Below are 57,671 nucleotides of genomic sequence, written 5' to 3' on the forward strand. Positions count from 1 at the left end.
TCCGCCCTTTCCCCAAAACCGGCCGCCTCAAAAAGGCGCGTTCCGGCCCTCACTGCTGCACCCAAACAAAAACCCCTCCGTTGCCGGAGGGGTTTTTCAGGCTTCAGTCGCCTTCGCCGTGTTTTCGGGCCGCTTCCCTCAGACGCGCGAAGATCGCCGCCGGATCTTCCGGCGCCGACACTTCATCAGGCTCGGGATAATCATCCTCATAGAACTCGCCGAGAACGGCATCGGCCTCATCCTCGGCCTCCTCGGCAGGCGCGCTTGTCCCGCCTGCCGCGGCCACTGCCGCCGCTGCGGCCACCACCGTCTCGCGCTGGGCCTGCGGCGCCGGCGTCGCAGCGCCGGAGAATGCCGCTTCGGCATCTTCATAATCTTCCGACACCGAAGAGCGGAAATGCGCAATCACGGTCTCCCCGCCCGTCAGCGTCTGCCCGGCCCAGACATGCGTGCGGATGTCGGCGGGCAGATACACATCACACCAACCGCCCAGCCGCCGCGTGCCGAAACTGCGGCCCAACCGCACCACATCCCCGTGGTCCACCGCCAGTTCGATCCGGGGGCCCAGCCCGCCGGTCGTCAGCACAATGCCGGCCTGCTCCCCCTGGCTTTCAAAGGTCACATAGGCCCGCGTCAGCCCTTCCTGGTCGGGCTTGGGCGAGATCGGCTGGCCCGGCTCGCCCTGCTGCAGGGACACAATCTCCACGCCCCCAGCCATCGGCGCGTAGAGCTTGTTGGTAGAGACCGGCGAAGACGCAATCCGCACCCGCACCAGGCTCTCGCCCTTCAGGCGCAGCGCGGCTGGCGCGTCGCCATATCCCACCGACACCACCACCCCGTCGCACGGCGCCACCACGCCATAGGCGAGGTCCGGCGGCGTGCGCTTGGCCCAGCGCCCGGCGGCCAGCGCTATCGCCATCGCGGCAAATCCCACCCAGAACAGCGGCGCCCAGATCCAGCCCAGCAACAGCGCCGCCAGGAACGCCCCGGCAGCGGCGGCCACGGCCTCCCAGTCAAACACGGTCTTCATCCAGGGCAGCGACTGGCGCTCGAAATCATCGCTCATCGGCTCGCCTCCTCTACAGGTCTGTTTTCGCTGAGAAGTTCAGCGGGCTCGGCGCGGTGCGCCTGACGATGCCACATATCAGCATATTTGCCGCCTTTTGCCAGCAGCCCCTCATGTGTCCCGCGCTCCACGATGCGGCCTGCCTCCAGCACGATAATCTCGTCGGCCGAGATAACCGTGGACAGCCGGTGGGCGACCACCAGCGTTGTCCGGCCAGTTGAAGCCTCTTCCAGCGCCTCCTGAACGGCGGCTTCCGTGGCGCTGTCGAGGGCGCTGGTCGCCTCGTCCAGCACCAGGATCGCCGGGTTCGCAAGGATCACGCGGGCAATGCCCACGCGCTGTTTTTCCCCGCCCGACAGCTTCAGCCCCCGCTCGCCCACGCGCGTGTTCCAGCCATCGGGCAGGCTTTCGATAAAGGTCAAAAGCTGCGCCCGGCGGGCCGCCTCGCGCAGCTCCGCTTCGGTCGCATCCGGGCGCGCATAGGCGATGTTGGCGCGCAGCGTGTCGTTGAACAGCACCACATCCTGCGGCACGAGGCCCAGCGCCGCCCGCAGCGATTCCTGCGTCAGCCCGCGCACATCCTGCCCGTCCACCTTCACCGCGCCCGCATCCACATCATAGAAACGGAACAGCAGTTTCAGCAGGGTGGACTTGCCTGCGCCGGAGGTGCCCACAAAGGCCACCTTTTTCCCCGGCGCCACATCAAAGCTCACCCCCGAAACGCCCACCGCCCGGCCCTCATGGCTGAAGGCCACATTCTCGAAGGTCACATGGCCCTTCGGCGCGGCCAGCGCCTTGGCATCAGGAGCATCCTGCACTTCCGGCACCATGCCCATCAGGCCGTGCAACTTCTCCAGGTCCACCGCCCCCTGCTTGATCTCCCGCCAGGCCCAGCCAAGAATGTTCAGTGGCGCATAGAGCGACAGCAGCATCAGCATCACCGCCGTCAGGTCGCCGATCTGCATCGTGCCCTGAATGACATTCCAGGCCGACAGCACCATCACCGCCAAGAGGCCCAGGTTCATCACCAGCGCCTGCACTGTGTTCAGCACATACATGCTGCGGTTGGTGTCCACATAATGCCTGTTGTAATTGGCCATCGCATCGTCAAACCGGCGGGTTTCGCGGGTTTCGGCGGCGAAGGATTTCACGGTCTCGAAATTGGTCAGAATATCCACCGCCGTAGCCCGGAAATGCGTATCCGCCTCATTCATCTTCCGGCGCTGGCGAACCCGCCATTCGGTGATGATCACCGTGCTGACCACATAAAGCGCAATCGTCGCCACCGCGATCAGCGACAGGCGGACGTCATAGGCAATACCAAGGGCCACCGAGGCCAGGACGAGCCGCACCAGCGTCGGCCCGATATTGAACGCCAGGAAGCGGATCAGATAGTCGATGGCGCTGGCGCCGCGCTCGATGATGCGGTTGAGCGCCCCGGTGCGCCGCGTCTGGTGAAAGCCCAGCGACAGGGCGAGGGAATGGCCGAAGGCGTCCACACTCGCCACCCTTTGGGCGTCCTGGCTGACCGGGGAGAACAGCCAGTCCCGCACCTGCGGCAGGGCGGCGGCGGCAAAGCGCAGGGCCAGGCCATAGGTCAGCCACAGCGCCGCCGTTGCGAAGTTGGCCGCAACGCCCCCCTCCGGCACGGCCTGGTTGATCGCATGGCCCATTACCAGCGGCGAAACCACCTCCAGCACCGAAGCGGCCAGCGTGATGACCACCGCCAGCGCCATCACAGGCCGCCATTTGGCGAGTTCCGGCCGGCCCAGCAGGGTCAGGATGCGTAAAATGGATTTCCACAACCCGCCATCGGCGCTGTCGATACGGTCATGGTTTTCGGGCGCCGGAACGGCAGCATTTGGCGGGCTCATGCCAGCCATATGGCGCTGTTTGCGCCGAAGTGAAACCCGGGCCGGACCGGCGGCCATAGGCCCCGGTGCGAATCGGTCTGGCGAAGTTGCCCCCGGCCACCTATCACTTAGGGGAAAGAATGAGCCGAGAGACTGATAAAATGACAAAAATTCGCTCGATCTGCGTCTATTGCGGCGCCTCCGACGCGGTGGACCCGCGCTATATCCGGCTGGCCGAAGAGCTTGGCCGGGAACTTGCCCGGCGGGGGATCCGCCTCGTCTATGGCGGCGGCGGCGTCGGCCTTATGGGCGCCTGTGCCCGCGCCGCGCATGAGGCTTCCGGCGATGTGCTGGGCATCATGCCCCGCTTCCTCCTGCAGAAAGAACGCATCTACAAGGATGTCGAACACCGCATCGTCGACGACATGCACACCCGCAAGCAGATGATGTTTGACGAGTCCGAGGCCTTCATCGTGCTGCCCGGCGGCATTGGCACGCTGGAAGAGGCCGTGGAAATTCTCTCCTGGGCGCGCCTTGGCCTGCACGCCAAGCCCATGGCCTTTCTGGATGAGGACGGCTTCTGGTCGCCCTTCTTTGAGCTCCTTGAACGGATCATCGAGGGCGGGTTCATCCCTGACGAGTTCCGCCAGATGATGGTTCACAGCAAAACGTCCACTGACGCAATCGAGGCCCTTCTGGACCGGGTTGTGGTGCTGGATATCTGACCGTCAGCCGTGATGGCGCGTGCCGGGATCGAGCCGTTCAAGCTCGGCATGCAGCCATTGGTGATGCTGTTCCAGCCGCGAGACCGCCTCAAGATCGGTCTCGTTGCGGCAGACAAGTTCCTCTCGCCAGGCTGAAAGCACTTTCAGCTGCGACCGCAACCAGCACAGCATCTGGATATCATCAATGGGCATGCAGATCATGGGTTTCTCCTTAGCCAAGGCTCGGCGCACCAGAACAAACATGAGAACGATTCTCAATTTAGTTCTCGCAAAGGTTCGCCACTTTTGCAAGTCATTCTCATTCTTTCTCCGGATGAAAAATTCGTCACCTGAACGCCCCTTCTCCCCAAAGGGAGGCCGCTCAGAGGAGTCCTCAAGGACGCTGCAGACAGCGGCAGCGCACATCCACCGCGGGTCACCGCACGGACAGGCCGGGACAGATCCCGGACAGTTTCGGACAGTTTCGGACAGTTTCGGACAATCATAGACATTTCTGGTCACGTCCGGCAGCGCAGAAACGGAGGGCGCGGTGCTGTTCGGCAGCGGTGACGTTTGCGGTTGGACCGCGCGCACTCAGACCCCTGGGCGGGTCTGCCGGGATCTCTGCCAGACGGCAAATTTGAGGAGGCCAGCCATCACCGTCAGCGCCGCGATGCACCCGAAGATCAGGACAGGCTGCTCGCCTTTAAGCGTGCGCCCCAGATAGCCGTTGAGGAAGATGAGCCAGATATACCAGCCCCCGGCTATGTGCAGCCGTTTCCAGTTCCGGCCGAGCCGCCTGACGGACCAGTCATTAGAGGTCATCGCCATAAGGCCGATGATGACATAGCCCAGACCGCCACCAATGATCCTGACCAAGCCGGGATCTTCGCCGCTGAGGATGAAATAGCTGGTCAGAACACCCAGGTGGATGAAATGGGCCAGCGCGAAGGCCAGCCCCATGTTGCGCCGGTTCCTCAAGAGGTAATGCGAAAAGGGAGTTGGCCAGGTCCGGAACAGAGCAGACGCCGCAAAGGCCGCGAGGAAGAAGAAGACGCTGGTACGCGCAGTCAGCCGCGTCAGCTCCAGCACCCCCTGCTCCGTCAGCCCAAGCGTCCAGATGCACAGCCCTGCCCAGAGGGCCGTCAAGGCCAGCACGAGCATGTACGGCAGGAGTGACAGGCGGGGGCGGGACGGCATATTTTGCTCCAATTCGTACAATCTGTATAATCTCTAAGTCACACCTCATAATTATACAATCTGTATAAAATGAACCCGCCAGACCGCCCCGCCTCACCCAAGGCTGCCCCACGCAGCCGCGCGCAGAAGCCCTCCCGCAACCGGGAGCGGCTTGTAGCGGCCGCGCGGCAACTGTTCGGTGCAAAGGGCTATGCCGCCACCGGCACGGAGGAAATTGTGGCGGCCGCCGGAATAACCCGCGGCGCGTTATATTATCAGTTTGCAGACAAAACAGACCTCTTTAGGGCGGTTCTGGAACAGGCCTTGCGCGAAATCGGCGAGGAAACGTTCCACACCACCATGACCAGCGTTGCCCATGACCGGGAAGACCTTGAAGTCGGTACGCAAGTGATGCTCGACATATTCTCACGCCCGGACATCGAGCGCATCGTTTTGCTGGATGGTCCGGCGGTCCTCGGCTGGTCAACCTGGCGGGAAATCCAGCGCCCCCTGCATCTGGCTCTGATCGGCCATGCGCTCCAGCACCTCGTGGATGAAGGGCTTATCCCGCTCCAACCGCTCGAACCCCTGGCCGATGTGATTTCCGGCGCCGCGATGCAGGCGGCCCTGGCGATTGCCACTGCGCAGAACCCGAAACAGGCCCGGAAGATATATGGGGCAAGCCTTTCCCAATTGCTGCAACGCCTTGTGAGCAAACCCTGAGCGCTTCCCCCACTGCACCTATGATCAGTAAGCGCACAAAAATAACCCCACCTGCCCGGAGGCAGATGGGGCCTGAGTTTTCCCTACGCAGCAGGAAAGGTGTCAGACGTTCTCGAACTGGTTCATGGTGTTGTGCTCGCCGCTGGCTTTCAGGGCGCGCTCACCGGCAACCATTTCCTTGAACGTATCGCCAAGGTCCGAGCCGACTTCGTGCTGGTGTTTCACAGCCGAGACGTTGTTGCGGATTTCCTGGCGCTGAATGGTTTTCACATAGGCGGCCATCTTGTCTTCGCCGAAATAACCGCGCGAGAGCTGGTCCGTGGCGAAGGCCGTCATGTGGAAGGTGGGCAGCGTGATCAGGTTGTGGAACACGCCGGCACGTTCGGAGATGTCATACTGGAAGCGCTTCAGGCGCTCATCGGCTTCCTTGCCCAGCGGGGTGTCGTCATACTTGGCCGACATAAGCTCCGCTTCCGGATATTCGCCCTCGGCAATCTTGCCTTCGGCCGCCCATGCCTTGCGGACCTGTTTGCGCAGGTTGAGCGTCCAGTTGAACGACGGCGAGTTGTTATAGGTGAGCTTCGCATCGGGAACAGCGGCTTTCACGCGGTTCACGAGGCCGGCAATCACGTCCACATCCGGCGTATCGGTCTCGATCCAGAGAAGGTCTGCGCCGCCAAGGGTGAGGTTGGCGATACAGTCTTCCACAACGCGGTCTGCGCCGGTGTTTTCACGGAACTTGAAGAGGCCGTTGGGCAGTCGGACGGGCTTCACGAGGCGGCCACCCTGCTGCAGGGCAAGGTCGCCCTCTTTCAGCGGGTTGGCAGGCGTGATCTCTTCAACTTCGAGCCATTTGGTGTATTCCGAAGCAAGGTCGCCGGCATGCTGGGAGACCGGCACCTTCTGCGTCAGGCCAGCACCGAGACTGTCCGTGCGGGCCACGATAACGCCATCATCCACGCCGAGTTCCTCGAAGGCGAGGCGGCAGGCACGCAGCTTCTCGATAAAGTCTTCACGCGGAACAGTGACTTTGCCATCCTGGTGGCCGCACTGTTTGGCGTCCGACACCTGGTTCTCGATCTGGATGCAGCAAGCGCCTGCCTTGATAAGCTCTTTCGCGAGCAGATAGGTGGCGTGCTCGTTGCCAAAGCCGGCGTCGATATCGGCGATGATCGGAACGACGTGAGATTCGAAATTGTCGATACGCTGGATGATCGTCTCGATCACGTCAGCCGGCGCGCCTTTCTCACGAGCCGCTTTCAGCTCACGGAAGAGATCGTTCAGAGCTACTTCATCGGCCTGGCGCAGGGAGACGTAGATTTCCTCGATCAGGTCTGCGACCGAGGTTTTCTCGTGCATCGACTGATCCGGCAGGTGGCCGAAGCGGTTGCGCAGGCCGGCAACCATCCAGCCGGAGAGATAGACATAAGTGCCCTTGGCGGTGCCCTTCATACGCTTGACGGCCTTGATCATCTGCTGGGCATGAAAGCCCGACCAGCAGCCGAGCGACTGGGTGAATTTGGAATGATCCTTGTCATAGGCGGCCATATCGGCGCGCATCACACCGGCCATCTCGCGGGCAATGTCGAGATGGGTGTTGTAGGTGTTCTGCATTTTCAGCTGGACGATATCGTCAACCGTGACGCCGCCGGGCGCCTGGCCGGTGGGGTAACGTTTCTGAACCTGGGCGCGCAGCTCAGCATAAGTGGGTCGTTTGGACATGAGAGGATCTCCCTGGAGAAAGTTCTGATTAGTGTGTTGACGGATCATGCAAGGGTGCGCAGCGCTTCATAGGCGGGCAGCGTCAGGAAATCGGCGAGGTCTTCGGAAGTTGCGGTGTTGGTGAAGATTTCGGCGGCGATGTCATAGCGGCCCGCCTTGAAGCCATTATCACCGAGGGCAGCGCGCACCTTGCCGAGTTCATCAGCGAGGATTTCCTGGAACCATTCCTTCGTGAAGGCGCGGGCGGCGCCATCAGCGCCGATCACCTGCGCGCCATGATAAATCCACTGCCAGATCTGGCTGCGGGAAATTTCGGCGGTGGCGGCATCTTCCATCAGGTTGTGGATCGGCACGGCGCCGCGGCCATTCAGCCAGGCAGCGGTGTATTCGATGCCGACGGACACATTTGTGCGCACGCCCGCTTCGGTGATCTCGCCTGTGTGGGGCTTCAGCAGCGCCGCCTGGCTGATCGGCGGGAAGCAGCGCTGACCGAGCACCTGGTTGCCGAGCGGCATATGCGCGTTGAACACTTCCATCGCGACCGGGACAAGCGCCGGGTGAGCCACCCATGTGCCATCATGGCCATTCTTCACTTCACGGAGCTTATCCGCTCGGACCTTGGCGAAGGCAGCATCATTGGCCGCTTCGTCATTCTTCACCGGGATTTGCGCCGCCATGCCGCCCATGGCATGGGCCCGGCGCCGGTGGCAGGTCTTGATGAGGAGCAGCGAATAGGCGTTGAGGAACGCCCGGTCCATGCCAACCTGAGCGCGGTCCGGCAGTACGAAATCCGGGTTCTTCCGCAGGGTCTTGATATAGGAGAAGATGTAATCCCAGCGGCCACAGTTCAGGCCGGCAATGTGACGGCGCAGCTCGTAAAGAATCTCGTCCATCTCGAAGGCGGCAGGCAATGTCTCGATAAGGACGGTTGCCTTGATCGACCCGGTGGGAATGCCGATTTCGCCTTGTGCGTACGCGAACACGTCGTCCCAGAGGCGGGCTTCCAGATGGCTCTCCATCTTGGGAAGATAGTAGAACGGGCCAATGCCGGCATCGAACAGCATCTTGCCATTGTGATAGAAATGCAGGCCGAAATCGAACAGGCTGGCCGAGACCGGGCAGCCATCGACGAGCACGTGCGCCTCTTCCATATGCCACCCGCGCGGACGGACGATCATGACGGCAACTTTTTCATTCAGCGTGTAGGATTTGCCCGACGCAGCGTCCGTATAAGCGAGCTTGCCGCGGGCGAAGTCCTGCATGTTGACCTGGCCGTCGATCATGTTGGCAAAGGTCGGCGAGGAAGCGTCCTCGAAATCGGCCATGAACATCTTGGCGCCGGAGTTCAGCGCATTGATCATCATCTTGCGGTCAACCGGGCCTGTGATCTCGACCGAACGATCGAGCAGAACGGACGGAACCGGATCGACTTCCCAATGGCCGTTGCGGATAACCTTTGTCTCAGGCAGGAAATCGGGCAGTTCGCCAGCATCAAACCGCGCCTGGCGTTCCTTCCGCAGGCTGAGCAGCTCGCGGCGGCGGGCGCCAAAGCGGCGCTCCAGGGCCTCGATGAAGGCGAGTGCCTGCGGGGTCAGCACGCGGTCTACACCGGCGGCCTTGCCCTTCACGTCGATCTTCGCGCGGGCCGCGGAAGGCTGTTCAAGTGTGGCAGCGATGGACATGGCCGGTTCTCCCTGGATGTCTTAATTCTTGACACAACCATATTTACAGATCGCCGAAGGATCGAGTACCTTTCTGTTTCCATTGGGTTTTTATGTTTACGTTGTAACAAGAACCCTGTGTCACTTGTAACTTTTGTAAACTTAGCCGGGGTGCCTGATGGCCGAGCGCAAGGAAAAAACCCTTATCGGCCCGCGTATTCGGCGGCTGCGGCGCACGCTGGGCATCACCCAGGCGCAGATGGCCGAAGACCTTGGCGTGTCGGCAAGTTACATCAACCTGATCGAGGGCAACCAGCGCCCGATCAGCGCCAATCTCTTGTTAACTCTGGCACGGGTTTACGACTTTGACATTTCCGATGTCGGCGGGATGGGCGATGCGCGGCTCGTATCGGAACTGATGGAGGTCATCCGCGATCCGGTGCTGGAGGCTGGCCAGGTCGGCAAGAATGATGTCGAGGATATCGTCAATGCGAGCCCGGACATCGCGCGCGCCTTTGTGCACCTCTATGACAAATACAGGGAACTGGCGCTGCGCACCTATTCGGACAATAATCCGCTGACAGACCGGGAGAAGGTGGAGCTTTTGGAAGAGTCTGCGCGCAGCGTGGAATCCGTGCGCCAGATGCTGCAGGACTACCGGAACTATTTCCCGGAGCTGGACGAGGCGGCGGAAACCTTTTCGGCGGAGCTATCGACCATACATGAAGATCCGTATGCGGCGATGATCCAGCGGCTGAAGGGTCAGCATGGGCTGCGCGTGCGGGTGGTGCCGTATGATATCATGCCCAACACGCTGCGCTATTATGACCGGCACAAGCGCGGGATTGATCTTTCCGAACTGCTGCCCCAGTCGGGCCGGCGGTTCCAGCTAGCCTTCCAGCTGGGGATGCTGGAGTTCGGGGAGCTGATCGATTCTTATGTGATGAAGGCCGGCTTTACAGACCGGGACGCCATCGGCCTGGCTCGCGTCAGCCTTGCCAACTATTTCGCCGCCGCCGTGCTGATGCCCTATCATTCCTTCCTGCGCGAAGCAGAGAAGACGAAATATGATGTGCAACTGCTCAGCCACCGCTTCAATACGAGCTTCGAACAGACGGCCCACCGGCTGACGACACTGCAGAAGCCGGATGCGCGCGGTATTCCCTTCTTCTTCGTGCGTATCGACACGGCGGGGAACGTTTCCAAACGCTTCAGCGCAGGGCGGTTTCACTTTTCGAAGTTTGGCGGCGCTTGCCCGCTCTGGAACATTCATGAATGCTTCGAATCGCCAGGCCGTATCCGTACACAGATCATCCAGATGCCGGATGATACGACTTATTTCTCCATCGCCCGCACGATCACCCGCACCGATGGCTTCTATGACAAGCCGGGCCCGAAGCTGGCCATCGGGCTTGGCTGTGACATCGCCTATGCAAAACGCCTCGTCTACGCGGCCGACCATAATCTGGAAAAGGCCGAGCCGACCCCCATCGGCGTCAACTGCTACCTTTGCGAGCGGCAGAACTGCGCCTCTCGCGCCCATGCCCCGCTGAGCCGCAAGCTGGTTTTCGACGAACGCGCCCGCGGCATCTCACTCTACCGCTTCCAGGATGATTAGGGCGTCACGCAAGCTTTGGCGCGTGCGACCCCCGGCAGGACAGCCGCCACTTCCCGGACACGGTCCGTTGCAACAAGTTGCACGCCTTGCGTGATGCGGCGATAAAGCGTGTCGTCGCCCAGCATCCGGATCCGGCTGTCCCAGGATCCCGTCCACCAGCCAAGCGGCGCAAAGGCGGACTCAACGCCTTCGGCCGCCAGCGCCGCATAGAAATCCGGGTTCGGAACTTCCGTACCGCCCCAGGAGAGGATGTGGGAGAGATCGACATCGGCTTCGCGCAGCGTGGTGAGGTCTTCAAGCTTCTCTATCGGCGTCACGATCATCGCTTCGGGCGCGAGCCGATAGACAAGGGCTGCGTCCTCCAGCGAGTAAGTGGCGAAGACGACGCGGGCAAACGCATTCTGCGTCCTCACCGCATCCACCAGATCCTCATAGGTTGTTTCCGCTTTGCGATCGAGCGCAAGCAGAGCGCGCCCTTCGCTCCAGCTTAGCGTGTCCGTCAGCGTCGGAATCCGGAACTGCGTGAGGGTTCCGTCATTGTCCACGAGGAAAAGTTCGCGCAGCCGCTCGAATATCATGCTGCGCACCTCGCCCTCTCCGTCAGTGGTCCGCGCGAGGGTGTCATCATGCATCAGGACGAGGACGCCATCGGCACTTTTCTGGACGTCCACCTCCAGCAGGGCGGGCACTTCCGAAACTGTGTGGGCAAAGGTTTCCAGCGCATTCTCGGGATAGCCGGGCACCGGACCGCCCCGATGGCCGCTGATAATCACGGCGTCGTTCTCGCGCAGGCAATCGAAGAAGCCGGGCATGTCGCCCGCCGCCGATACCAGGGGGAAGGACACCGGTCCGGCCAGCGCCTCAGGCGCATCCGGGGCGCTGGCGCAGGCTGCAAACAGGCTGGCGCCGGCCAGAAGAAGGTTGTTCCTGAACATGATCATTCCCTCAATAGCGGACCGACAGGCGAAGCTGAGCGGTGCGGCCATAGGTCGAGTCGCCCAGTTTTTCCTCATAGAACTTATCGGTAATGTTGTGGATCTTTGCAGCCAGGCTCACCCGGTCGGTCACATCCCACACGGCAGAAACGCTATAGAGCGAATAGCCGGGCATGACATAGCTGCTCGGATAATCGCTGAAAAATTCGTCGCGCCAATAGCCATCCACAGTAAGCGCCAGCTTGCTCATGGGACGGACAGTTACAGCAGCGCTGGCTTCATGTTTGGGGCGTCCAAAAAGCTGTGTACCCACGGAACGCTGAGAGACATCCAGATAGGTATAGGCGCCGCGCAGATCGATCCAGGATGCAGGTGACACACGCAGATCAAGCTCGACCCCGGACATATCGACAGGGCTCTGAATATTCTGCGGGGAAGACTTTCCCGTCAGCGGGTTGAAGATAGAGAAGATGCCGTCATCGGCAACGCCGTCGAAATAGGTAACGCTCCAGCCCGCCAGACCGCTCTCCAGGCGCTGATCAATGCCGATGTCCGCCATCCAGCTGGACTCCGGCTGGAGGTCCGGGTTGCCTTCATAGGTCGCTGACGAGCCGAGCAGCTGGCGCAGGCCGGGGGCTTCGGCCCCTTCACCATATGACGCGCGCAGTTTCGTATCGATGCCGGGAAGGTCAAACGCATCCGGCAGGTTGTAGGCGGCCGTCAGGCGGTGGGTGAATTCACCCCCGAATTTCTCATTGTCGTCATAGCGCGCCGCACCGGAAAGGAAGAGGCCTTTGAGGACTTCAAAATTCACCTCGGCAAAGGCCGCCGTGTTGGAAATGCCATCATCGATCAGCGCATAGCCCGCGCCGACGGGTTGTTCGAACACGGCCTGTTCATCGCGGTACTCGGCCCCGCCTACGAAGGTCACGCGCTCGGCCGGCCGCCAGGTGGCGTAGTAGATGCCCTCAACGGTGCGGCCTTCGCTTTCCTGCTCCGTACCCGGCGCGGTGTAGACATCCTGCAGATCGACAATGGATACCTGCGCCGTGTGATCCAGCTTACCGTCAAAGGTCTTCCAGACGCCCTTGACCGCGCCGAAGAGTTGTTGGCTTTCATTCTGCCCTTCGCTGTCCTGGAAAAGATATGCCGGCAGCCCCAACGGATTGTTCGCCGGCAGATAATTGGCGTCGATCTCGTTCATCGCATCGGTATAGCGCACCCATGCACTCAGCTCGGTATTCGTGGTTGGCCGCACTTCTCCGCGCAGTTGGGCTGTGAAGTTCTCATAGCCATCACGCTCGACATTGCCCGGCGGGCGGCTGGAGAGCGAGATACCTGCCGTGTCATAATAGGAAAGGCTGCCGGACACGCCATATGTGTCGTTGCCCTGCTGGGCGCCAGCGGTCAGCTCATAGGTGCTGTTATCGCCAACCATCGCAGAGCCACGCACTTCCAGAGGCCCATTCGGGCGCTTGGTGATCACATTGATGACACCGGCCACAGCATCGGCTCCGTAGACGCCCGATTGCGGCCCGCGCAGAACTTCCACACGCTCGACATTGTCCAGGAAAAGGTGGTCGATACCGAACTGGTTGTCCGCTTCGGAGGGATTGTTGACCTTCACGCCATCAATCAGCACAAGGACATGCTTGGTGGTGAAACCCCGCATCCGGACCTGCGTGTTTTGCCCCACCCCACCCGAGCGGGTGATCGCAACGCCGGGAATACGCTCCAGCGCCTCATCAAGCGTTGCCAGCTGCTGCAACTCGATCTCGGCGGCATCGAGAATGCTGATCGCGTCGCCCATCTGGCTGACGGGAACTGCAGACCGTGAAGATGAAACGATAACCTGCTCCATTTTCAGCGCCTCCTCCTCCTGGGCCAGGGCGAGGCCGTGAGACAGGGTTGAAACAGACAAGGCGCACAGAAGCGATGTTCGGAAGGAAAAGGCAGACATGGTTGACACCCCAGAAGCTGAATTTCTGAGGTGCCGATTACAGGGGCGGCGCGACGGTGATTTTGCATTTGCGTGAACAATCCATAATCGCGGCGCCTCAAATCACCTGACCGTCACAAAAATGATTACGGGAGCGGATAATGTCGTCTGACTGGAACCGCGTGAATATATCTGGCCGGGGTGACCGATGGAGAGGCTTCAGCAGACCGGTTGGGCCGGAATGATCATCAATCTGCGCCGCAGTCAGGGATTATCCCAGCGGGCGCTGGCAAATCTTCTAGAAGTTGACCAAACCAGCGTGTCACGCTGGGAGCGCGGCGCCGGGCTTCCCAGCGCAAAGCTGCGCCGCCGGATGCGTGACATGATGCGTCAAAATCCTGCCAATAAACTTGATACTCTGGCAAAACTCCGGGTGCAGATGTCGGACTGGCCATCCACCTTGTTGCGGCAGGGCGCCATTCTTCTCGAGATGAGCCGCAGGGTCCCTGCCGAAGTTTCGGTGGAAAAGCTGCTGAAAGGCAAAAGCCTCTACGGCCAGTTCGGCGAGGAGGCTGACGAGCAGGTATTCGCCTGGGAACGTTCAGGAATTTTCTCGGGCGAACTCGCCATGACGGTGTCCCTGAACCGGATCGTCACCCCCTCCGGCCCGGTTTACTTCCGCGGCATGGATACACCGCACATCTGCTCTGGCGGGGAGATATGGTGCCTGTGCGAAATCCGCCGGCTGAGCGAGGATGAATACGAGACCTCGCTGCGCCAGATGGGCGGCGCGTTGATGTCAATCCCATTTGACGAGCTTGGCTGAACCGCGCCTCACTCCGGAAGGATGTCGCGCAGCACGCGGACGAGGGACGTGTCCATCATCGGTTTACGGACGAGCGCAATAAAGCCGGCCCGGTGGGCGGCGGCTTCCAGCGTGGGAAGCTCCCAGCCGGAAATCATGATGGCGGGCGTATCGATCCCCTTCTCCCGCAGGGCGGAGAGCAAGGCAAACCCATCCATGCCATCCAGCTTCAGATCGATCACGAAGCAGTCAAAATCGCCTGGCTGTACGTCCACCAGCAACTCGTCCGCCCCGGTGAAAGTATCCACGGAGAAGCCCCGCGCACCCAGAAGCAGGCGCAGAGACTGACGCACAGCAGGGCTGTCATCGACAACTGCGATGCGGCGGGGGGGATGAACTGGCAAAGGCTTTGCGGTGGCGCTCACATCACTCTCCGGCACTCCGGGAGCTCGGAACCTGCACGGGATTCCCTCAGCAGTCTGTAGGTAGAAGCCCCTAAAAGCTGCTGTTTATTCAATGCCAAAGCCTGCGGCGAAGGCGATTCTCAGAACGGTTGAAAGATTGGATGCGCCCATCTTTTCCATCACATTCGCCCGGTGAATCTCAACCGTACGCGGTGAAATATCCAGCGAGATGGCAATCTCCTTATTGGTCTGGCCATCGACCAGGCCCAGCAGGACTTCCTTCTCGCGCGCCGTGAGGTGTTCGATCAGACCCCGGGCCTCATCGGCCAGCACCTCTTCCTTGCGGCGCGCCTCCAGACGCTCGAAAGCGCGGGTCAGCGCTTCTACCAGCGTCTGCTTGGCATAAGGCTTTTCAACGAAGTCGACAGCGCCGGCCTTCATGGCGCGAACGGCCACGGCGACATCGCCATGCCCGGTCAGGACAATCACCGGCATCGCCACACCGCGCTCATTGAGAACTTCCTGCACCTGCAGCCCGTCCATTTTAGGCATCTGCACGTCGAGCAGGATGCAGCCTTTCTCGGCCTCCTCAACCTGATCAAGGAAGGTCACGCCATCGACATAGGTTTTCACGCGGAATCCGGCATGACGCAGCATGAAGCTCGCCGAATGGCGGATGGCTTCATCATCATCGACCAGATGGATAAGGCGGGTATCAGTCATGATACTGATTTAGCAGCATCTTTTCTCAGTGTGAACCGAAAACAGGTGCCTCCTTCGGGCGGCGTAATGGCGCGGATGGTCCCGCCATGCGCCTCCACGATGGTCTGGCAGATCGACAGGCCAAGTCCCATGCCCTGGGATTTGGTCGTGGCGAAGGGCTTGAAGATGTTCTCACGCAGCTCCTGGGTAAGCCCCGGCCCATTGTCGCAGACCTCGACAGCCACAAAGCCCGGCTCGTCGGCAAGAAAGACGCGCACGGTAATGCGGGCGTTCTGGGTGTTGGAGAGGGCATCCATCGCATTGCGGATGAGATTGATGACCACCTGCTGGATCTGGATGGGATCGCCCATCACAAGGTCGGCATCCTCATCCTGTTCAAGCTTGATCGGTATATCCGCCAGATCGCGGGAGAGCTTGGAAAGCGCGATGGCGTCAGCCAGCAGAGGGCTGAGGCTGAGCGGGCGGGCATCGACCTCGCCGCGCGAGACATAGGACCGCAGCTTGCGAACGATTTCACCGGCCCGGACAGCCTGCCGGGCCGCTTCGGTGAGCGCCTCCCGCAGGATCTCCTGCGTCTCGGGGTCGGGCGACTCAATCAGGTCGCGGCTGGCTTCGAGATAGTTCGCCACAGCCGTTAGCGGCTGGTTGAGTTCATGCGCCAGCGCAGAGGCCATCGTGCCCACGGCGCTGAGGCGGGAGAAATGGACCAGTTCCGACTGCATTTCCTGCATCCGCAGCTCGGATCGCTGCTGCTCTGTCAGGTCACGGATGAACGCGGTGAAGAGAAAATGATCCCCGATTCGCGCCTCCCCGATTTTCAGGTCGATCGGGAACTGTGTGCCGTCAGCGCGCGATGCGATCACCACCCTGCCCTTGCCGATGATCTGGCGTTCGCCGGTGCGCAGGTAATTGCCGATATAATTGTCGTGGTTGGCCTTGTCGCGGCCAGCCATCAGCATGTTGACCGGCTGGCCGATGACCTCTTTGGCCTTGAAGCCGAAGAGCGCCTCTGCGGCCCGGCTGAAGGCCAGAATCTTCCCGGACTCGTCGGTCACCACCATACCATCCGGCACAGAAGCCAGGATCGAGGCGAGGTGCAGCTGGAGGGTCTCCCCATCCAGCAGGTTCACAGGCGCCTGCGTCGTTTTCGGCGTGTCGCTCATCCGTCAAGATCCATCCGGCAATGCCCCCTTCACTGCCCTCTGCCGCCGCGCGGCGCAAGGCGGCGTCTTTTTTATCCGCGGCGGCGCAGCGCCTTCAGCCGTGGCTGCGCGGCCTGCCAGAGCGCATAGGCCAGCATCGCAACGCCCGCCGCCATGGCATAGCACCCCCAGCAGTGCATGGCCGCCAAGGCCATGATTTCATTGGTTTCCGCGCCCGGCGCAGGCAGTGGCGCCCCGCCCCCGCAGCGCATGGCGAGATAATCCTGCAGCGTCGCCTGACGCCCCATCTCGCCGAGATGATTGGTGAATTTGACCGCGCCAGTCGCGGTCAGGGCGGTGCCCAGAGCTGCCGTCTTCCACATGAGCTCTCTCCTTTTCTGTCCTATCCGATTACCCCCGGTGCGACAGGCAGGCCCATCCGTACTTCCCCTTATACAGTTTGGCCCGGCCCTCCGGCAGTTACGCACCAGTATCGATCACTGCGATTCAGCACTGGAGGGGCTATCCCAATGAATACACGCGCTGACATATCCAGAGGCGCAGGGCCGGGGTTCAGCATAGGCACAGTCAGTACCCTGACCGGTCTTGTTGCGCTCGGCGTCCTGATCATCGCCGGCAATGCTGCCGATCCGATGATGGCCGCCCATGCCTGGACCTTCTTCTTCCTTACCGTCCTGGGCCTGCTGATAACCGGCCTCTGGGCGGGCAGCCTGAACGGGCGTAACCCGTTTGACCCGGCGATCTATGAAGACACGATCGTCAAGTTCGGTGTGGCCGCCTCCATGTTCTGGGGCATCGCCGGCTTCCTGGTCGGCGTCATCATCGCCCTGCAGCTGACCTTCCCGAACATCTTCTACTTCCCGGATCTGGGATGGACGAATTTCGGCCGCCTCCGCCCGCTGCATACATCTGCCGTGATCTTCGCCTTCGGCGGCAACGTGCTGATCGCGACGAGCTTCTATGTCGTCCAGCGCACCTGCCGCACGCGCCTTGCGGGCGGCATGTGGCCCTGGTTCGTCTTCTGGGGTTACAACCTCTTCATCGTGGTCGCCGGCACGGGCTACCTGCTCGGCGTTACTCAGTCGAAGGAATATGCCGAACCCGAATGGTATGCCGACCTCTGGCTCACCATCGTCTGGGTGGCCTATCTGCTCGTCTTCCTCGGCACGCTGTGGAAGCGGAAAGAGCCGCATATCTATGTGGCCAACTGGTTCTACCTCTCCTTCATCGTCACCATCGCGATGCTGCACATCGTCAACAATCTGGCGATCCCCGTCAGCCTCTCGGGTTCCAAGAGCTATCAGCTGTTCGCCGGCGTTCAGGACGCGCTGACACAGTGGTGGTATGGCCATAACGCCGTGGGTTTCTTCCTGACCACCGGCTTCCTCGCCATCATGTACTATTTCATCCCCAAGCAGGTGAACCGGCCGGTCTATTCCTACCGCCTGTCGATCGTTCACTTCTGGTCGCTGATCTTCATCTATATCTGGGCCGGCCCGCACCATCTGCACTACACCGCCCTGCCGCAATGGGCCCAAACCCTCGGCATGGTGTTCTCGGTGATGCTGTGGATGCCCAGCTGGGGCGGCATGATCAACGGCGTGATGACCCTCTCGGGCGCCTGGGACAAGCTACGCACAGATCCCATCGTCCGTATGATGATCGTGGCGCTCGCCTTCTACGGCATGTCGACCTTTGAGGGCCCGCTGATGAGCGTGCGCGCCGTCAACGCCCTTTCCCATTACACCGAATGGGGCATCGCCCATGTCCACTCCGGCTCGATGGGCTGGGTCGGCTTCATCAGCTTCGGCGCGCTCTACTGCGTCACGCCCTGGCTTTGGAAACGTAAGGCGCTCTACTCCAAAGCCCTCGTGGAATGGCACTTCTGGCTCGCGACGCTCGGCATCCTCTTCTACATCGTGGCGATGTATGTGGCCGGCATCACCGAGGGCCTCATGTGGCGCGCCTATAATGAGTTCGGCTTCCTTGAGTATGCCTTCATCGAAACGGTCAAAGCCAAGCATATCATGTACATGATCCGCGTGGCCGGCGGCCTGCTCTACCTGACCGGCGCCCTGCTGATGGCCTACAACCTGGTGCGCACTGCTCTGGGTCACGGCGCCGCTGGCGAGGCCGCCGCTCCCGATGCGCCCAAGACTGCAACCCCCGCGCTTCAGCCTGCCGAATAAGGAGCACTGAACATGGCTATCATGGACAAACACCAAAAGCTTGAGCGCCACTCGCTGCTTCTCACCGTCGGCATCCTTGTGGTTGTCGCCATCGGCGGCCTCGTGGAGATCGCGCCCCTGTTCTATCTCGAGAACACCATCGAGAAGGTGCAGGGCATGCGTCCCTACACGCCGCTGGAGCTGAAAGGCCGCAACATCTACATTCGCGAGGGGTGCTATACCTGCCACTCGCAGATGGTGCGTCCCCTGAGGGATGAGGTGGAGCGCTATGGCCACTACTCGCTGGCGGCCGAAAGCATGTACGACCACCCATTCCAATGGGGCTCCAAGCGGACCGGACCGGACCTCGCCCGCGTTGGCGGCAAGTATTCGGACGAATGGCATCTCGACCACCTGAAAGACCCCAAATCGGTCGTTCCGGACTCGATCATGCCGCCCTACGCCTTCCTTGCGAAGAAAAAGCTGAAGTATGACGACATCGAGGATCACCTCAAAACCCTGCGTCTGGCGGGCGTGCCCTATACGGACGACATGATCGCCAATGCCAAGGCCGATCTTGTCGCCCAGGCTTCGCCCAACGCAGACTTCGACGCCGAAGATGCTCTGGTGGCTCGCTATACCGAAGCATCGGGCCGCGAAGGAACGGTAAAGATCTCCGACTTCGATCATAATCCGAAGGCCGTCACCGAAATGGATGCCCTCATCGCCTATCTGCAGATGACGGGCACCCTGGTCGACTTCTCCACCTATGAGGCCAATGACCTCAGCAACCGGCGCTAGGAGCAGGCAAGATGTATGAAACACTTTCAAGCTTCGCGCAGACCTGGGGTCTCGGCTTCTTCGTGCTGATGTTCCTCGTGGCGGTCGCCTATGCCCTCTGGCCGAGCAATGACGAGAAGTTCCGCGCGGCCGCACACCAACCTCTGATCGACAAGGACCCGTCAGATGACTGACCATAAACGGGATATTGATGAAGTCTCCGGCGTTGAGACGACGGGGCATAGCTGGGACGGGATCAAGGAACTCAACAATCCTCTCCCCCGCTGGTGGCTGTATGTCTTCTATGGCACGATCGTGTGGGCCATCGGCTACATGATCTTCATGCCCGCCATTCCGGCGCTTCCGGGCATGGGCATGAACAACACGCTGGGCATCAGCGGCCATTCCGACCGTGCCGAAGTGGCCCGGAAAGTGGAAGAGCTGCATACGGAGCGTGCTGCCGCCGCCAGCCGTCTCGTCACCGCATCGCTGAGCGAGATCGAGAACGACATGTCGCTGCAACAGTTTGCCCTTGCCATGGGCGAGAGCGCCTTCGGGGACAATTGCGCCACCTGCCACGGCGCCGGCGGCCGCGGCGCCAAGGGCTATCCGATGCTCGCCGATGATATCTGGCTCTGGGACGGCACGCTGGAGGGGATCGAAACAACGCTCCGCCACGGCATCCGCCATACCGAAGATCCCGATACGCGCCGCAACACCATGCCGGCTTTCGGGCGGGACGGGATGCTGACGCCCAGAGAGATCGACGACCTGGTGCAGTATGTTCTGAACCTGTCGGGCCGCGAAGCCAACAGGGCCGCCGTTGACCGCGCTGCGCCCGTTTTCGCCACGCAATGCGTCACCTGCCACGGCGCCGATGGCAAGGGCAATCGCCAGCTGGGCGCGCCTGACCTGACCGATCATGAATGGCTGTTTGGCGGCGAGCCGCGCGACATTCAGCAGACGATCTACAGTGCCCGGAACGCGCACATGCCCGCCTGGCAGGGCCGCCTCGATGATCCGACCATCAAGGCGCTGGCAGTCTATGTTCACTCGCTCGGCGGGGGTGAGAAGTGACTAAAGTCACGCTCATCAAGGCGGGTGGAAGGGATGCTCCGGGGCAAAAGCCGGAGCATCCTCCCTCGCTTTATGAAAAGCGCAACCAGATCTATCCAAAGCTCGCGCACGGCAAGTTCCGGTCGTTCAAATGGCTTGTGATGGCGGTCACGCTGGGCATCTATTATCTGATCCCATGGATCCGCTGGCCGCGCGGCGAGGGCATCCCGGATCAGGCCGTTCTGGCTGATTTTGCAGGAGAGAAATTTTATTTCTTCTTCCTCGAAATCTGGCCACAGGAAATTTACTATCTCGGCGGCCTGCTGATCCTGGCCGCGCTGGCCCTGTTCCTGGTCACCTCCCTTTTCGGCCGCGTATGGTGTGGCTACACCTGCCCGCAAACGGTGTGGACTGACCTTTACATCTGGGTCGAGCGCGCCTTCGAAGGCGACCGGGCTGCCCGTATGCGGCTGGATCACCAGCCGATGAGTTTCAACAAGGCCTGGCGGAAAGTTGGAAAACATATCGTCTGGCTGCTGATTGCCTTTCTCACGGGCGGCGCGTTCATCCTCTACTGGCATGACGCGCCCACAATTGCCCGCACCTTCTTCACCGGCGAAGCGCCGCTTACGGCCTATTTCTTTGCCGGCATCCTCACCTTCACCACCTACGCCCTCGCCGGCACGATGCGCGAGCAGGTCTGCACCTATCTCTGCCCTTGGCCGCGCATTCAGGGCGCCCTGACCGACGAACACGCCCTCAACGTAACCTATCGCTATGATCGCGGCGAACCGCGCGGCCCCCACCGCAAGGATCAGAGCTGGGAAGGCCGGGGCGACTGTATCGATTGCAAGCAGTGCATCCAGGTCTGCCCGATGGGCATCGACATTCGCGACGGCGCGCAACTCGAATGCATCCATTGCGCCCTCTGCATTGATGCCTGCGACGACATGATGAAGAAGGTTGGCCGCCCGATGGGGCTGATCGCCTATGATACGGATGTCGCTGTGGCCGCGCGCGCCTGCGGGGAAAAACCGCGCTACAAGCTGCTGCGCACGCGCACGGTGCTCTATGCCATCCTGATCGCTGCCATCAGCCTGCTGATGGTATGGGGCTATACCTCCAAATCCACCTATGAATTCAACGTGTTGAAAGACCGCTCGCCGCCCTTCATCCGCCTGTCGGATGGCCGCATCCGCAACGGATACACGCTGAAGCTCGTCAACAAGTCCACCGATGTGCGCGCTGTTGATATTTCTGTGGAAGGCCTGCCCGAAGCAGATTTCGAGATCATCGGCCTCGGTTCGGCCCCCGATGGCGGCAGCCTGCAGGTAACCACGGACGCCCATGGTGTGGCCCGCTACCGCCTTCTGGTGACAGCCTCTCCGGAAAGCCTGCCCCGCCGCACAACCCTCACGGTACTGATCAAGGACGTGGCCACCGGCGAAATCGCCGAAGCCGACGCGCCCTTCACAACAGGAGACCAATAATGGCTGCTTCCCTGTCTCTCGAAAGCTCCGGCAAGGGCAAGATGAAGGGCTGGCATGCCCTGCTCTGGTTCCTCGGCTTTTTCGGCTTCATGTTTGTCGTGAACGGCATCTTCCTCTGGGCTGCGATCACAAGCTTTCCCGGCGAGGATGTTGAAAAGTCCTATCTCACCGGCCTGGACTACAATCAGGAACTGGCCCGGCGGGCACATCAAGAGGCGGCTGGCTGGAGCGCCGAAATCGGCATCAGCGGCACCAATTCGGGCTTCCTGCTCACCACCCGCCTGCTGACGCGCGATGGCAACGCCCTGCCCGTCTTCGGCACGCAGGCTCAGCTGCGCCATCCCAGCGACCGGGCATTCGACCGGATGATCACCCTGACCCCCGCCGGCGGCGGTGAATATGTGGCTGAACTCGGCGGCCTGCATGCCGGCGCCTGGAGCGTCAATATTGCCGCCGATGTCGATCCGGAAACGGATGGGTTCGAATTCCGCGCCAGCCGTGAAATCATCGTGCCATGACCGACTATCCCCTCGACGCCAATGGATGCCCCAGCGGACTGGCCCCGCCCAGCGGTGCGGACACGTCCGACCCTACCGCATTCGTCCGCAAGGTTGGCAGGCAGAGCCGCCTGTCGCTGACCGTGCGCGGGGCCAAATGCGGCGGCTGCCTCTCGCGCATCGAGGGGGCGGTGACGGCCTTGCCGGGCGTTGAGAGCGCAAGGCTGAACCTTTCCAATGGGAAGCTGGACATTGCCTGGTCCGGCAATCTTGAACCCCGGCGGATAAGCGAAGCGGTGAGCAACTTGGGCTATGGCGTAGCCCCGCTTGATAAAAGCACGGATGACGATGCCCACAAGAAGGAGGAGCAGTCGCTACTGCTCGCCATGGGCGTGGCCGGATTTGCCACGGCCAACATCATGCTGTTGTCGGTCTCGGTCTGGGGCGGGCATGGCGAGATGGGCGAGGCCACCCGGCAGGGCCTGCATGCGCTCTCCGGCGTAATTGCGCTGCCGACCCTGATCTATTCGGGCCGCCCTTTCTTCAAATCCGCCTGGAATGTGCTGAAAAAGAAGCGCACCAATATGGATGTGCCGATTTCTCTGGCGCTGATCCTGGCCTTCTCCGTCAGCGTGGCTGAGACGATCCGGGGCGGCGAACATGCGTATTTCGATGCCGCTTGCATGCTGCTGTTCTTCCTGCTGATCGGGCGGTTCCTGGACGCGCGCGTGCGCCGCCGGGCCTGGTCGGCCGCGCGGGATCTGGCCGCGCTGGCGAGCCGGACGGTGACGCGGATTTCCGCAGACGGAACGCCCCAATCGGTGCGCTCCGAAGAGGTGAAGCCGGGTGACCGCATCCTCCTGGCGCCAGGCGAGCGGGCCGTGGTGGATATGGTGATCGAGGGCGGCGAATCCGAGGTGGACGAAAGCCTCGTCACCGGCGAGAGCCTGCCGCGCTGGACCGGGGCGGGCATGAAGCTGATGGCCGGCTCGATCAACCTCTCTCAACCGCTGACCGGGCGGGCAACAGCGGCAGCAGCCGACTCGCTGCTCTCCGAGATCAGCCAGATGCTGACGGCGGGTGAGCAGAAACGCTCCACCTACCGGCAGATAGCGGACAAGGCCGTCTCCCTTTACGTGCCGGTGGTTCATTCCACCGCGCTCTTGACCTTCCTCGGCTGGTGGCTGATCGGGGGCATTGGCCTGCGCGAGGCGATCCTCATTGCCGTCTCTACGCTGATCATCACCTGCCCCTGCGCGCTGGCGCTGGCCGCGCCGGTGGTGCAGGTCGTTGCCGCAGGGCGCCTGTTCAAGGGCGGGGCATACCTTAAATCCGGCGACGCGCTGGAACGGATTGCCGCCTGCGATCACATCATCTTCGACAAAACCGGCACGCTGACCCTTGGCACGCCGCGGCTTGTTTCGACCGGCATTCCGGCAAGCCTTCTGGCGGAAGCTGCGCAGCTGGCGCGGGCGAGCCGGCATCCGCTGTCGCGGGCGCTCACCGCCGCTGCCGGGGCCGGACCGCTGGCGAAGAATGTGAAGGAATATCCCGGCCTTGGCCTTGAAGGCGAGGTGCACGGGGTGATCTGCCGGCTCGGCTCTGCCGAATGGACCGGCGCAAAGGCCACCGGCCATACCGGCGCCACGTTGTTCTTTGCGCGCGGGCAGGAAACGCCGGTGGAGCTGCGCTTTGAGGACGACATTCAGGCAAATGCCGCCGGCACGCTGGCAAAGCTGCGGGCGATGGGGATGACGATGGAAATCGTCTCCGGCGACCGGGCCGAAGCGGTGGCGGAAGTTTCCCGCTCTCTGGGCATTGATCAGTGGACGGCAAGTGCCAGTCCGCAGGACAAAGTGGCCCGGCTGGAAGCCCTGCAGGCGGAAGGCCGCAAGGTGCTGATGATCGGGGATGGCCTGAATGATGCTGGCGCGCTGGCGCTGGCCCATGCTTCGGCTGCGCCGGGCGGCGCGCTGGATGTGAGCCAGTCAGCCTCTGATACGGTCTATTCCGGCGGCCTTTCGCCCCTGCCCGGCCTGGTGAAAACCGCGCGGGCAGCCAAAGCGGTAATGCTGCAGAATTTCGGTTTTGCGGCCATTTACAATGTCGTGGCGGTGCCGATTGCCATCATGGGGCATGCGACCCCGCTGGTGGCGGCGATTGCCATGTCGGGCTCTTCCATTATCGTGTGCCTCAACGCATTGCGGCTTACTCTGAACACGGAGAAACAGGCATGAGCGGCCTAGTCTTCCTCATTCCGATTGCCCTGATGATGGGCGCGATGGGCCTTGTCGGCTTTCTCTGGGCGGTCCGCTCGGGCCAGTTTGATGATCCAGACGGCGCCGCCGCGCGCATCCTGATTTCTCCGGACGAACCGCTCCCCGATCGCAAGCACGCAGAATAGCGCGCAGCAGCAAGGGCCGGAACGCGCGGGGGGCGCGGCCGGTTTTTTGGGTGAAGCTGATCTCCCGGCCAGAGGGCGAGAGCCGATGGCGCGGGGATGTGCTGAGGGGTTTTGGGGAAAGGGCGGAGAGAAGGCCCCGGATAATCGCTTCGCGATTTCCGGGAGGAGACGGATTTTTAGCTAGGAGGTGTCGAGGGTGGCATTTGCCGCTCCCCCCTCCGCCCCTGCGGGGCACCTCCCCCGCGCGCGGGGGAGGAGATCCCCGCGCGGCGGGGAGGTTTGGGGTTCATCGAGGAAGACACCTGCGAGGTTCGGCGCGATGTGGCTTTCCCAGACGGGATCGTCCCAGCTCGGCTTTACAGCAGCAGGTTTCCTGTAGGCGCGCCAATGGTCGCCGACCTGGACGATGTGGACATGGCCCCATCGGGTGACCGAGATCAGCAGGGTACGGAGTTCAACGTCCTGACGTTTGAAGATCCAGCGCAGCTGCAGCCAGAGGTAGGGCCAGAAGACTGGCACCACATGGGCATAGAGGCGGGCGATCTGGGGCGACATGGGAGGGAGTATAGATCCGTTCCCGGAGGGGGTGGGGAAATAAAGTTCTTTCTGCGTGTTTGCTGCAGGTTTGAGCGGATTTTTGTTGGATAGGGCGGAAGGCCCTCACCTCCCACGCCCTGCGGGCGCGGGCCCCTCCTCTCCCTGAGGGAGAGGGGTAAGAGGCGTTGGAGTTTTTTCTGGAAAGCTCCAAAAAACTCCAACGGCGCTCCAAGGACAAATCCGGACACAAACGGACACGGCGCGGGACAGCTGGTGCCATCCCGCGCCGCGCTGGGCCACTGGTGGAGCCAGAGCTAGTCAGCCCAGCCGCCACCCATGGCCATGAAGAGGTTGATCTCCGCGCTGGCCTTTGCCGCTTCCGATTGGACCAGCGAGGTGCGGGTTTCGATGAAGGTGCGCTCTGCATCGAGGACGCTGAGGAAGTTGGCCGAGCCGGCCCGGTAACGGGTGCGGGCAAGCTGGGCGGCTTCTTCGGCGGCTGCAGCGGAAGCTTCCAGGGCGGCATAGCGCTCTTTCTCGGCGGCATAATTGGTGAGGGCGACTTCGGCCTCTTCCAGCGCCGTGAGGAAGGTTTCATCGAAATTGGCGAGGGCGATGTCCACGCCGGCCTCTGCCGATTTCAGGCGCGCGCGGGAAGCAGCCACGTTCGGGAAGTTCCAGCTGATCAGCGGGCCGATGCCGAAGCTGAGCCCGTCCTCCTTGAACAGATCACCCGTCCCGCCCAGCGAAGCAGTGCTGACCGAGCCGCCGATGCTGACCGACGGATAGAGATTTGCCGTGGCGATGCCCACACGGGCGGCCGCGCCGGCAAGCTGAAGTTCCGCCTGGCGCACATCCGGACGGCGCGCAAGGAGAGCTGCGCTTTCCCCGGTGGGGAGGAGTGAGACGAGCTGCGGCATGCTCTCGCACGGGGGGACCGCTTTACTCATCTCACGCGGGGTCTGGCCAGTTAGACGGGCCAGGCGGAACAAGGCGGCGTCACGTGCAGCGCGCACGGACGGAATGTCGGCTTCGGCGCGGCGCACCGCAGCCTCGGCCTGCACGACATCCAGGCGGATGCCGCGGCCGGCATCGAACAGCGTGCGCGTGAGACCCAGGGTCTCTTCCTGCAGGCTATAATTCGACTCGGCTGTTTCAAGCTGGATATTGCCCGAGCAATAATCGATCCATGCGCGGGCGGTTTCACCGGCCACCATCAGCGAGGCCGCCTGATAGGCCGCCTCCGCAGCGGCGGCATCCTGGCGGGCCGCATCAATGCTGGCGCTGACCCGGCCAAAGATATCGACCTCATAATTGGTCTGAAAACCGAGGGAATAGACATCGGTTTCAACATCGCCGGGCGCAAAGCTCGGATCGCGCGTATACTGACCACTGGCTGTGGCGGTGGTGGATGGCAGGAGAGCGGAGCGCGCCTCGGTGAGGCCCGCGCGGACCTGCTCCAGATTTGCCGCCGCGCCGGCCAGGGTGCGGTTGTTGTCAAGCGCCGTCTGGACGAGATTGTCCAGTTCCGGGCTGTTATAGAGGCGCCACCAGTCTTTCGGCACGGCCGTATTGGCGACCCCGGCACTCTCCGCCGAGATCAACGTGCCTTCGACGCGCGGGGTAACCATGCTGTCAGGGGCGGCCGGGGCCGTGGCGCAGGCCGTGAGGGCGAGCGCGGCGACTGTGGTGAAGGCGGTGAGTTTGAAATGTGTCATGCCTGGCCTCCTTCGACCGGCGTGGGTGTGTGATCGTCATGGCTGCGGTTTGAGCCGGGGAGAATTTTCGAGATCATCCGTCCAATGACATAGAAGGCCGGGGTAAAGATCAGGCCGAACAGCGTCACCCCGATCATGCCGGAGAACACGGTGATACCGATCGACTGGCGCATCTCAGCCCCTGCCCCCGTGGCGAATGCCAGGGGCATAACGCCGAAGATGAAGGCGAAGGACGTCATCAGGATCGGCCGCAGACGCATCCGGGCACCGGAGACGGCGGCTTCCCGCGGCGTGACGCCATGGTTTTCTTCCTGCTGCTTGGCAAACTCGACCAGAAGGATCGCGTTCTTGGCCGCCAGCGCGACAAGGACGATGAGACCGACCTGGGCGAGAATATCATTAGCCATGCCCGCGATGTTGATGCCGATGGTGGCCGCAAGGATACACATCGGGACGATGAAGATAACCGCGAAGGGAAGCGTAAAGGCTTCATACTGCGCCGCCAGGACGAGGAAGACGAAGATGACGGCCATGCCGAAGACCATCAGGATGGAACTGCCGGCAGCTTTTTCCTGATAGGCCATCTCGGTCCACTCATAGCTGACGCCTTCGGGCAGAACCTGAGCGGCGATCTCTTCCATCGCTTTCAGGGATTCGCCGGTGGAGACGCCAGCCGGTGTCTGGCCGTTGAGTTCGATGGCCGGGAAGATGTTGTGGCGCACCATGCGGACCGGACCCGACCCGTCAATGATCTGAGCCACGGCAGAGATCGGCACCATTTCACCGGTGGACGAGCGCACCTGGAACTGGCCGATGCTGGCGGCTGTTTCACGGAACGGGGCATCTGCCTGGGCGGTGACGCGGAACGTCCGGCCAAGGAAGTTGAAGTCGTTCACATAGGTGGAGCCGAGATTGGTGCCGAGGGTTGAATAGACATCCCCCGGTTCCACGCCGAGAAGCTGGGCGCGGTCACGGTCCACCTCTACTCGCACAGTGGGGGAGTTGGTGTCGAAGGTTGTATAGACGCTGGTGACGCGCGGATCCTGCGCAGCAGCGCCCATCATGGCATAGGTTGCCTGCTGGAGCGCTGCGGTGCCAACGCCGGCGCGGTCCTGGATCATCATCTTGAAGCCGCCGCCCTGCCCCATGCCCTGCACAGCCGGCGGGGCAATGATGAAGGCGTTGCCTTCGGGAAGCGCCGCCATGAAATGGCCCGTGAGACGCTGGGAGATGGCAACGGCCGAGAGGTCTTTGCGGCCTTCGCGCTCTTCAAAGTCTGCCAGGCGGATGAACATCGTGCCCGCATTGGACGCCGAGGAGAAGCTGGAGCCGTCCATGCCGACCATGGCGGCAACGCCCTGGATGCCTTCGGTTGCACGCAGCTCTTCAACGACGCGCTGCATCACTGTGTCGGTGCGCTCAAGCGAGGCGCCGGCGGGAAGCTGGACAACGCCGATCAGGAAGCCCTGATCCTGCTCCGGGATGAAGCCTGTGGGCGTTGCCGAGAGGCGCCAGCCCGTGGTGGCCAGAAGCGCGGCATAGACGATCATCACGATCACCAGCATACGGACAAGTTTGGCAACAAGCGACCCATAGGCGTTCGACAGCCAGTCAAAGCCGCTATTGAAGGCATTCCCTGCAAAGCGCAACGGGGCGAGGATGGGGTTGCCCTTCTTGTGGCCGTGCTCTTCGTGCGGCTTCAGAAGCAGCGCGCAGAGGGCGGGCGACAGGGTGAGCGACACCAGCAGAGAGATGACCGCCGCCGAGGCGATGGCGACCGCGAACTGCTCATAGAAGATGCCCGGAATGCCGCCCATGAACAGGGTAGGCACGAACACCGAGACCAGCACGAGGTTCATGGCAATCAGCGCGCCGCCCACCTCGTTCATCGAGGAGATGGCCGCCTGCATGGGGCTTTTGCCTTCGCGGATCGAGCGCTCGACATTCTCCACCACGACGATGGCGTCATCCACCACGATACCCACGGCGAGCACCAGCGCGAACAGGGACAGCGAGTTGATCGAATAGCCGAGCGCCAGCTGCACGGCGAACACGCCGATGATGGAGACCGGGATCGCGAGGATCGGGATCAGCGCCGCGCGCCAGGTTTGCAGGAAGACGAGGATGACGATCATCACCAGGAACACCGCTTCGATCAGCGCATGTTCCACTGCCGACACAGATGCCTCAACGAACTCTGTCGGGTTATAGGGGATCATGTATTCCAGGCCTTCGGGGAATTCCTGGCGGGCCAGTTCCATTTCGGCCAGAACATGCTCTGCGGTATCCAGCGCATTGGAGCCGGGGAGTTGGGTGACCGCAAGGCCGATGCCAGGCTGGCCATCAAAATAGGAGCGCATCAGATAGTTTTCAGCGCCGATATCCACACGGGCCACATCGCGCAGGCGCACGACAGAGCCATCCGCATCCCGGCGAATGACGACATCCCCGAACTCGTCCGGCTCGATAAGGCGGCCACGGATCTGAACCGGGATCTGGAACTCGGGCGCGCCCGTTTCGGCAAAGGGCGCCTGGCCGAGCGCACCACCGGCGGCCTGGATGTTCTGGGCGCGGAGGGCGGCAACGATGTCGCTGGAAGTGAGGTTCAGCGCGGCGGCGCGTTCCGGATTGATCCAGACGCGCATGGAATAGTTGCCGCCGCCGAAGACCTCAATGCCACCAACCCCGTTGATCCGCAGCAGACGGTCCTTGATGGTCGAGGCGGCGTAATTGGCTACATAATCCTGATCGAGCTGACCGCCCGGCGAGACGAGCGCAACGAGCAGAAGGAAACCGGATGCCTGCTGGTTCACGGAAACACCGGTCTGGCGCACCTGTTCCGGCAGGCGCGGCTCGGCGCGCGACACCCGGTTCTGGACCTGGACCTGGGCGGTATCAAGATCGGTGCCCGGCTCGAAGGTGATCGTCAGGCTGACCACACCATCAGCTGTGGATGAGGAGGTCATGTAGATCATCCCCTCCACGCCGTTGATTTCCTGTTCCAGCGGCGCAGCGACCTGGTTGGCCACGTCTTCGGCAGAGGCGCCGGGATAAGACGCGCTGACGACCACGGTGGGCGGGGCAATTTCAGGATACTGAGCAAGCGGGAGACGCGGGAACGCGAATGCGCCGAGCAGGGTGATCACAACCGAGATAACGGCCGCAAAAATGGGCCGCTTGATGAAAAAATGGGACAGGCGCATGGGTTCGTCTCTCTGGGAGGAAGAGAATGGAATGGGCTGACGGCCGGCAGGCCGCCGCGTGTCAGTTTGCGATGCGGCGGGCCGACATGGCCGGACGGCTCTGGACGGTGACCGGGCCTTCGGGAGCGGTCTCATAGTCAAGCTGAACCGCAACGGGGTTCACCGTCGCGCCCGGACGGGCGCGCAGCAGACCATTGACGATTACGCGGTCATTCGCCTGGATACCCTCCGTGACGACCTGCATGTTACCGCTGAGCGGACCAAGCTGGACGGGGACAACCTCGACTTCATTGCGCTCATTGACCAGGAACAGGGTGCGGCGCGTGCCATCGGTCTGGACGGCCGTTTGCGGCACCATCAGCGCGGCATAGGGGGCCGAGCCGTTGATACGCACTTCGCCGGTCATGCCCGGGCGGATCAGCCCGTCTTCATTCTCGACCAGCGCACGCACACGGATGGACCCGGTGGTGTCGCCCATCCGGTTGTCCGCGAAGATGACTTCGCCCGGGCGGGTGAAGGTGGCTTCATCCTGCAGGCGGGCCTCTGCCTTCACGGCGCCTTCGGACTGTTCGGCGCGCATGTAGCGCAGATAGTCAGCCTCGGAGACGTTGAAGGTGAAGTAGAGTTCTTCATCGCGGACGATGGTGGTCAGGATGTCGCCGGCCGAATTGCCACCGGCGACGAGGTTGCCGGGGTCAACATTCCGGGCCGAGACGCGGCCATCGATAGGGGCTGTCACGCGGGTGAAGCTGAGATCAAGGCGGGCGGCCTCAACGCCGGCTTCGGCTGCAGCAACGCTGGCCTGCGCGCTGGCAAGGCTGGTGCGGTTGCGTTCGAGTTCCTCGACCGACACGGCGCCGGATTCAGCAAGCTTTTCGGAGCGTTCCAGATCCGACTGGGCCTGGCCGAGTTCCGCCTTGGCCTGGGCGAGTTGCGCTTCAGCCTGGGCCAGCGTCGCGCGGAACGGACGGTCATCCAGGGTGAACAGCAGGTCCCCTGCCTTGACGCGGGCCCCATCTTCAAAGGCCACAGATTTCACATAGCCGCTGACGCGGGCACGTACATCTACGCGCTCAACAGACTCGAAACGACCGGTATAACCATTCCAGTCCGCAACCTGGGAAGAGAGGGGGACAGCAACATCAACCTGGGGCGGGGGAGGACCGCCCTGTTCTTGTGCCTGGGGCGCACCGCAGGCTCCAAGAACGATAGCCGTTGCTATAATAGAAACGGTTGCAAAATTGCGCGAACGCATTTAATTTTCCTTCATAAACAAGGCGGAACGGTGGAGGAACGCCTATAAGTCATCAGCTGTTGACCGCATATGACGTCGCGGGAAGCATAAGTCAACAGATGATGACAAATTAATTTTTGTCCTGTAAGGGGGGAGCATGAAATGTAAGCAAACAGTGCGGCGGCGAGATGCTGCTGCCACGAGATCCGCCATTCTCTGCGCCGCGCGAACCCTGTTCGCGCGCGACAGTTATGAGAATGTCGGTATCCGGGAGATCGCCTCCCTGGCGGGGGCGGATGCCGCGCTGGTATCGCGCTATTTTGGCTCGAAGGAGGAGCTGTTCACCGCCGTGCTCAGCTCTGGCGAACGCGGCGTGGACGTGATCGGCAGCGAGCTGGAAGGTCTGCCTGAGCGGGTCGGCGAGCTGATGTTCGATCCGGAAAATGACGGCAAGCCTCTGGAGGACATCCTCGTCATGCTGCATTCGGGCAATTCCCCGATTGCCGGCCCGATTGTGCGCGCCTCCATCCACGAACGGTTTCATGGGCCCTTTGCCGAGGTGATCGGCGGGGAATATGCCAAGGAGCGCTCTCAGCTGTTTGGCGCGGTATTACTCGGCACGTCGATCAGCCAGCATATTTCCGGCGACATGATGGGCTCTCCGGAAGCGCGCCAGAAGCTGAAGAAGCGGCTGACGGAGATCATCCGGCTGGTGATCGCGCCGCTCTAGGCTCCCCCGTTTCAGGGGCTGGCGGCGCAGGCGATCCTGGCTAACGGTAAACGGGGACATTCCTGCTTCCTGTTAGCCGTCATACCGTCATGCACCTCGCCCTGCCCTGGATTCTCTTTGCCATCGGCCTTTTCTACACGCTGGGCGGGGTGGTGCTCATCCGGCGCATGGCGATGGACCGGCTGCTGGATCAAGCGATTGCCGCCATCACCCTGAAGCGTGACCGCGACGAGGAAACGGCAACCCGCCTGCTGACACTAGGCGGATGGCTGACCTTCGCATCGGGATTGTCGCTGATGGCGCAGAGCCGGGCGGCGCTGGTGATCTTCACCCTGAACATCGCGGCGCAGGCCGGATATCTCCTCTGGGCCGCCCGCCATCGGCCGGTCACCCATGATTTGGAGCGGCGCGGCCGGGCGGCAACGCGCACCGCGCTGCTGATCTACACCGGCGTATTTGGCCTGGTGCTGATGATGGAACAGCAGAGCCTGTGGCGAAGCTGGCTGGGTACGGGCATTCCCGGCCTGCTGGCCGATCTTGCCGCGATGGGCGCGCTGACGGCAGCGTTTGTCTTTCTGCTGACGAACATGGGCACGCGCCATGCTGGCGGCCAGGGTGAACGCTATCCGGATTTCCTGCAGCCGGACGATGAAGACGGCCCGGACTATGACCCCACCAAACCGCCCCGCTGCCTGCGGCTGGCGCCGGAATACCAATGCTGGCCCCTCTGGGATGATGAGAGCTTCACCAATATCGACCCGGATACCCTGGGGCTGAGCGCGGCGCTGCAAGAGCGTATCCGCAGCTGGGACCAGCTCTTCCAGAACGGCTACAAGCCAGACGATCCCTTCAGCTCCGGCTTTGCCAGCCTTGAGGAAGAACGTCTCTGGACGGATCAGGCACCAGAAATATGGAACGCCCTTCTGGAAGAATGGCAGGGACCAGCGGTGAACAAGATTTCGCTGCTGCCTTATCTTTCTGCCGCGGCGCATGACGGACTTTCCCCGTATGACACGCCGGACGGCGAACGGCTGCAGAAGATGGCGGACAATTGCCGCCTTCTGGAGATACGCGAGATGCTGGCCCGGCTGGACACGCTGGCGGCAGAGCGCGCGGCCACCGAGGCGTGGGATGGCGATACGCAGGACGGCATTGCCCGCGCACAGAAGTTTTACGCGATGGTGCTGGCCCGCGTGGCGCCGCACTACCGCGCCGATGTGGCGCAGGGCCTTGAGAGCCAGGAAGCCGAAACGCGCGCCTGGGTGCAGCTGGCGCTGGATGGGCAGGCGGGCTGAGGCGTGGCTTGCCGTTCAGGCAAAAAAAGGGCGGCCCTTGCGAGCCGCCCTTCCTGTTTTTGATCCGCTGGCCGATCAGTGCAGATCGAACCGGTCTGCGTTCATCACCTTGGTCCAGGCGGCCACGAAGTCTTTCACAAACTTCTCTTTCGCGTCGTCCTGAGCATAGACTTCGGCATAGGCGCGCAGGATGGAGTTCGAGCCGAACACCAGGTCTGCGCGGGTTGCGGTGAACTTCACGGCGCCGGTTTTCCGGTCCACGATGTCATACGCATTCTGGCCTTTCGGCACCCAGCGATAGGCCATGTCGGTGAGGTTGACGAAGAAGTCGTTCGTGAGAACGCCGACTTGATCGGTGAACACACCATGAGATGTACCGCCATGGTTGGTACCAAGGACACGCAGGCCGCCGAGGAGAACCGTCATCTCCGGCCCGGTGAGACCGAGGAGCTGGGCGCGGTCGAGCAGCAGCTCTTCCGGCTTCACGGCGTATTCCTTCTTCACCCAGTTGCGGAAGCCATCGGCGATGGGCTCCAGCACGGAGAAGGAGGCCGCGTCGGTCTGCTCGGCCGTGGCATCGCCCCGGCCGGGCGCGAAGGGAACAGCAACATTGAGGCCGGCCGCCTTGATGGCCTTCTCGATACCGACATTCCCGGCAAGGACGATCACGTCTGCCACGCTGGCGCCTGTTTCACGCGCAATCGGCTCGAGCACCGAAAGCACCTTCTGCAGGCGAGCGGGCTCGTTGCCGTCCCAATCCTTCTGCGGAGCGAGGCGGATGCGGGCCCCATTGGCGCCGCCGCGCAGGTCAGAACCGCGGAAAGTGCGGGCGCTGTCCCAGGCCGTGGAGACCATTTCGGAGATCGACAGGCCAGAGGCTTCGATCTTCGCTTTGACGGCAGCCACATCATAGGATGTGTTGCCGGCCGGAACCGGGTCTTGCCAGATCAGGTCTTCCTTCGGCGCGTCGGGACCGATGTAACGGACGCGGGGCCCCAGGTCGCGGTGGGTCAGCTTGAACCAGGCGCGGGCGAAGCAGTCGTCGAAATAGGCCGGGTCGGCCATGAACTTCTGGCAGATGGCGTTGTAAGTGGGGTCCATCTTCATCGCCATGTCGGCATCGGTCATCATCGGCATGACACGCTTGGAAGAGTCTGTCGGATCCACCGGCTTGTCTTCTTCCTTGATGTTGACCGGGCGCCACTGGCTGGCACCGGCAGGCGATTTCGTCAGTTCCCAATCATAGCCGAACAGCAGCTTGAAGTAGCCCATGTCCCACTTCGTCGGATGGGTGGTCCAGGCGCCTTCGATGCCCGACGTGACGGCGTTAGTCGCCTTGCCGTCCATATGCGGGTTCAGCCAGCCAAAGCCCTGGGCTTCGAGGTCGTTGCCTTCCGGCGGCGGGCTGAGCTTGCTGGCGTCGCCATTGCCATGGGCCTTGCCGACGGTGTGGCCACCGCAGGTGAGCGCGGCGGTTTCTTCGTCATTCATGGCCATACGGGCAAAGGTTTCGCGGACTTGAGCCGCCGTCTTCAGCGGATCGGACTTGCCGTTGACGCCTTCCGGGTTGACGTAGATGAGTCCCATCTGCACGGCGGCGAGCGGGTTTTCCATCGTCTCGGGCTGATCGACATTTTCGTAACGCGCGTCAGACGGCGCGAGCCATTCTTTCTCTGCGCCCCAGTAAACGTCTTTCTCCGGCGCCCAGATGTCTTCGCGGCCGAAGGAGAAGCCATAGGTTTTCAGGCCCATGCTTTCATACGCGATCGTGCCCGAGAGCAGGATCAGGTCGGCCCAGGAAATCTTGTTGCCGTATTTCTTCTTGATCGGCCACAGCAGGCGGCGGGCCTTGTCGAGGTTGCCGTTATCCGGCCAGGAATTGAGCGGCGCAAAGCGGATGTTGCCCGACCCGCCACCGCCGCGGCCATCCGCCAGACGGTAAGACCCGGCGGAGTGCCAGGCGAGACGGATCATCAGGCCGCCATAATGGCCATAATCCGCCGGCCACCATTCCTGGCTGTTGGTCATCAGGTCGTGCATGTCTTTCTTGAGGGCTTCAAAGTCGAGGGTCTTGACCGCTTCGCGATAGTTGAAGTCCTTGCCGAGCGGGCTGACCTTCGTGTCGTGCTGGTGAAGAATGTCGAGGTTCAGCGTTTCTGGCCACCAGGCCGTATTGGAATTGCCCGCAACCGTGATGGCGCCGTGCATGACAGGGCATTTATCTTGGGGGGGCAGGTCATTGCCGTCCATTGTTTCTCTCCTCGCGTGTGAATCTGTCCGGAGAGAGTGCGTCAGGCGAAACTATTGATCCAATCAATTTTAAGCGGGCGAACTATAGAGTGAGCCTGTGGGAAGAGATCCAGATGTCCGGTAACTCCCCAGGAAGCTCGTTGTTTCTGTCAGTTCGCGCCCCACAGCGCCGGCAAAGCGCCTCGCGAGGCCTCCTTGCGGCGCCATCGACACGCTTAAACGAGAATGTGAAGCATTTGCAAGATTCATCTTGCAAACCATTCGCAGTAGGCCTAGGCGCTGTTCCGGGGTGATTTTAGAGCAACTGAGTCCGCTGCGCCAAGCAGGGATCAGCCTCCCTTGCGCCCCCCAAAAAGGAAGAGAGAGGAGAGGTTTTTCCATCCGGCCCGATGGCCGTTCTCGGGAGGTTCTGCCCATTTCCGCCTGCGGCCCACGGGGCCGCATGGGATACCGGACCTCCCTGGCACGTTCATGGCCTGCCCTATCCCCGCGCCTCGCGGGCATTCTGACAGCCAACCTCGTCCGCGCCTGGCGCATGCACCTGCGCCGCCCGGACGCCCCCACATTCTGGAGACGACAATGATCCGCAGTCGCAAACATGGACTGACAACAAGCCTTGCCCTGATCGCCGCGCTGAGCGGCCCGCTCGCCGCCCATGCGGAAGCCGACGACGCCCGCAACACCGACCCGGAGAAACGCGAAGAGACGGTGGTTGTGGAGGGCGAAACCCTCTACATCGTGCCACGGGTTTCCTCCCCGAAGCTGACCCAGGAACTGGTCAACACGCCCCAGACGATCAGCGTGATCTCTGGCCAACTCATTGCCGACCAGGGCGCCGTCAGCCTCATGGAAGCGCTGCGCAACACGCCCGGCATCACGATGCAGCTGGGCGAGAATGGCAATACCTCCTCGGGCGATACCTTCACCATGCGGGGTTTCTCCTCGCAAAGCTCGATCTTCCAGGACGGTATCCGCGACCTGGGCGCTGTGACGCGCGACAGCTTCAACCTCGAACAGATTGAAGTGGCCAAGGGGCCGGCCGGCTCCGATATCGGCCGGGGCGCCTCCTCGGGCTATATCAACCAGGTTTCCAAAACACCGAAGGCGGACGATTTTACCACCCTCAATGCCGGCGCGACCAGCGAAGGCGGTGTCCGCCTGACCGGCGATGCCAACAAGATGCTTGGCGAGACGACCGGCGTGCGCCTCAATGTGATGGTGCAGGACATGCCGGTGCCGGGCCGGGACGAAGTGACGAACACCGGATACGGCATCGCGCCCTCCATCGCCTTCGGTATCGGTACGGGTACGGAGTTCCAGCTGTTCGGGCAGCACATCGTTCAGGACAATGTGCCCGATGGCGGCATTCCCTCCATTGGCCTTGAAGGCTTCTACAACGCGAACGCGGACCTGCGCGCGGGCGCCGCAGTTGATCCTTCCAACTTCTATGGCAGCAGCGCCGACTATGAAGACGTGGAAGCCAACATGATCACCGCCAAGGTGATCCATGACCTTGGCGGCGGGCTGACGCTGACCAATACGTCCCGCTATGGTAAGACACAGATGGACCGTGTGCTGACGGGTATCAACTCCCTGTCTGCCCCCTCCTCTGATCCCGCCACATGGACGGTCTCCCGCTCGCGCCAGCGGGTGGACCAGACAAATGAAATTCTTGCCAACCAGACCATCCTCACCGGCAGCTTCACGACCGGCCGCCTGGTGCATGATTTCTCGACCGGCCTCGAAGCCCTGTATGAAAGCCAGAAGTCGCTTTCCTTCTCGACCACCGGCCTGACCATTCCGGCCGCGCCGCTCTACAATCCCTCTGCCAATGTCAGCCTGCCAATTCCCTACGCCACCGGCGCAGAAACCGATGGCAGCACCACGACACTGGCTGCCTTCCTGTTCGACACAGTGAAGCTGGACGAGAAATGGTTCTTCACCGCCGGCCTGCGCGCGGAAAATTACGACATCGATTATGATGCCGTGTCGGTTTCCACCGCCACCTCGCACCCAACTCTGCCGGTGGGCACGCTGGTGCCAACCTCAATCACCGCCGATGGCAGCCTCGTCAGCTGGAAGCTGGCCGCGCTCTACAAGCCGCGCGAAAATGGCAGCGTCTATATCAGCTATGGCAACGCGCTGACCCCTCCGGGCGGAGCGAACTTCTCGCTGTCGTCTTCGGAATCCAGCATCAACAATCCGGCCTTCGATCCTCAGGAAACGGAGAGCCTCGAAGTTGGCACGAAATGGGATCTCTTCGGCGAACATCTCGCCGTATCGGCCGCCTATTATTCGACCACGAACAAGGATGAACTGGCGGTGCTCGATCCGGGATCGAACACCTATGAGCAGCTGGGCGAACGCAAGGTGGAAGGCATCGAGCTTTCCGCTGTCGGCAAGCTGACGCAGAACTGGCAAATCTCCGCCGGCCTGACGACGATGGATACCGAAGTGACCGAAGGCACGACCGGCAACAACACCCAGGGCGCAGCCGCGCGCTGGTCGCCGGATCTCTCTGCCACCGTCTGGAGCACCTACAAGCTGACCCCCGCCTTCACCTTCGGCGGCGGCGCCCGCTATACCGGTGAACAGAAGCGCGTGGTGAACCCGGACACCGACATCTCGACCCAGAACGTTCCGGTGATCCCGGAAGCCTGGGTAGTGGACGCGATGGCCCGGTATGAGTTCAGCGAGCAGCTGGCCCTTCAGCTCAACGTGTATAACCTCTTCGATGAGGATTATATCTCGACACTGAACAATTCCGGCGCGCGCCTCACCCCCGGTCAGCCGCTCACGGCTTACCTGTCTCTGAACGTCCGGTTCTGACGCAAGGAAGACGGCCATGCTCCTGCATATTCCAGATGTTCTGAACGGGCAGGAGCTGGCCATACTCCGCAACGCGCTCTCGGCAGCGGACTGGCGCGATGGCGCCGCCACCGCCGGGGCGCAAGCGGCGCGCGTGAAGCAGAACCTGCAACTGCCCGCTGATGCGCCCGAGGCAAAGCCGATGGGGGAGATGGTAAAAGCGGCGTTGTTGCGTCATCCGCTGTTCCAGTCTGCCGCCCTGCCCCATACCGTGCTGACGCCGCGTTTCAACCGCTACGAAGGCGGCGGGCATTATGGCAATCACGTCGACAGCGCCCTCCACACCGACCCCTATACCGGCATCAGTGTACGCACAGATGTTTCCACCACGGTTTTTCTCAATAACCCCGACGAGTATGATGGCGGCGAACTGATCGTTGAAGATACTTACGGCGTTCATGAAGTGAAGCTGCCCGCAGGCGACGCGATCCTTTACCCCTCCACCAGCCTGCACCGCGTGGAGCCTGTCACGCGCGGCGCGCGGCTGGCTTCTTTCCTCTGGACGCAGAGCCGGGTGCGCGATGATGCGCGCCGGGGCATGCTGTTCCAGCTGGACATGACCATCCTTTCCCTTCGGGGCAAGATTTCCGATGCGCCCGAAGTGGTGGCGCTGACCGGCCATTATCACAACCTCCTGCGCCAATGGGCGGAGGCATGACCCGCGCCGCCGTCCCCCTCGCGGCCATTCCGCCGGATATCGTCAGCGCAGTCGATTATGAGCGGTACGCGGAGAAAATGCTGGACCCGCGTATCTGGGCCTATCTGGCCGGCGGGGCGGGCGACGAGATTACGCTGCGCGCCAACACCCAGGCGCTGGAAGCGCTGACACTGACCCCGCGCGTTCTGGCCGATGTGGCCGGCGGGCATACGCGCCTGACGCTGGCAGGCGAGGCCCTCTCCCATCCCTTCATCCTGGCGCCCGCCGGCTGGCAGAAACTGTTTCATCCGCAGGGGGAGATTGCCAGCGCCCAGGCCGCCGCCGTGATGCAGACGCCGCTTGCCGTTTCCTGCATGGCGACGGAGACGATAGAGGCCATCGCCGGACAAGGCGGGCCGGTCTGGTTTCAGCTTTATATGCAACCGGCCCGCGCGGACACCGAAGCGCTGGTGCGCCGGGCCGAAGCGGCCGGCTGCCGCGCGCTGCTGGTAACGGTCGATGCGCCGATCGGCGGCATCCGCAACCGGGCACAGCGCGCCGGCTTTGCCCTGCCGCCCGGAATGGTGGCCGCCAACCTGCCGCCGGAGACTGCCCCGCCCGCGCAGAAACCCGGCGAAAGCGCCGTGTTCGACGCCATGATGCGCGCCGCGCCAAGCTGGGCAGACATAGAATGGCTGACAGGGGTGACCCGGCTACCGGTATTCGTAAAAGGCATTCTGCACCCGGAGGATGCGGCGCGCGCGATCGATGCCGGGGCGGCGGGCGTGGTGGTGTCCAATCATGGCGGGCGCGTGCTGGATGGCGCGCCGGCCGCGATTGCCGCCCTGCCCGCAATTGCCGCGCGCCTGAACGGGGCCGCGCCCATCCTCTTTGACAGCGGCATCCGGCGCGGCAGCGATGCCTTCAAGGCCATCGCGCTGGGCGCAGATGCCGTGATGATCGGCCGGCCGTATATCTGGGCGCTCAGCGTGGCAGGCGCCCTGGGCGTGGCCCACCTCATCCGCACGCTGCGCGAAGAGCTGGAAATCACCATGGCCCTGATGGGCTGCCGGACGCTGGCAGACATCCGCCAGGCCGAGATTGCCCGCCCTTAGGGAATCAGCACGGCCTTGACGCACTCGCCATGATGCTGGGCGGCGATGGCCTCGTTGATCTCGCTGAGACGATAGGTTTTCACCAGCTTGTCGAACGGCAAACGGCCCGCCTTGAAGTGTTCGACCAGTTCCGGGATGAATTCATCGGGATCCGAATCCCCCTCGATGATGCCTTTTACCGCCTGACCAAACGTCATCACCGTATTCACATCGCCGGGCATCGGCGTGCCCGGCGCACTGACGCCGACGAGGCCGAGGGTGGCCTTCGAGCCAAGGCAGGCAAGCGCAGCGGCCTGAACCGCAGGGATGCCGGTTGTGTCCAGCGCGTTGTCCACCCCCATCGGCACAATCGCACGCACGGCGGCAGGAACGTCCGCTGTGGCCGCGGGATCGATGCAATGCGTCGCGCCCAGCTCCTTCGCCAGCTGACGGCGCGACTCCATCGGCTCCACCAGAATAATGGTGGCGCAGCCCTGGATCTTCGCGCCCATCACGGCGCTGAGGCCCACCGATCCGCCCCCGGTGACAAGGAAGGCGGAGCCCTTCTTCGCGGCGAGCGAGCGCATCACGGCGCCGGCCCCCGTCTGGATGCCACAGCCGAGCGGGCCCATGATCTCAACCGGGAGGGATGGGTCTACCTTCACGACATTGCGTTCGTAGGTTATGGCATGGCCGGCAAAGGTGGACTGGCCAAAGAAGTTTGATGAGACGGGGCCAGCGTCGTTGCGGATCGCCGACGTGCCGTCCGTGCGCCGGCCGGTATAGTTGAGCAGCGGCATTGTGCGGCAGTAGGCAGCATCGCCCGTCCCGCACCGGTCACACGCGCCGCAGGAGCGGAAGGTGATGAGCACGCTGTCGCCCGGCTTCACCTTGCTTACATCCGCGCCCACCGCTTCCACCACGCCGGAGCCTTCATGGCCGAACACTGCCGGGAAGGGATAAGGCGCCGCGCCGGAACTGAACACCAGATCGGTGTGGCAAAGCCCCACACCGAGCACGCGGACGAGAATCTCATCGGGGCGTGGCGCCTCGATTTCCACGGTTTCATACTTGAAACCGGGCTGTCCGGTATAGGCGACGGCTGCCTGGGTTTTCATCTTTCTCTCCGGTGGCTGGCTGGCCCTGACGCTATAAGCGCGCTGGATGACCGTCAACCGGCGAGCAGGGTTTCCCTACCGTGAACGGACGACTTATCTGCCCGATACCACCGCCGCAGATTTCCGCGAGGACGCGCTTTCCGGGCCGGTGCCGTAGGCCGCTCGGATCACCTGGTGCAATTCCTTGCGGGCCTTCTTCAGATTGAAGCTCGGCTCGATCAGATATTGCGAAGAAATGCCGATCAGCTGTGTACCGATGAGGCGCGCAGCCATTTCGACATTCACATCCTTGCGGATGGACCCATCCTCCCGGCCGAGGCGGATGATCCGCATGAGCTCGGTGGCCGAGCGCAGGTGGGAGCCGACAAATTTCTCGCGCATGTCGGACATGGCCGCTATCGCCTCGCTCATCAGGATGAAATATGCCTTCATCTCCGATGTCTTGTCGAGCGCAGCGATATGCACGTCGCAATAGAGCAGCAGCGCGTCCAGACCCGGCAACGAATCGAGATCCTGACGGCGGCGGCGTTCCGACATCACCTCATGCAGATGGTTGATGACGGCTTCCAGCAGGCCGCCCTTGGAGCCGAACTTCTGGAAAGCCAGATTACGGCTGTATCCGGCCCGCAAACCGATATTATCAAATGTGAGTGCTGAGACACCCTGCTCGGAGGCAAGCTCCAGACAGGCATTGATGAGTTTATCCGACGACTGCTGCCGACGCTCATGTTGTTTCATTATCTCCCCCGAGATTCAGGGTCAGCTTTTGGCGCTGCCCGATTATTTTTTGTACGCATCGGGAACATTGATGCGTGTTTGCAACAGCCTGTCAAATGGATGACGGGGCCGCTGAAAAATGCGGCGCTGCACAACATGTGCAGCGCGCCAGTTTCGGGGAGGAAACAAGGCGCCTCATTGTGCGCCTGCGTAATAAAGTTGGCCGCGGCGGGCGGGATTTCTCCCGCCGCGGCAGATGGAATTGGATCAGAAGGTCTTGCGGACAGACACACCGAAGGTGCGCGGGGCGGCCACATAGCCGTTCCGGTCGGTGTCCTGGATCGGCGTGTTGAAGTGCTGCATCACATAGCGCTCATCGAACGCATTACGGATGAAGGCAGAGACCGAAAGCCCCGAGTCAAATGTGAGCCCGAGATTGCCATTCACCAGCGTGACCGCATCTTCCTTCAGGTTCGACGCGGTGTTGGTGTACCGGTCGCCCATATACTGGACCTGCACGAGACCCGTCAGCGTCTTGCCACCGGAGAGCTCATAATTGAGGTTCAGCGAGGTGTTGGCGGAGAGTTCCGGTGCGTTGGGGAAGCGGCGGCCGGAGAGAACGCCGATGCCGGCATCTTCGCCATAGCTCGCTTCCGGCAGCCAGGTGGCCGAAGCGTTCCAGGTCAGATAGTCGGTGAGCGCCTGGGTGTGCTCGAACTCCGCGCCGTAGGATTCTGCTTCCGGCGAGTTCAGGATGGTGAAGATCAGCCCCAGGAACTGGGCGACCTGAAGATCCTGAATGTCATTATAGAAGACGGCGACGTTTGTGCGGGCCGCGCCGTTCATCCAGTCCACCTTGGCGCCGATTTCATAGGCATCAATGGTTTCGGGCGCGAACACCGGATCGGCCGACGAGCCGGTATCCAGCGGGTTGAGTGAGCTGCCCGGAACACCGGCGCCGCTGGCGTCGACGTTGACGCCGCCAGCCTTGTAGCCGCGGTTATAGCTTGCGTAGTACATAACGTCCGAGTTCAGACGGTATTGCAGGCTGAGCGTGCCGGAGATCGCCTCGTCGGAGAACTTGCGGGCGTATTCCGGGCCAGGGCCCGAACCGGCAATGGCGAAGGGATCAAACACCGGATCGCGGAAGAGATCATAGTAGAACGACCCTGTCTTGTCGTCTTCCGAATAGCGCAGGCCCGTGATCAGGTTGACCCGGTCCGTGAGCGCAAAATCCCAATGCGTGAAGAGGGCAAGGGATTCCGCCGTGCCGACGAGCACTTCGCGCGCCCATTCGCCAGGGGCCGCATTGATGATGGCCGAGGGAACGCCCTGCGCGCCGAGAACCGTGTTCCAAAAAGCCTGCGCCTGCGTGCCGTGCGACAGGTTACGGCCCATGTCGAGTTCTTCATCGGAGTAGAAGACGCCGAACAGATAGTTCGCATTCACCGCGCCGGAAACCTCGCCGCCATAGGTGAATTCCTGCGAGAAAAACTGCGAATTGAACAGCTCGTTGATGTTCAGGATGTCTGCGCCGGTGAAGTCAGCATCGGCATTCTGAACGGTATCATACTCACGCAGCGCGGTGACCGATTTCAGCATGCCGGGGCCAACATCCCAGTCAACCAGCAGCGCAATGCCCTTGTCTTCGACTTTGTTCGAGGTCGGCGTATTGATGCTGGCCTGATAGTCATTGATGTTGCTGGAAGGAACGGCAAGGCCGTTCGCCACCGTGAGGGCGTTGATCAGCGGCGTCAGAGGACCATCCACAACGTTGACGGTGGCATAGCCCACTTCGTCATCCTGCTTGGAATAGTCGGCGATCAGCTTGACCGAGAGCGCGTCGGTTGGCTCCCACAGGGCGCTGATCTTGAACGAGTCCATATTCTGGTCGCCCTCGCTTTCGCCAGCCGGGCTTTCGAGGAAACCGTCCTGCTCCGAATGGCTGGCGGCAAGGCGCAGCGCAAACGTGTCCGTAACCGGAATATTCACCGCGCCCGAAACATCGAACGCATTGTAGTTGCCATAGCTGGCCGAGACGAAGCCGGAAACTTCATCAAGATTGGGCGCAGCCGAGTTGAGCAGCAGCGCGCCGGCCGAGGTGTTCTTGCCAAACAGCGTGCCCTGGGGCCCGCGCAGAACTTGCAGACCGTCCATGTCGAGGAAGCTCGACAGGGCCTGGCCGGAGCGCGTTCTGTAAACGCCGTCGATGAACACACCCACAGCGCCTTCAAACACGCGCGACTGGCCGGTCGTGCCGATGCCGCGGATCTGGATGTTCGACGAGGCAGCCGGGGAGTTGGTCTTGCTGAACGTGATGCTGGGCGAAATGAGGCTGATATTCTCAATGTTCTCCACGCGAAGGGCGGCCATCTGCTCGCCCGTAACAGCGGTCACGGCCAGCGGCACGTCCTGAACGCTCTCTTCGCGGCGCTGCGCGGTGACCGTGACTGTGGAGAGGCGCCGGTCGTTTTCCTGCGCGGCAGGCTCAGCCGCTTCCGGTTCTGCGGGGGTAGTGGCCTCCTGTGCCCAGGCGCCTTCCAGCGCCGCACACCAGACAATGGCCGTACCGGCCAGAAGCCGCACGTTACGTTTGAATGACAATGTATCCTCCCAGGATGTCTTATTTATCGCCTCTTAGGGCCATATGATGTTTGTTGGACATCCATCTATTATTTCTGTCAAGAGCCCACCCGTCCCGGTCGCGTTGCAGCCGGCAACACACTTTCGTTACCGAAACGGGAGCGCACGCGCATTCCCCAAGGACAGCCCCGCCGCCCGCCGAGAGGGTTTGCCGGGGCGCGGGAGGGCGGCCGCCGCCCCTTCCTGAAGAGAGCGGCCGCGCCGACCTTATCCCACCCGCCCAATTCGAAAAACGAGCGCCGGCCACCGCACAAAGATCTAGACGCAGATCTAGACGCATCGTTTCACGGTGGCACACACCCCCCTCAAGTGAGGCGTTTCAGCCGGATTTTATTACAATGCGGATATATACATGATCCGCGTCATGACTTTATTGTAACGCAATTCTTGCTTAATTTGTGATAACCACGTACACTGATATTCGAATACCGGTGAACAGAAGCGGACTATCCACAGACTTGGCGAACAAGCTGGGGATAGGCACTGGAAAACGCCGCTGCGCGATAGTTCCACGGGGATCATTTTCCTAAGCCTTGGGCCACCAAGGAGGTGTGGATTGTGACGTGGTTTATCTCACTTGTAATGTTCTGGGTTGGGACGAGTTTCGGATTCGTGCTGGGTGCGTGGTGGGTCGCCGCGCATGCTCGCGAGCGGGAAATGGACAACCGATGTTATAGCTCTGATGGTTCGCCAACGGACGGACCTGTGCCCTAGAAGCGAAACTCCGGCAGCCATTCTGCAAGGTATCCGGCTTTTGCCCGGAGATCCTGATATGCGTCGTCTACGGATCTCGTCAGGAAACTGACACGGTCTCCCGGCGCGATCTGGCCAAGCAGATGCCGGTCTGCCCGGATCACCTGCAGGACGTGCGGATAGCCTCCGGTTGTCTGCGCGTCCGGCAGGAGAACGAAGGCGTTTCCCGAAGGCGTCAGCTGTACGGCGCCGGTAAACAGCGCCGCGCTCGGGCGGTGCGCGCCGCCTTCCGGCCTCGGCCACCTGCCGGTGAGTTCGAGGCCCGTGCGGTCCATCCGGTTGGTTGTCTGGAAGGTTTCCCGCCAGACGGCAGGCGTCAACGCGGCAAAGTCCGGACCGGGAACCGCTCTCAGACTGTGGGCGCGCGCCATGTGCGGCCGCAGGGGGGCAGGCGTGGCGAGAGGCGGAGGCTTGTTCGCCGCGCCTGCCCCTTCCACCTGGTCACCGGCCCGGAGCGCGCGGCCGGAAAATCCGCCAAATCCAGCGGGGAGGAAGGTGGACGCGCTCCCGAACATCGCCTCGGCGCGCAGCCCGCCCGGAATAGCGAGATATGTCCGCACGCCCGCAGGGGGATGGGCAAATGCCAGCACATCGCCGGCCTTTGCCTTGAGGGTTTCATGCGCCGGCACAGGCGCCCCGGATAGCGTGGCCGAAAGCGCCGCACCCGCGAACGCAAATGCCGTATCCTGACGGAATTCGAAAGCGGCGCCCCCAAAAGTGACTTCAACAGCGGTTGCATCCGGCAGATTGCCGCAAAGCCGGTTGGCGAGCGCCATGGAGAGGGGATCGGCCGGGCCGCTTGCGGGAATGCCCTGATGGCGCAGGCCGCGGCGGGCGCTGCCCTGAAGGGTGGCCATGGGACCAGGCGTGAGAACCGTCAACACCATGCTTAACGCTCTATCACCAGCCGGATAGAGACACCTGCATCCAGCGTGAAGGGCGCCTCCCGCCGGGCATCGAACAACGGTTCTGCAATACGCCCGATGATCGGCCAGCCTGCCGGGCCGGCAAGCGCATAGAGACCCAGCTGGCCGGAGATCATGCCGACCGAGCCTGCCAGAACCCTCTGCCGGGGCGTATCGAGGCGCGGCGCAATGAGCGCGGGATCCAGCCCGGAAACATAGGCAAATCCGGCGGTGAAGCCCATCATATCGACGATCAGGGGCGAGGCAGATATGCGTGCAAGGAACGCCTCCGGCGTCAGGCCATTTTCTGCGGCGATACGGGCAAGGTCCGGCCCCGCCGTGTCATCGGCCTGCATGTGCAGGGTGATGGCCTGCGCCGAAATATCCTCCGTCTCCGGAACATCCTCTGCCTGCTGGCGCAACAAGGCTTCCGCCTGACGGGGCGAGATGGCCAGCGGATCGAACTGAACCGTAACCTCCCCCTTCCCCGGCACCACATCCCCCCATTGCCCTGACGCGCGCAACGCGGCGGCAAGCGCGTGACGCGCTGCGCGCTCCGCCAGCTTCACGGCGAGCGCATCATCCCCCACGAAGAAAATCTCCGGCGCGCTCATGGGCGTATCGTGACGCCACGCGATTCCAGCGCCGCGCGCAGCCGCGCGGCATTCTCCGCGGCGCCCGGCGTGTCGCCATGCAGGCAAAGGGTTTGCACATGCAAGGGAACGGTCTCCCCCGTGCGTGTGGTAACCTCATGGCGCAGCGCAATGGAAAGCGCCTGGGCAATCTGGCTTTCCGCGTCATGAAAGACAGCCCCCGGAAGATTACGCGGCGTAAGGCTGAGATCGGCCTCATAGGCGCGGTCAGCAAAGCCCTCCGCAACATAGGTAAGGCCGCTCGCCCTGGCCGCGCGTTCCATCTCGGAGGCGGGCGAGCCGAGCAGAACCGGGATACCGGTTTCCGCGCACAATGCGGCGATCATGCCGGCAAGCCCGGCATCCTTCGCCGCATCATTATACAGCGCGCCATGGGGTTTGATGTGGCGCACTTGCGTACCGGTCGCCGCCGCAACGCGCAGCAGGTCTGACACCTGATCCTTCAGCGAGGCGGCAAGCTCTGCCGCAGAGACATTGTTCCGGGAACGGCCGAATCCCTCCCGGTCCGGATAGGAGGGGTGCGCGCCCGCCAGCACGCCAAAATCCTGCGCCATCTGCAGCGTCTGCGTCATCGACTCCGCGTCGCCCGCATGGCCGCCGCAGGCGATGCTGCAGCGGGAAACTTGGCTGAGGATCGCCCGGTCCAGCGCCCGGCCCGCCTCGCCCGGAAGCTCTCCAATATCAGCGTTGAGACAGATGCTGCGGGTCATGGCCAGATGCCCACCGCGCGCAGGATGAGCCGCAACCCGAGGAAAGCTGCCACCAGCACGACAAGACCGCCCAGCGCATTGCGCACCGGCCCGTTGACATGATCCCCCAGAACGGATTTCCGGTTCATGGTGATCAGCAGGAACACAGCCACGATGGGCAGCAGCAATCCATTGGCCACCTGCGCCACTAGGATCAGCTGCACCGGACGGATGCCCAACAGCGCAACGCTGAGCCCGATGGCTACGATCGTCAGCGCAATACCTTTGAACAACCAGCCGGATTTTGGCCGCCCCGTCACTTCGCACACGGCATAGGCGGTGGCCAGCGGCGCGGTGATGGCCGAAGAAAGCCCCGCCGCGCAGAGGCCCGCGCCGACAAGAATGCGCGCTGCCGGGCCATAGGCCGGCTCCAGCGCCGAGGCCATGTCTGCGCCGCTGCTGATCACCAGCCCCGCGCCAAAGAGGCTCGCCGCTGCCGTGCTCAGTACAAGGATGGAAATGAGCCCGCCAAGGCCAACGGAAATGCGCGTATCGGCAATCGCGGCGGCAAGGCCGCCTTCGGTATTCTCCCTCCAGCGCTCGCGCACGGCGGCGGCATGCAGGAACAGATTATACGGCACAATCGTCGTGCCGATCAGCGCCATGGCCGTCAGCAGGCTGCCCTCGGGCAGCTGCGGCCGCAGGCCCGCCAGCATCGCGCCGATATCCGGCCGCACCAGCACAAGGCTGGCGGCAAAGGCGAGGCTCATGAGAATGACAAGGCCGATCAAAAAACGCTCCAGCGTCTTGTACCGCCCAAGCAGGAGCACAAGCGCGGCGATCAGGCCGGTGGCGAGCGCGGCGGCTCTCTGCACGCCGTCTCCCTCGCCGAGAATGGCGCGCATCCCCAGCGCGCCGCCCGTGATGTTGCCCGCTTCATAGGCCGCATTACCCAGCGCCAGCGCGGCGAGCACAAGCACGATCGCGCCCCATTTCAGCGCTGCCGGTGTGCCCGGCGCCACCAGCGCTTCGCCAAGCCCCGCCCCGCCCAGAATGCCGAGACGCACGGTCATCTCCTGCAGAATGATCGTGGCGAGCGTGGCAAAGACCAGCGCCCAGACGAGGGCAAAGCCGAAATTGGCGCCCGCCAGCGTGCAGGCCGTTACCGTACCCGGACCGATGAAAGCGGCCGCAACCAGCGCGCCGGGGCCGAAGGAGAGCCTGGCTTTCATTCGGCGGAAATGCCTCTGCGGGTTTCCAGATAGGTGGCGAAGCTCGCCAGCCAGTGGCTGCCAGCATAATGCTCCTCGCTCACGGCGGCAACGCCGCTTTCCTTGTGAAGTGCCGCTGAGGCGAGCAGCGCGGCGCGGCGCGGGTCGGCCTCCGGCAGGGCCGACGCAATCCCCTCCATCGCCCAGGCGCGCGAGAGGTTCAGCCCATCAAGATGCACCAGCTTGCCATCGGACGGGTCCAGCACCACGCCCGGCGCCAGCCAGTCTCCGCGCCCATCCTGCGGGATCAGCGGCAGGAAGGCCGTGAGCCAGGCAGCAAAATCCTCCCGGCTCATCACGCGGCGCATCAGGTCTGCCTCCATCAGGCAGGGCGAGAGGAAGTCCTCCCCGGAAGGCTCATAGGCCAGCGGGCAGGAAACATCTCCGCTGTAGAATTCCAGCGACTTGGCAGCGATCTGTTCACGGAAGGCTGCGTTACCGGTGGCGTCCGCCCAGTCGATCATCAGGCCAAAGGCAAAGGCGGTCTGGTTATGCGTGCCCGCGCGGATAGGGTAGACGAGTTTGGGCAGCCAGGCGCTGGTATAGTCCGCAATCAGCGTTTCCAGCGGGGCCAGCGTCTCCGCCCAGCCGGCCGCCTCGGCGAACTCTGCCTGGCGCAGTTCCGTCATCAGCTGCAGGAACCAGGCCGTGCCATAAGGGCGCTCGAAGGAGGCCCGGTCCGGCTGCTGGAAATAGGCAACCTCCCCGGCGATATTCTCCGCCGTGAAGCTCTGCGCCAGCGCCGCCTTGATCGCGCCGGCATAAGGCGTCTGCGGGTCCGTGTTCAGAATGCGCGTCAGCAGCCAGTGGCCATGCACCGACGAGTGCCAGTCAAAACAGCCATAGAAAGCCGGATAAAGCTGGCGCGGCGGGGCAGCGTCAGCGGCGGAGTTCAGCACATGGCTGATCTTGTTGGGATATTCCTTGTGAACGCAGGAAAGGGCCAGGCGCGCGAAGCGGTCTGTCACCACGCCCTCCCTCGGCGGGGGCAGGCTGGCGAGCGGATCAGTCTGCACCTCGGCCTCCGGCGCGGGCCCCTGTTCCGGCGCCTGCGGCGAACACCCTGCCAGCACCAGCAGGCCAAGGCCAGCGGCCAGTATCCCATATCTCATGCCCGGCACTCCTCATTATCTCGCCGCCCTCTGGTCTTCCCGAGGGGTAACAGCAGGCAGGCCGCAGGCGCAAGCATCCCCGGCCCGCCGCCCGGCCCCGCCCGGACGCTACGGAAATTCAAGATAACCCTATGCAAATAGATTAATCGATCATATCCTGCCGAAAATCATCCAGGCCACGGCTGACTCAAAAACAGGATGATTGGGAGGAATACGACAATGAAGAGACCATCTTTGTGGGCAGCCGCAAGCGCGCTGGCCATTGTTGCCACGGGCCAGGCCATCGCCCAGGAAGACACCGGTTCCAGCGAAGTGAAGCGCCTGGAACAAGTGACCGTCACCGCCGTAAAGCGTGAGCAGAGCCTCAATGATGTGCCTGTCTCCGTCACCGCCTTTACCGAAGAGACGCGCCAGGAACTCGCCCTCGACAGCCTGGCAGACTTTGCCCGCTTCACGCCCAGCCTTGCCTTCTCATCGGGCGACGACCGGGTGTTCATCCGCGGCGTGGGCCGCCAGACCAATACCAACGGCTCTGACCCCGGCGTGGCGACCTATGCCGACGGGATCTATGATTCCTCCACCGGCGCTGTGGGCAAGAGCGACTTCTTCGTCGAGCGCGTCGAGATCCTGCGCGGCCCGCAAGGCACGCTCTATGGCCGCAATTCCATCGGCGGGGCGATCAACGTCATCTCCAAACGCCCCACAGACACCTTCACCGCCGAGGCCCGCGCCGGCATCGCCAACTATCAGACCTATGAAGTCGAAGCGGCCATTTCCGGCCCGTTGACCGACAAGGTCCGCGCCAAGCTGGGCGGCTCTTTCCGCAATCAGGAAGACGGGTATTTCAAGAACGTTGCCGGTGGTCCCAGCGAAGGGGGCGCCAACGAAACAACGTATGCGGAATTCCAGCTGGACATGGACCCGGCAGAAGGCTTCTCCCTGTGGCTCAAGGCAGATTACCTCGATGCCTCGCTGCGTAATCGCAGCACCAACCTCGCCTCGCCCTATGATCCCTTCCCCTTCCCGCCGGGCTATCTGACGCCGGGCAACGCCTTCGGCTATTACATGCCGGGCCTCACCCAGGCCGGATCCGCTACCACCAATCCGGGCGTGGATGACATCCGCAAGTTCAATGCGAACACGCCAACCCAGTCCAATGTTGATGGCAATTACGGCTTTGCCGCCATCGCCACCTGGAGCCTGCCGACCGTCGATATCAAATATCTCGGCGGCTACCGCATCTTCGATTACAATTCGAACCGTGATGACGACAACACAGACGTCATCTCCTACACCTACCCGCTGGACCCGGCGAACATTGCCGCTGGTGAACTCTTCACCGGCGGGCCGAACTGCGCCTGGGTGATTGAGAATATCGGCCCGATCTGCGCCCCGGCGACGATCTATCCCTCCCGCACCTTCGGCTATATCGAAGACCGCGCCTATTCCAGCCATGAGCTGACTGTTCAGTCCACGACCGATTCAAATCTGTGGTGGATTGCCGGCGCCTATGCCTATTACGAAGATGCGCATCAGGAATCGCATTTCGGCAATGCGGCCCAGCCCCAGATGCTCGCCCCGTTCGGCGCCGCGCCCAATCCCAGCGGCGATTATGTCACCGCGATCTCCGACCTGAATACCAAATCCTATGCCGTGTTCGGCCAGGCGGACTATGCGGTTACCGACACGGTCACGTTGACCGGCGGCCTGCGCTATTCGCAGGACGAGAAGTATGGCTCCGAACAGCTGCGCGTGCTCGGCTATGGCATTGTTCCGGGCATCTCTCTGGGCGGCTCGGGCGCCCTGGCGCCGGTGATCGATCTCACGGCCGCAACGGTTTCCTATACCGATGCGCCCGGCGTGGCCAGCGATGTGGAAATTGATCCGGCCACGGGCCTTGCCCGCCGCCGCCTGGCGCATGACTGGAACGCGCTTTCCGGCGTTGCCGGCATCCAGTGGCAACCAACAGCGGACACAAACTATTACGCCCGCTACAGCCGTGGCTACAAATCCGGCGGCTTCAATGCCGGCGGCATCAGCCAGTTCCCGCTGACCGGCAAGGAAACGCTGGATGCCTATGAAGTCGGCATGAAGAAATCCTTCGGCAATCAGCTGCAGCTCAACGCCAGCTATTTCTACTACGCCTATGACGGCCTGCAGGCGCCGCTGGATGTGGTGGAAAATGGCGTGCGCCTCACGCGCTTCTTCAACATCGAGGATTCGCGCGCCCAGGGCGTCGAACTGGAAGCCATGTGGACGCCTACGGAGCAACTGCGCATCCTGGCGAGCTATGCCTATAACGACTCCGAAGTGCGCAGCGCCTGCTGTTTCATCGATGTCGTGGACCCGCTTGGCCTGCAACCCGATGCCCAGCCTGTCGGCCCGATCGATGCCAATGGCAACCAGCCGCAGGATCTCAAAGGCCAGATGCTGCCGCGCACCATCCCCAACAAGCTGGGCCTCAATGTCAGCTATGACATCCCCCTCGGGGCAAATGGCGATCTGACGGTATCGGGCAACTATTCCTGGCAGGATGCCACCTATCACGGCGTGTTCAACCGTCCGTATTCGGAAACCGAAGCCTTTGATCAGGTGGACCTCATCGGCGTCTGGAAAAGCCCGGAAGACCGCTACCGCGTCGTTGGCTACGTCAAGAACGTGTTCGACGAGCAGGGCTATGACGGGGCAACCGGCACGCTGACGGCGATCCCCGCCGGCGGCTCGGCCACCACGCTCTATCTCACCCCGCCGCGCACCTATGGCGTCCAGTTGCAAGTGCGCTTCTGATCCGGCGGCTGGGGGAGCGGTCCATGGCGGACAAGGCTGGAAAACTGCCCTGGTCGACGAAACTCGTCTACGGCGTTGGAACCATTGCGTTCGGTATTAAGGACCATGGTTTCAACGCCCTCCTGATGATCTACTATAACCAGGTGATGGGCCTCCCGGCCGCTTGGGTCGGCGCCGCGATCATGATGGCCATGGTCGTGGACGCCATTCTCGATCCGGTGGTCGGTCAATGGTCTGACAGCCTGCGGAGCAAATGGGGGCGGCGGCATCCCTTCATGTATGCCTCCGTGCTGCCCGTGGGGGTCTTCTACCTGCTCCTCTGGTTTCCTCCCGCAGAGGCCTCCCACACCGTTCTCTTTACCTATCTGCTGATCATGACCACGATCACGCGGACCTTTATCGGTATCTATGAAATTCCGTCCACGGCGCTCCTGGCCGAGTTCACCCAGAACTATCATGAGCGCACGGAACTCGTTTCCTACAGGTATTTCTTCGGCGTCGCCGGGGGCATCCTGATGGGCATCTTCGTATTCACCGCCATTTTCTCGCCCGAAGCTGCTTCGGCCGGCGGCCTGCTCGATCGCTCCGGCTATCACACCTATGCCTGGATCGCCGCGCCCCTGATGGCCACCGCCATCTTCGCTTCAAGCCTTGGCACGCACAGCCGGATATCGAGCCTGATCAACCCGCCGCCCCCTGTGCGCCAGCCTTTCCTGCAAACCATAAGGGAGATGGTTGCGACGCTGTTCCACCGCGTCAACGCGCCCATATTCATCGGCAGCATCTTCGGCTCCATGGCCGGTGGCCTGAACGCGGCGCTGACCATCTACATGCAGACCTATTTCTGGGAACTGACGAGCGACCAGATCGCCGTACTCACTTCGGCTGGCCTGCTCGGCGTCATTCTCGCTCTGGTAATTGCGCTTCCTCTGTCCAGGTCGTTCGGCAAGAAATGGACCACGCTGGCGCTGTTCGCTGTCACGCTGACCGGTATCGTGGTTCCCGTTCTGCTAAGGCTGGGCGGTCTGTTCCCGGAGAATGGAAACCCCGCCCTGCTGCCGTCGCTGTTTGTATTCCAGGCGGTGGTGGCCATGTCGGTGGTGGCCGCCGCCATCCTGACGGCCTCAATGATCGCCGACGCCACCGACCAGATTCAGCTGACAACCGGCCGGCAATCCGAGGGCTTGCTCTTCTCGGCCGCCACCTTCATCGGAAAGACCGTGTCGGGAATGGGCGTCCTGGTCTCCGGCCTGCTGCTGACGCTTGTAGGCTTCCCGAATGACGCTAAACCGGGCGCCGTAGACCTCTCGACGGTGAATGATCTGGCACTGGCACTGACAGTGGCAACCTTCCTCTTCACCTCGGCGGCGCTCGTCATCATGAGCTTTTATCCTGTTTCAAAGCAGGATCATGAAAGGGCTGTTGAAACACTGGCGCGCAAAAGGGCCGAACAACTTTGACGCCCCGGCGTTCCATCCTAGAATACCCCATAGACCACCCTGATCCTGGACAAGAGACTTTCAATGGCCAAAACTCCCAAAACCGAAAAGCCGGAGCCCGTCCAGGGGGACGGATCGGCAACGGCGGCGGAGATCAAGTATCCACGGCGCACAGAACGGCGCCGGCGCACCCGCGAGAAAATTCTCAACGTCGCATTCGAACAGTTCAGCAAGACGGGCTTTGCCGCCACCACGATGCAGACCATCGCGGACGCGGCCGACATTCACGTCACCACGCTGTTCATGCATTTCAATTCCAAGAATGACCTCGCCAGCAGCCTCGCTGCGCAGGGCGTCGACACGCTGCGCGAGCGGGCCTGGGCCGCGCGCGCGAGCAAGGGCTTTTTCGAATTCTACCGTGAGGAAGCCCTCGCCTATGCCGCCATCCGCCGCAGCGCCGTCCAGTCAGACGCCGCTCTCTGGAACAATCTGCGCCATGACCGGGAACTGGCCTTCGCCTGGACACAGTACGAACACGGACAAAAAGATGTCTATGCGGAATATATCGCCGCAGACTTCAAGCTTGATCGCGCCTCCGGCTATCTGGCCGATCTCGCCGCCGCCCTGCTGGTAGAGTGCCTCATCCTGCCGCATGAAAGATGGGCCACCGCGCCGGGCAAATTCAAACTTGCCGAGGAAATCGAGCGCGCTGTGGATCTCGCCGAGAAGGCTGCCCGCCAGATGCTCGCCGGCGGGGAAAAGCGCGCCTGAAGCTTTTCCTGCCCCCCCCCCTCGCGAAATTTGCCCCTGTTACGGATGGATATTTTTACAGTTCTGGTTCATATATAAAACAGCCCGAGCAATCTGAGGACACTGGCGATCAATGACGGAAGCGCCCTATAAAGCCCCCGCGCTGGAAAAAGGCCTCGATATTCTCGAATGCCTGGCCAGCCTGCGCACACCGCAATCCATCTCGGATATCGCCCGCAATCTCGGCCGCTCGCGCAGCGAGATTTACCGCATGGTGGTCGTGCTCGAGATGCGCGGCTATGTGGAGCGTACGGACGATCCGGAAAAGCTGCAACTCTCAAACCGTCTGTTCGAAGTCGGCATGCGTTCCCCGCCCAAGATGGACCTGCACGAGGCCGCCCTGCCAGAAATGTCGGCCCTTGCCTCGCGCATGATGCAGTCGATCCAGCTCGCCGTGGTCAGCTCCGATCAGATCGTCGTCATTGCACGGACGGAAAGCCCCGATGATGTTGGCTTCAGCGTTCGCCTCGGCCATCGCCGCTCGATCATGAAATCCGCCTCTGGCCTCGTTCTCTTCGCCTTCGCTTCGCCCACCCATGAAGCCAAGATGGTAGAAGACCTGAAAGCCGCCGGCGCCAGCGCAGATGAGCTTGAAACGCTCTATGAACAGATCAAGGACGTGCGCGCGAAGGGCTTTGTCTGCATGCCTTCCCGCATGGTCGATGGCGTGACGGATATTGGCGCGCCAATTTTTGATGCCACCAGCCGCGGGGCCGTCGCCAGCCTCACTGTGCCTTTCGTGGTCACCCGCCGCGCCCGCGTCTCGCTGGAAGAAGCGCCCCATCTGGTGGCCGAGGCCGCCGCGCGCATTTCCGCCACGCTCGGCCACGCGCCCCGCTAAGGCCCGCCCTCAATCGTGATGGAACACTTCCTCCATCGGCGCCCACCATTCGCCCGGCGCCGCTGAGGCAAGCGGGCTCTGGCATGGATCAGTCAGCGCCCACCAGCGCTGGGTCTCCGGATCATCCGCCATCGCCTTCATGTCAGCCTCGTAATCGCTGCCATGGTATTCAAACATGCCCATCAGCAGATTCTCCGGCTCGCGCAGGAAGATGCTGTAATTGCGGATATTGCAGGCCGTGATCTGCCGCAGGATCGCGGGCCAGGCATTGGCGTGCAGCTCTTTGTATTCCGCCATCTTTTCCGGCTTCAGCCGGATCATCATCGCCTTGCGCTGCATCGCTTCCTCCCGCGCTCCTGTCATCAGCGTGTCCCTTCGCGCTCCCTGACGCGAGGTCATTTCAAGTTCATATACAAACATCACGCTTGCATATGAAACACTCTTTACCTAACAATCCCTGCAGAGGCCACCCGCCAAGAGGCGGCCGCTAAGAATGATCCAGGGAGGAAAAACATGACGCCCCGCTCCGGCCTTGCGGCCCCATTCCCCTCCCACCGGCTGACCATGCCGCTTACCCCCTGACACACTGGAACCTTCGGCATGATTGAAAGCATTGAGGCCCGCGACATCCGCTTCCCCACATCACGGGAAAGCCATGGCTCTGACGCCATGAATCCGGACCCGGATTATTCCTGCGCCTATGCCACGCTGAAAATGCGCGGCCGCGATCCGGATGGAAACGGCCTCACCTTCACCATCGGCCGGGGCACAGATCTCTGCGTCGCTGCCATCCATGGCCTCGGTAAACACCTGATCGGCCGCAGCCTGGACGAGTTCGAAGCCGATCTTGGCCTGGCCTCCCGCCTCCTGCTCAATGACAGCCAGTATCGCTGGCTCGGCCCTGAAAAGGGCGTGGTCCATCTCGCCGCTGCCGCCCTCAACAATGCCGTCTGGGACGCGCTGGCAAAGCGCGCGGGCAAGCCGCTCTGGCGCTATGTGGCTGATCTCTCGCCGGAGCAGCTCGTCTCCGCCATCGATTTCCGCCACATTGCAGACTTCCTCAGCAAGGAAGAAGCCCTCGCCCGGCTGACGGCGCAGGCCCCCGGCAAGGCCGCCCGCATCGAGCGCCTGCTCATCGATGGCTACCCCGCCTACACCACCTCTGCTGGCTGGATCGGCTATACGGATGATCAGATCGTCAGCCTTCTGAAAAATGCGTATGCCGAAGGCTGGCACCATTTCAAGATCAAGGTCGGCGGCGATCTCGCCACCGATGTGCGCCGCTGCGCCCTCTTCCGGGAAACTCTCGGGAAGGATGTGAAGCTCAGCGTTGACGCCAACCAGGTCTGGAACATCGATCAGGCCGTCGCCGCCATCAAGGCCATTGCGCCTTACGACATCTACTGGGTGGAAGAGCCCACCAGCCCGGATGATGTGCTCGGCCATAAGGAAATCGCCCGCCAGGTCGCCCCCATCC

General features: G+C 62.3%; 48 protein-coding genes (1 of these 48 running past the window's edge). 22 read left to right on the plus strand and 26 right to left on the minus strand.

The window, feature by feature from the left end; genetic code table 11:
* Positions 1–103: 103 nt before the first annotated feature.
* Together ACQKI2_RS12095 and ACQKI2_RS12100 are read right to left on the minus strand one after the other, a co-directional pair.
* The gene (locus tag ACQKI2_RS12095; protein ID WP_427379923.1) at positions 104–1,066 is read right to left on the minus strand and encodes a phosphatidylserine decarboxylase; all 963 of its coding nucleotides are present in this window, start codon (positions 1,064–1,066) and stop codon (positions 104–106) included.
* Positions 1,063–2,949 (minus strand): ABCB family ABC transporter ATP-binding protein/permease, encoded by a 1,887-nt coding sequence (locus tag ACQKI2_RS12100; protein WP_427379924.1) that lies wholly within the window; start codon positions 2,947–2,949, stop codon positions 1,063–1,065. Before ACQKI2_RS12100 ends, ACQKI2_RS12095 begins: the two co-directional genes overlap by 4 nt.
* 131 nt (positions 2,950–3,080) lie before the next feature.
* Between ACQKI2_RS12100 and ACQKI2_RS12105 the strand changes: the two genes are divergently transcribed.
* Positions 3,081–3,644, plus strand: a complete 564-nt coding sequence (locus tag ACQKI2_RS12105; protein WP_427379925.1) for a TIGR00730 family Rossman fold protein — start codon at positions 3,081–3,083, stop codon at positions 3,642–3,644.
* Positions 3,645–3,647: 3 nt separating this feature from the next.
* On the opposite strand, the gene ACQKI2_RS12110 is transcribed toward ACQKI2_RS12105, so the two are convergent.
* Positions 3,648–3,845, minus strand: coding sequence for a hypothetical protein (locus ACQKI2_RS12110; protein ID WP_427379926.1), 198 nt, complete (start codon positions 3,843–3,845; stop codon positions 3,648–3,650).
* A gap of 372 nt (positions 3,846–4,217) precedes the next feature.
* Positions 4,218–4,823 (minus strand): hypothetical protein, encoded by a 606-nt coding sequence (locus tag ACQKI2_RS12115; protein ID WP_427379927.1) that lies wholly within the window; start codon positions 4,821–4,823, stop codon positions 4,218–4,220.
* A gap of 69 nt (positions 4,824–4,892) precedes the next feature.
* On the opposite strand from ACQKI2_RS12115, the gene ACQKI2_RS12120 reads away from it, so the two are divergent.
* On the plus strand, positions 4,893–5,525 hold the full coding sequence (locus ACQKI2_RS12120) for a TetR/AcrR family transcriptional regulator (RefSeq protein ID WP_427379928.1): 633 nt from the start codon (positions 4,893–4,895) through the stop codon (positions 5,523–5,525).
* A 102-nt stretch (positions 5,526–5,627) separates the two neighbouring features.
* Here the strand turns inward: ACQKI2_RS12120 and ACQKI2_RS12125 are convergent, their stop codons facing one another.
* Positions 5,628–7,247, minus strand: a complete 1,620-nt coding sequence (locus ACQKI2_RS12125; RefSeq protein ID WP_427379929.1) for an isocitrate lyase — start codon at positions 7,245–7,247, stop codon at positions 5,628–5,630.
* Between the two features lie 44 nt (positions 7,248–7,291).
* Positions 7,292–8,929 carry a malate synthase A gene (gene aceB, locus ACQKI2_RS12130; RefSeq protein WP_427379930.1) on the minus strand — a complete coding sequence of 546 codons (1,638 nt, stop codon included), beginning with the start codon at positions 8,927–8,929 and terminating at the stop codon, positions 7,292–7,294.
* A gap of 157 nt (positions 8,930–9,086) precedes the next feature.
* Here aceB and ACQKI2_RS12135 point away from each other — a divergent pair, with 157 nt between their 5' ends.
* Positions 9,087–10,526: a short-chain fatty acyl-CoA regulator family protein gene (locus tag ACQKI2_RS12135; protein ID WP_427379931.1), complete on the plus strand. Its 1,440-nt coding sequence runs from the start codon at positions 9,087–9,089 to the stop codon at positions 10,524–10,526.
* Here the strand turns inward: ACQKI2_RS12135 and ACQKI2_RS12140 are convergent.
* Complete coding sequence (locus ACQKI2_RS12140) at positions 10,523–11,461, minus strand: glycerophosphodiester phosphodiesterase family protein (protein ID WP_427379932.1); 939 nt, start codon at positions 11,459–11,461, stop codon at positions 10,523–10,525. The two genes, ACQKI2_RS12135 and ACQKI2_RS12140, sit on opposite strands and share 4 nt — an antisense overlap.
* Positions 11,462–11,471: 10 nt before the next feature.
* Entirely contained in the window at positions 11,472–13,322 is a 1,851-nt protein-coding gene (locus ACQKI2_RS12145; protein ID WP_427379933.1) for a TonB-dependent receptor plug domain-containing protein, read from the minus strand.
* 319 nt (positions 13,323–13,641) lie between these two features.
* Between ACQKI2_RS12145 and ACQKI2_RS12150 the strand changes: the two genes are divergently transcribed.
* Positions 13,642–14,226 carry a helix-turn-helix domain-containing protein gene (locus ACQKI2_RS12150; RefSeq protein WP_035601487.1) on the plus strand — a complete coding sequence of 195 codons (585 nt, stop codon included), beginning with the start codon at positions 13,642–13,644 and terminating at the stop codon, positions 14,224–14,226.
* Between the two features lie 8 nt (positions 14,227–14,234).
* Here ACQKI2_RS12150 and ACQKI2_RS12155 read toward each other — a convergent pair whose 3' ends face one another.
* The 4 genes from ACQKI2_RS12155 to ACQKI2_RS12170 all read right to left on the minus strand — a co-directional run bounded on the left by ACQKI2_RS12155 (position 14,235) and on the right by ACQKI2_RS12170 (position 16,857).
* Positions 14,235–14,630, minus strand: coding sequence for a response regulator (locus tag ACQKI2_RS12155; protein WP_427379934.1), 396 nt, complete (start codon positions 14,628–14,630; stop codon positions 14,235–14,237).
* A gap of 84 nt (positions 14,631–14,714) precedes the next feature.
* Positions 14,715–15,332 carry a response regulator transcription factor gene (locus tag ACQKI2_RS12160; protein WP_035601490.1) on the minus strand — a complete coding sequence of 206 codons (618 nt, stop codon included), beginning with the start codon at positions 15,330–15,332 and terminating at the stop codon, positions 14,715–14,717.
* Positions 15,329–16,495 carry a PAS domain-containing sensor histidine kinase gene (locus ACQKI2_RS12165; RefSeq protein ID WP_427379935.1) on the minus strand — a complete coding sequence of 389 codons (1,167 nt, stop codon included), beginning with the start codon at positions 16,493–16,495 and terminating at the stop codon, positions 15,329–15,331. Before ACQKI2_RS12165 ends, ACQKI2_RS12160 begins: the two co-directional genes overlap by 4 nt.
* Positions 16,496–16,566: 71 nt before the next feature.
* Entirely contained in the window at positions 16,567–16,857 is a 291-nt protein-coding gene (locus tag ACQKI2_RS12170; protein ID WP_035601494.1) for a hypothetical protein, read from the minus strand.
* Between the two features lie 147 nt (positions 16,858–17,004).
* Between ACQKI2_RS12170 and ccoN the strand changes: the two genes are divergently transcribed.
* From ccoN to ccoS, 8 genes are read left to right on the plus strand one after another with little or no spacing between them, the layout of a single operon-like run.
* Positions 17,005–18,684, plus strand: a complete 1,680-nt coding sequence (gene ccoN / locus ACQKI2_RS12175; protein ID WP_427379936.1) for a cytochrome-c oxidase, cbb3-type subunit I — start codon at positions 17,005–17,007, stop codon at positions 18,682–18,684.
* A gap of 12 nt (positions 18,685–18,696) precedes the next feature.
* Complete coding sequence (gene ccoO, locus ACQKI2_RS12180; protein WP_291050310.1) at positions 18,697–19,464, plus strand: cytochrome-c oxidase, cbb3-type subunit II; 768 nt, start codon at positions 18,697–18,699, stop codon at positions 19,462–19,464.
* Positions 19,465–19,475: 11 nt separating this feature from the next.
* Positions 19,476–19,637, plus strand: coding sequence for a cbb3-type cytochrome c oxidase subunit 3 (locus tag ACQKI2_RS12185; RefSeq protein WP_427379937.1), 162 nt, complete (start codon positions 19,476–19,478; stop codon positions 19,635–19,637).
* Positions 19,630–20,520 carry a cytochrome-c oxidase, cbb3-type subunit III gene (gene ccoP, locus ACQKI2_RS12190; RefSeq protein ID WP_427379938.1) on the plus strand — a complete coding sequence of 297 codons (891 nt, stop codon included), beginning with the start codon at positions 19,630–19,632 and terminating at the stop codon, positions 20,518–20,520. The genes ACQKI2_RS12185 and ccoP overlap by 8 nt, the downstream gene beginning before the upstream one ends.
* A complete protein-coding gene (ccoG, locus tag ACQKI2_RS12195) occupies positions 20,517–21,989 on the plus strand; it encodes a cytochrome c oxidase accessory protein CcoG (protein ID WP_427379939.1) in 1,473 nt (490 codons plus the stop codon). Before ccoP ends, ccoG begins: the two co-directional genes overlap by 4 nt.
* Complete coding sequence (locus ACQKI2_RS12200; protein WP_427379940.1) at positions 21,989–22,507, plus strand: FixH family protein; 519 nt, start codon at positions 21,989–21,991, stop codon at positions 22,505–22,507. The genes ccoG and ACQKI2_RS12200 overlap by 1 nt, the downstream gene beginning before the upstream one ends.
* Positions 22,504–24,723, plus strand: coding sequence for a heavy metal translocating P-type ATPase (locus tag ACQKI2_RS12205; protein ID WP_427379941.1), 2,220 nt, complete (start codon positions 22,504–22,506; stop codon positions 24,721–24,723). The genes ACQKI2_RS12200 and ACQKI2_RS12205 overlap by 4 nt, the downstream gene beginning before the upstream one ends.
* A complete protein-coding gene (gene ccoS / locus ACQKI2_RS12210) occupies positions 24,720–24,890 on the plus strand; it encodes a cbb3-type cytochrome oxidase assembly protein CcoS (protein ID WP_427379942.1) in 171 nt (56 codons plus the stop codon). The genes ACQKI2_RS12205 and ccoS overlap by 4 nt, the downstream gene beginning before the upstream one ends.
* A gap of 180 nt (positions 24,891–25,070) precedes the next feature.
* Here the strand turns inward: ccoS and ACQKI2_RS12215 are convergent, their stop codons facing one another.
* From ACQKI2_RS12215 to ACQKI2_RS12230, 4 genes are all read right to left on the minus strand, one after another.
* A complete protein-coding gene (locus ACQKI2_RS12215) occupies positions 25,071–25,445 on the minus strand; it encodes a hypothetical protein (protein ID WP_427379943.1) in 375 nt (124 codons plus the stop codon).
* Positions 25,446–25,741: 296 nt separating this feature from the next.
* A complete protein-coding gene (locus ACQKI2_RS12220) occupies positions 25,742–27,145 on the minus strand; it encodes a TolC family protein (RefSeq protein ID WP_427379944.1) in 1,404 nt (467 codons plus the stop codon).
* The gene (locus ACQKI2_RS12225) at positions 27,142–30,348 is read right to left on the minus strand and encodes an efflux RND transporter permease subunit (RefSeq protein WP_427379945.1); all 3,207 of its coding nucleotides are present in this window, start codon (positions 30,346–30,348) and stop codon (positions 27,142–27,144) included. The genes ACQKI2_RS12220 and ACQKI2_RS12225 overlap by 4 nt, the downstream gene beginning before the upstream one ends.
* A gap of 61 nt (positions 30,349–30,409) precedes the next feature.
* Positions 30,410–31,603 (minus strand): efflux RND transporter periplasmic adaptor subunit, encoded by a 1,194-nt coding sequence (locus ACQKI2_RS12230; protein WP_427379946.1) that lies wholly within the window; start codon positions 31,601–31,603, stop codon positions 30,410–30,412.
* Between the two features lie 136 nt (positions 31,604–31,739).
* Between ACQKI2_RS12230 and ACQKI2_RS12235 the strand changes: the two genes are divergently transcribed.
* The gene (locus tag ACQKI2_RS12235; protein WP_427379947.1) at positions 31,740–32,312 is read left to right on the plus strand and encodes a TetR/AcrR family transcriptional regulator; all 573 of its coding nucleotides are present in this window, start codon (positions 31,740–31,742) and stop codon (positions 32,310–32,312) included.
* Positions 32,313–32,401: 89 nt separating this feature from the next.
* Entirely contained in the window at positions 32,402–33,607 is a 1,206-nt protein-coding gene (locus tag ACQKI2_RS12240) for a hypothetical protein (protein WP_427379948.1), read from the plus strand.
* A gap of 75 nt (positions 33,608–33,682) precedes the next feature.
* Here ACQKI2_RS12240 and katG read toward each other — a convergent pair whose 3' ends face one another.
* The gene (gene katG / locus ACQKI2_RS12245) at positions 33,683–35,857 is read right to left on the minus strand and encodes a catalase/peroxidase HPI (RefSeq protein ID WP_427379949.1); all 2,175 of its coding nucleotides are present in this window, start codon (positions 35,855–35,857) and stop codon (positions 33,683–33,685) included.
* Between the two features lie 579 nt (positions 35,858–36,436).
* On the opposite strand from katG, the gene ACQKI2_RS12250 reads away from it, so the two are divergent.
* The 3 genes from ACQKI2_RS12250 to ACQKI2_RS12260 are packed head-to-tail and all read left to right on the plus strand — an operon-like array spanning position 36,437 to position 40,477.
* On the plus strand, positions 36,437–38,686 hold the full coding sequence (locus tag ACQKI2_RS12250) for a catecholate siderophore receptor Fiu (RefSeq protein WP_427379950.1): 2,250 nt from the start codon (positions 36,437–36,439) through the stop codon (positions 38,684–38,686).
* A gap of 16 nt (positions 38,687–38,702) precedes the next feature.
* On the plus strand, positions 38,703–39,383 hold the full coding sequence (locus ACQKI2_RS12255; protein ID WP_427379951.1) for a Fe2+-dependent dioxygenase: 681 nt from the start codon (positions 38,703–38,705) through the stop codon (positions 39,381–39,383).
* Positions 39,380–40,477 (plus strand): alpha-hydroxy acid oxidase, encoded by a 1,098-nt coding sequence (locus ACQKI2_RS12260; protein ID WP_427379952.1) that lies wholly within the window; start codon positions 39,380–39,382, stop codon positions 40,475–40,477. The genes ACQKI2_RS12255 and ACQKI2_RS12260 overlap by 4 nt, the downstream gene beginning before the upstream one ends.
* Here the strand turns inward: ACQKI2_RS12260 and ACQKI2_RS12265 are convergent.
* From ACQKI2_RS12265 to ACQKI2_RS12300, 8 genes are all read right to left on the minus strand, one after another.
* On the minus strand, positions 40,474–41,574 hold the full coding sequence (locus ACQKI2_RS12265) for an NAD(P)-dependent alcohol dehydrogenase (RefSeq protein ID WP_427379953.1): 1,101 nt from the start codon (positions 41,572–41,574) through the stop codon (positions 40,474–40,476). The two genes, ACQKI2_RS12260 and ACQKI2_RS12265, sit on opposite strands and share 4 nt — an antisense overlap.
* A 93-nt stretch (positions 41,575–41,667) precedes the next feature.
* Entirely contained in the window at positions 41,668–42,312 is a 645-nt protein-coding gene (locus ACQKI2_RS12270) for a TetR/AcrR family transcriptional regulator (protein WP_427379954.1), read from the minus strand.
* A 246-nt stretch (positions 42,313–42,558) separates the two neighbouring features.
* Complete coding sequence (locus ACQKI2_RS12275; protein ID WP_427379955.1) at positions 42,559–44,895, minus strand: TonB-dependent receptor; 2,337 nt, start codon at positions 44,893–44,895, stop codon at positions 42,559–42,561.
* A 749-nt stretch (positions 44,896–45,644) separates the two neighbouring features.
* The gene (locus tag ACQKI2_RS12280) at positions 45,645–46,574 is read right to left on the minus strand and encodes a biotin-dependent carboxyltransferase family protein (RefSeq protein ID WP_427379956.1); all 930 of its coding nucleotides are present in this window, start codon (positions 46,572–46,574) and stop codon (positions 45,645–45,647) included.
* A gap of 2 nt (positions 46,575–46,576) precedes the next feature.
* Entirely contained in the window at positions 46,577–47,206 is a 630-nt protein-coding gene (locus ACQKI2_RS12285) for a 5-oxoprolinase subunit B family protein (protein WP_427379957.1), read from the minus strand.
* Positions 47,203–47,955 (minus strand): 5-oxoprolinase subunit PxpA, encoded by a 753-nt coding sequence (gene pxpA / locus ACQKI2_RS12290; protein WP_427379958.1) that lies wholly within the window; start codon positions 47,953–47,955, stop codon positions 47,203–47,205. Before pxpA ends, ACQKI2_RS12285 begins: the two co-directional genes overlap by 4 nt.
* A complete protein-coding gene (locus ACQKI2_RS12295) occupies positions 47,952–49,166 on the minus strand; it encodes an Nramp family divalent metal transporter (RefSeq protein WP_427379959.1) in 1,215 nt (404 codons plus the stop codon). Before ACQKI2_RS12295 ends, pxpA begins: the two co-directional genes overlap by 4 nt.
* On the minus strand, positions 49,163–50,317 hold the full coding sequence (locus tag ACQKI2_RS12300; protein ID WP_427379960.1) for a DUF2891 domain-containing protein: 1,155 nt from the start codon (positions 50,315–50,317) through the stop codon (positions 49,163–49,165). Before ACQKI2_RS12300 ends, ACQKI2_RS12295 begins: the two co-directional genes overlap by 4 nt.
* A gap of 219 nt (positions 50,318–50,536) precedes the next feature.
* On the opposite strand from ACQKI2_RS12300, the gene ACQKI2_RS12305 reads away from it, so the two are divergent.
* From ACQKI2_RS12305 to ACQKI2_RS12320, 4 genes are all read left to right on the plus strand, one after another.
* A complete protein-coding gene (locus ACQKI2_RS12305) occupies positions 50,537–53,104 on the plus strand; it encodes a TonB-dependent receptor (protein ID WP_427379961.1) in 2,568 nt (855 codons plus the stop codon).
* Between the two features lie 23 nt (positions 53,105–53,127).
* Positions 53,128–54,564: an MFS transporter gene (locus ACQKI2_RS12310; protein WP_427379962.1), complete on the plus strand. Its 1,437-nt coding sequence runs from the start codon at positions 53,128–53,130 to the stop codon at positions 54,562–54,564.
* A 63-nt stretch (positions 54,565–54,627) separates the two neighbouring features.
* Positions 54,628–55,314 carry a TetR/AcrR family transcriptional regulator gene (locus tag ACQKI2_RS12315; RefSeq protein WP_114106060.1) on the plus strand — a complete coding sequence of 229 codons (687 nt, stop codon included), beginning with the start codon at positions 54,628–54,630 and terminating at the stop codon, positions 55,312–55,314.
* Between the two features lie 112 nt (positions 55,315–55,426).
* Complete coding sequence (locus tag ACQKI2_RS12320) at positions 55,427–56,194, plus strand: IclR family transcriptional regulator (protein ID WP_427379963.1); 768 nt, start codon at positions 55,427–55,429, stop codon at positions 56,192–56,194.
* A gap of 9 nt (positions 56,195–56,203) precedes the next feature.
* On the opposite strand, the gene ACQKI2_RS12325 is transcribed toward ACQKI2_RS12320, so the two are convergent.
* A complete protein-coding gene (locus ACQKI2_RS12325) occupies positions 56,204–56,533 on the minus strand; it encodes an L-rhamnose mutarotase (RefSeq protein ID WP_427380071.1) in 330 nt (109 codons plus the stop codon).
* Between the two features lie 261 nt (positions 56,534–56,794).
* Between ACQKI2_RS12325 and ACQKI2_RS12330 the strand changes: the two genes are divergently transcribed.
* A protein-coding gene (locus tag ACQKI2_RS12330; RefSeq protein ID WP_427379964.1) for an enolase C-terminal domain-like protein crosses the window boundary here: on the plus strand, positions 56,795–57,671 show its 5' portion. 428 nt of this gene lie beyond the right edge of the window; the window shows 877 of its 1,305 coding nt (coding positions 1–877); its start codon is at positions 56,795–56,797; its stop codon lies off the right edge, out of view.

Source organism: Hyphomonas sp. NPDC076881 (genome assembly GCF_050269995.1).
GTDB lineage: Bacteria > Pseudomonadota > Alphaproteobacteria > Caulobacterales > Hyphomonadaceae > Hyphomonas.

Excerpts from the sequence above, each read along its gene's own strand:
- ACQKI2_RS12095 (WP_427379923.1), bottom strand. The coding sequence starts at position 1,066 with ATGAGCGATGATTTCGAGCGCCAGTCGCTGCCCTGGATGAAGACCGTG.
- ACQKI2_RS12100 (WP_427379924.1), bottom strand. The coding sequence starts at position 2,949 with ATGGCTGGCATGAGCCCGCCAAATGCTGCCGTTCCGGCGCCCGAAAAC.
- ACQKI2_RS12105 (WP_427379925.1), top strand. The coding sequence starts at position 3,081 with ATGACAAAAATTCGCTCGATCTGCGTCTATTGCGGCGCCTCCGACGCG.
- ACQKI2_RS12110 (WP_427379926.1), bottom strand. The coding sequence starts at position 3,845 with ATGATCTGCATGCCCATTGATGATATCCAGATGCTGTGCTGGTTGCGG.
- ACQKI2_RS12115 (WP_427379927.1), bottom strand. The coding sequence starts at position 4,823 with ATGCCGTCCCGCCCCCGCCTGTCACTCCTGCCGTACATGCTCGTGCTG.
- ACQKI2_RS12120 (WP_427379928.1), top strand. The coding sequence starts at position 4,893 with ATGAACCCGCCAGACCGCCCCGCCTCACCCAAGGCTGCCCCACGCAGC.
- ACQKI2_RS12125 (WP_427379929.1), bottom strand. The coding sequence starts at position 7,247 with ATGTCCAAACGACCCACTTATGCTGAGCTGCGCGCCCAGGTTCAGAAA.
- aceB (WP_427379930.1), bottom strand. The coding sequence starts at position 8,929 with ATGTCCATCGCTGCCACACTTGAACAGCCTTCCGCGGCCCGCGCGAAG.
- ACQKI2_RS12135 (WP_427379931.1), top strand. The coding sequence starts at position 9,087 with ATGGCCGAGCGCAAGGAAAAAACCCTTATCGGCCCGCGTATTCGGCGG.
- ACQKI2_RS12140 (WP_427379932.1), bottom strand. The coding sequence starts at position 11,461 with ATGTTCAGGAACAACCTTCTTCTGGCCGGCGCCAGCCTGTTTGCAGCC.
- ACQKI2_RS12145 (WP_427379933.1), bottom strand. The coding sequence starts at position 13,322 with ATGGAGCAGGTTATCGTTTCATCTTCACGGTCTGCAGTTCCCGTCAGC.
- ACQKI2_RS12150 (WP_035601487.1), top strand. The coding sequence starts at position 13,642 with ATGATCATCAATCTGCGCCGCAGTCAGGGATTATCCCAGCGGGCGCTG.
- ACQKI2_RS12160 (WP_035601490.1), bottom strand. The coding sequence starts at position 15,332 with ATGACTGATACCCGCCTTATCCATCTGGTCGATGATGATGAAGCCATC.
- ACQKI2_RS12165 (WP_427379935.1), bottom strand. The coding sequence starts at position 16,495 with ATGAGCGACACGCCGAAAACGACGCAGGCGCCTGTGAACCTGCTGGAT.
- ACQKI2_RS12170 (WP_035601494.1), bottom strand. The coding sequence starts at position 16,857 with ATGTGGAAGACGGCAGCTCTGGGCACCGCCCTGACCGCGACTGGCGCG.
- ccoN (WP_427379936.1), top strand. The coding sequence starts at position 17,005 with ATGAATACACGCGCTGACATATCCAGAGGCGCAGGGCCGGGGTTCAGC.
- ccoO (WP_291050310.1), top strand. The coding sequence starts at position 18,697 with ATGGCTATCATGGACAAACACCAAAAGCTTGAGCGCCACTCGCTGCTT.
- ACQKI2_RS12185 (WP_427379937.1), top strand. The coding sequence starts at position 19,476 with ATGTATGAAACACTTTCAAGCTTCGCGCAGACCTGGGGTCTCGGCTTC.
- ccoP (WP_427379938.1), top strand. The coding sequence starts at position 19,630 with ATGACTGACCATAAACGGGATATTGATGAAGTCTCCGGCGTTGAGACG.
- ACQKI2_RS12200 (WP_427379940.1), top strand. The coding sequence starts at position 21,989 with ATGGCTGCTTCCCTGTCTCTCGAAAGCTCCGGCAAGGGCAAGATGAAG.
- ACQKI2_RS12205 (WP_427379941.1), top strand. The coding sequence starts at position 22,504 with ATGACCGACTATCCCCTCGACGCCAATGGATGCCCCAGCGGACTGGCC.
- ccoS (WP_427379942.1), top strand. The coding sequence starts at position 24,720 with ATGAGCGGCCTAGTCTTCCTCATTCCGATTGCCCTGATGATGGGCGCG.
- ACQKI2_RS12215 (WP_427379943.1), bottom strand. The coding sequence starts at position 25,445 with ATGTCGCCCCAGATCGCCCGCCTCTATGCCCATGTGGTGCCAGTCTTC.
- ACQKI2_RS12220 (WP_427379944.1), bottom strand. The coding sequence starts at position 27,145 with ATGACACATTTCAAACTCACCGCCTTCACCACAGTCGCCGCGCTCGCC.
- ACQKI2_RS12225 (WP_427379945.1), bottom strand. The coding sequence starts at position 30,348 with ATGCGCCTGTCCCATTTTTTCATCAAGCGGCCCATTTTTGCGGCCGTT.
- ACQKI2_RS12230 (WP_427379946.1), bottom strand. The coding sequence starts at position 31,603 with ATGCGTTCGCGCAATTTTGCAACCGTTTCTATTATAGCAACGGCTATC.
- ACQKI2_RS12235 (WP_427379947.1), top strand. The coding sequence starts at position 31,740 with ATGAAATGTAAGCAAACAGTGCGGCGGCGAGATGCTGCTGCCACGAGA.
- ACQKI2_RS12240 (WP_427379948.1), top strand. The coding sequence starts at position 32,402 with ATGCACCTCGCCCTGCCCTGGATTCTCTTTGCCATCGGCCTTTTCTAC.
- katG (WP_427379949.1), bottom strand. The coding sequence starts at position 35,857 with ATGGACGGCAATGACCTGCCCCCCCAAGATAAATGCCCTGTCATGCAC.
- ACQKI2_RS12250 (WP_427379950.1), top strand. The coding sequence starts at position 36,437 with ATGATCCGCAGTCGCAAACATGGACTGACAACAAGCCTTGCCCTGATC.
- ACQKI2_RS12255 (WP_427379951.1), top strand. The coding sequence starts at position 38,703 with ATGCTCCTGCATATTCCAGATGTTCTGAACGGGCAGGAGCTGGCCATA.
- ACQKI2_RS12260 (WP_427379952.1), top strand. The coding sequence starts at position 39,380 with ATGACCCGCGCCGCCGTCCCCCTCGCGGCCATTCCGCCGGATATCGTC.
- ACQKI2_RS12265 (WP_427379953.1), bottom strand. The coding sequence starts at position 41,574 with ATGAAAACCCAGGCAGCCGTCGCCTATACCGGACAGCCCGGTTTCAAG.
- ACQKI2_RS12270 (WP_427379954.1), bottom strand. The coding sequence starts at position 42,312 with ATGAAACAACATGAGCGTCGGCAGCAGTCGTCGGATAAACTCATCAAT.
- ACQKI2_RS12280 (WP_427379956.1), bottom strand. The coding sequence starts at position 46,574 with ATGGTGTTGACGGTTCTCACGCCTGGTCCCATGGCCACCCTTCAGGGC.
- ACQKI2_RS12285 (WP_427379957.1), bottom strand. The coding sequence starts at position 47,206 with ATGAGCGCGCCGGAGATTTTCTTCGTGGGGGATGATGCGCTCGCCGTG.
- pxpA (WP_427379958.1), bottom strand. The coding sequence starts at position 47,955 with ATGACCCGCAGCATCTGTCTCAACGCTGATATTGGAGAGCTTCCGGGC.
- ACQKI2_RS12295 (WP_427379959.1), bottom strand. The coding sequence starts at position 49,166 with ATGAAAGCCAGGCTCTCCTTCGGCCCCGGCGCGCTGGTTGCGGCCGCT.
- ACQKI2_RS12300 (WP_427379960.1), bottom strand. The coding sequence starts at position 50,317 with ATGAGATATGGGATACTGGCCGCTGGCCTTGGCCTGCTGGTGCTGGCA.
- ACQKI2_RS12305 (WP_427379961.1), top strand. The coding sequence starts at position 50,537 with ATGAAGAGACCATCTTTGTGGGCAGCCGCAAGCGCGCTGGCCATTGTT.
- ACQKI2_RS12310 (WP_427379962.1), top strand. The coding sequence starts at position 53,128 with ATGGCGGACAAGGCTGGAAAACTGCCCTGGTCGACGAAACTCGTCTAC.
- ACQKI2_RS12315 (WP_114106060.1), top strand. The coding sequence starts at position 54,628 with ATGGCCAAAACTCCCAAAACCGAAAAGCCGGAGCCCGTCCAGGGGGAC.
- ACQKI2_RS12320 (WP_427379963.1), top strand. The coding sequence starts at position 55,427 with ATGACGGAAGCGCCCTATAAAGCCCCCGCGCTGGAAAAAGGCCTCGAT.
- ACQKI2_RS12325 (WP_427380071.1), bottom strand. The coding sequence starts at position 56,533 with ATGCAGCGCAAGGCGATGATGATCCGGCTGAAGCCGGAAAAGATGGCG.